Genomic DNA, 57,671 nt, shown 5'->3' with positions numbered 1-57,671 from the left:
TGGTTGTTGGTTGAAGGAGAAACTGAGGTGTGGCTGTTTAGTGAGCTGGCTCGCCAGTGTGGCTATAACCTAGCCGCCGAAGGAGTACAAATTGTCGAATTTGCTCAGTCTGGGCTGAAGTCCTTAATTAAAGTGGCGAAAGCATTTGGCATTGACTGGCATGTCGTGACTGATGGCGATCCCGCAGGCAAAAAATATTCGTCAACAGTACGCGGCATGCTGACAGGTGATCAAGAACGGCATCGCCTGACCGAACTTCCCGATCGAGATATCGAACATTTTCTGTACTCTCATGGCTTTGAACACTTCTTCAAAGATTTGATTAAAATACCTTACGATCATCCAATCCCTGCGAAAAAAGTGGTCACACGTGTGCTGAAAAAACACGCGAAACCTGATTTGGCGCTTGCCATCGTTTCCCATTGTGAACAACAAGGTGTGGACTTTATTCCTGTACTGCTGCGCTGGACACTAAAACGCGTGATTACGATGGCCAATGGCCACACGTAAAAAAAGGCACACATGATTGTGTGCCTCGTATCATTTCCATTTCGCTATATGTGACTAATCTTATATTGAATGGGTATATCAACAATTTTGATGAATCGATACGGATCAATTGGGGGTAACCTTTACCAATGCGGATTTCACCAGCATTAGTCTTAAACACAAATTAACAAGTTGAGGATTTAGAACGCGTTTCAACAGTTGCGCTGTCGCTCAGCGCTGGCTGGTTAGATCGTTGATGCAACCACATACCACTTGTTTTCATCGCAAAGCCAAAAATGCCACCGAATAGAAGTGATGGAATAACCAGTTGCCAATCACCACTAGCAGCAAAAGTGGCACAAGCGCCAATAAAGGTTCCAGGGATATAACCAAGCCACGCTTTCGACGCTTGAATGCACATTAAAAATGCCACTACCGCAGTGACAACGTAACCCAACATATCCAAGCTCACCAAGCTGGATGAATGAATAATGACCATTGCCCAAAAAACGCCACTGATATTAGTTATCAAACTTTCTGCAAGACCTTTAATACCCTCGGTTGGAGAGGCAAAATAACTCGTACATCCTAAAAAGCCAGCCCATGATAGTAAGCCTAACGAAACGGCTATCCAGCCCCAAACACCAGAAAGAATGCCTGTCGTTAGTGAAATTGCAAATAGTGTGCTCATAGCGCCCTCATTTAGCCGCTATCTGCCTGTCATTTAACAAGCCGTTGCTATAGCGACATCAATAAATCAAGTGCCGATATTAAAAGGTTCAACCACAGATAACTAGTGACCTAAGTCATGAAATAAATGCAATGACTGCACTTATTTCATTGAAATGTTGACGCAAACGATAAATCAACATATTTGAAGTGCTTTTTAATCGAGCATGAGCGTTAGATTAGGTGATGAGGGTGTGTGATATGATGCTAAATGCGAACACTCAATAGCTTCACTTATCACACCCCATATTGAGAAGTAACAAAATAAATCATAACCAAGATTAACAAGCTTAAAGTACGCTTGGTCGTCCTTTCATCATGCGCAGTCCTTCACGCTTAATGCACTCAACCAACGGGTTTTCAGCCATATCTGCTCGCCAAATAAACGACAACGTTCTTTCCATATTCAGATCAGGCACATTGAGCGCTACCAGTTGGCCATTCTCAATAAAGCGTTCTACATCGAGGTAAGGTAAACAAGTTAAGTACGGACCATTCGCAACCATACTGCGTAGCACAGGAACATGTTCGTACTCTCGCCACACATCTAAATCGGAAATAAGATGGTGAATCGAGCTATCAAAAATATTGCGAGTGCCAGAACCGTGTTCTCTTAACACCCATTTGGCTTGTTCAAGCTGTGCAAGACTCACCGTTTTACATTTGGCAAAAGGATGATGAGCCGAAGCTATCACTGTTAGGTGATCTCGACACCACACTTCTTGGGAAATACGGTTATCATCGCATCGACCTTCAATGATACCAAGGTCATATTTGTAGTCGAGGATGCCATCGATCACCCCTTTGGTGCTTTTCACACCAAGCTCAATACGCATCTCTGGGAAATCGTTATCAAGAATGCTGATAAGGTCTGGAACGAGGTGCTCGGCAGGGGTCTGGCTGGCCCCCATACTGATTTCACCGCTAAGCAAGTGCTGATCATAAAAGCCCATTTCGATCTGCTGAGCATCTTGTAATAAACGCTTCGCTTTCGGCCTAAGCCACATTCCCCAATGAGTCAATGCCATCTGCTTTCCTTGTCTTTCGAACAAAGGGCGACCTAACATTTTTTCCAATTGTGCTAGCGACATACTGGTCGCGGATTGAGTTAACGCTAATTTATCCGCAGCTTGACTGACGCTGCCACTATCGGCAACAGCATCGAAAACTGCTAATTGTTTGAGTGAATACCGCACTGCTTTTCCTATTTAGCTTTCATCTACTGCGCGCCACACCTTTAATTTCAAGGGAGTTAATATGCGCAAACGGTTTCATTCTACTCTTTCATTTATTCATATCAATTCATTTGATGAGTAATCTAAAAATTATCAATTTTACTACTTCATGACTCGTTCGTTAGTCTGTATGGGAAGCAAGGCATGACGCTTTGTTTGAACTTGGGAGGTAATTATGAAATTGAGCTTTGGGAGCGTGTATGTCAGCAGCCTACTCTGAAAATAAACAGCTGTTCTCACCGATTGAGATGATGGCAGAAGCCGAGAAATTTGCATTAAGCAAAGCCAAGAAAAGTAGCGGTATGACACTGAGCCTTGCCATTATGGCAGGTGCTTTTATCGGCTTAGCATTTTTGTTCTACATCACTGTCACCACAGGCAGTGCTAACGCAGGTTGGGGGCTCAGTCGGTTAGCGGGTGGTTTAGCCTTTAGCATGGGGCTGATTTTAATCGTGATTTGTGGCGGTGAACTGTTTACCAGTTCCGTATTGTCGAGCATTTCTTGGGCCAATAAACAAATCAGCTTTAGCAAAATGTTATCCATTTGGGGCAAGGTTTATATCGGTAACTTCATTGGTGCCATGTTCTTACTGCTTTTGGTTACTGGGGCTGGTCTCTATCAGTTGGATGATGGTCAATGGGGTTTGAATGCGCTGAACATCGCGCAGCACAAACTGCACCATACACCTGTTCAAGCATTTTCTCTTGGGGTGCTATGTAACTTACTAGTTTGTCTTGCTATTTGGTTAACGTTTAGCTCAGCCAATGCAATGACCAAAGCCGCAATGACAATTTTGCCTGTGGCGATGTTCGTCTCTAGCGGCTTCGAGCACTGCGTAGCCAACATGTTTATGGTCCCTTTAGGCATTGTGATTCAAAACTTTGCACCAGAGAGCTTCTGGCAGCAAATCGGTATCAGTGCCACTCATTATGCAGATTTGAACATTCATCAATTTGTGGTGGCAAACCTTATCCCAGTGACTTTGGGCAATATCGTCGGCGGTGCGGTGTTAGTTGGTCTCGCCAACTGGTCTATTTTCCGCCGTCCACAACTTAAAGCCGCAAACATTAGCACTATAACGGAAACAGCAACAATTACGTCAGTGAAGGAAACGAAAATGAATAAAACAATTACAGTTAAAGACATTATGAACACCCAACCTGTAACTCTAGGCGTGGAAATGCCAACCGCAGTTGCCATTGATATGCTGCTGGATAACCAGCTCGATAGTGCTCCTGTGGTTGATGCGGCTGGTCGTTTGGTCGGGTTTTTCTCAGCTCACGATGTCATGGTGGATTTATGGTGCCAAGACTACCTCCCTACCGAAGGGCAAAAAGTGGTGGATCTTATGAGCCGCGATGTTATCGCCATCGATGCATCTGACCGTCTGATTGATATCGCCGAATTTTTATGTATCGATAAAGAACAGTTATACCCTACTACTAGCATGGGTATTGCTACTCGTTTTAGCTCACTCTCTTTAGAAGAACGCGCAAAAAGCATGAAAGTGAACAAACCACAAAATCTCCCTGTCCTTGAAGATGGCAAGTTTGTCGGTATGCTAACTCGTAACCATGTACTGGCAGCACTACGTCCAATTTATGGCGAGCGTCTAAGCGTGGTCAAAGAGCGTACGTTAGAAACGGCTTAACACGTTGTTTTGTTCAAAATGGTTTTTGGTCAGGAAATAAGTCGCTTGACTAAAAAGCAAAGACCCCGCATTGCGGGGTCTCTTTTATTCATCTATTTCGCTTGTTACTATCCCTGACGCCACCAGCGTCCGACGCACGGGTTTTCAGGATCAAGATATCGATTCAATAACGTTAAGTTGCTGTCGAACAAAATGAGATAAGGTTGAATCTCACTGACATTTAACGCCCTCTTTGTGGCATTGATACACTGCATCAATAAATCCGTAAGACAGCGAACAAAAACCCACTTTGGGTTGTCTGCGATTTTATGGTTGATCGCTAAAATAGCCTCATATGCGATTTGGTAGGGAATGGCTCTCACTTGCGTGAGATCGCGCAGAAATGAGCCCGCCACGACACCTTCAAGGTAGACACGGTAAGTCGTTAGTTGATCGACCAATAGAAACAGTTCCGCGGCTAAATGCGTATAAGGGTATTTCACCGCTAGGTGATCGTGCAGATCCGGTGAAATAGCCAGCGTGATCTCCGTCATTTCACAGCGTTGTTTAAGTACTCGCAGTAACCCTTGCTCATCCATTAATTGCTGAATTTCAAAAATACGCTGCAAGTGATAGTCGTTAGAAATGAAAGTAACAGGTAATGTTTTTTGCGTGTCAATACCACCGTTTTTTTGCAGCTCTAACGCGACGTTCTCGATATTTTCCACTGTGCTGGTCGAGTGTTCTTCCAGCAAAATGCGGTTATTCGAAAGTGACACATTGAGCCGAGTAAGCTCCGATTGAAGGTAATGATACATAGCCTTCGCTTCAGAAATCTGTTGCCCTAGCGTGAGCCCACCGCATAAAGCAATGACACTATGATCGATGTCATGACGTTGTAACGCCTTAACGAGGCCATCAACACGGCTACGCCCTTCTAATGTTAATTGCTGATCAACAAGTCGTTTACCCAATACGATATAAAGATGCTCGGCTACCATCGTTATTTTTCTCTCTCCATTCCAGCCACCATAAAACTTGTGTCATAGCAATCGACACCAAGAAAGCAGCAGTATTAAAACGTATGGTTTGGTAACACGTAAATACTCCTACATGTGCATAGTGCTTGAGTCAAAAAATAAAATAAACAATCGCTTTTTAAACATTACTCAAACGATAGCCACGCATTAGAAATGCTCGTGTATAAAGTAAGGTTTCTGCGATAATTGTTACAATTTATTTATAACTACCGATGATAAAATCCACAGGAATAAACTCTAAAAATCCACTACATGGAGAGATTAATATGTGGAATAAACTCAATAAATCAATGATGTTCTGCCAAATGATGTTTGGCTTATCATTTTACGGGGTAATGGTTATCCTAACCCGTTTTTTTCTAGAAGATTTGGATTATAACGAAGCCGATACCATGATGGTGGTAGGAGCATTTTCATCCATTGGCCCCCTTTTTGCGATCGCTGGTGGTTTTATTGCCGATAAGTTCCTTGGCGCTTATCGTTCATTAACCATTGCCTACGGCGCTTTTGCTCTTGGTTACACACTACTGGTGCTGGGTGCCTCAACAACCAACGTCGCGATGGCATTAGCAGGCATCGCTTTAGCGAGCTACGCACGCGGATTAATGTCTCCTTCTTACCCCAGTTTATATAAACGCACTTTTAGCTCCCAAGAACATTTTGAAAACTGTTACCCTGTCAATTATTCGGTAAACAATGTGGGGGCATTACTTGGTCAATATTTATTCCCGATGTTTGTTTTAGTGATCGGTTTTCACGGTAGCTTTATGCTCTCAGCCATTTTGGCAGCGTTCGCCTTTGCCACTTTAATTGTGTTTAACAAATCATTAGTGAATGCTGCAGCTGAGATTGATCAAGCTCCCGTAAGCGTGAAAAACTGGCTCGCCTTTTGTGCAGTATCATGCGCGATGGTTGGGCTAGTTTTCTTCATGTTTTCTAATATGGACATCGGTCAAAACATCGTTTATGCCATTGGTGCGGCTGCCATTTTTTACTTCATCTTTTTGATGTTTAAAGCGAATCGATCCGATACCTTGAAAATGGGCACTATTCTTATCATGACGGTGCTCACCACCTGTTTCTTTGTCTATTACGGGCAAATGATGACCTCCATGACCATGGTAACCATTAATACGATGCGTGGTGACTTATTTGGATTAATCCCAATCGCTCCTGAAGCATCAATGGCGATGAACCCACTGTGGTGCATTGTTGCTGGGCCTGTCATTGCTATGACTTTCTCTTCACTGGAAAAGCGAGGCATTAATTTTTCAACAGCCACTAAAATTGGCTTTGCATTCATCTTTACCGCCATTGCATTTGGCATTTTAACCGTGGCAGTCATGAATATTGGTGCTGATGTTATCATCAGACCAGAAGTCTTTTTGATGATCCACTTCTTCCAAGCTTTTGCGGAAGTCATTGTTGGTAGTTTAGTAGTGGCCTTCATTTTGTCAGTGGCTCCCAAGCACATCGAAAACTTTTCGGTTAGCCTCTTTTCAGTCGCCATCGCCTTAAGCGGCATTGTGGGTGCGGTGTTCTCAACCTCCATCGCATTAGAAAAAGGTCAAGTGATCAGTCAGCATATCGTCCAAAGCGTTTATGGCGACTACTTTAAAATGCTCACGATCTTAGCCGTAGTGATGGTAGCAGTGGCCATCGTCGCTTCATTGGTTGTTCGAAAAATGCTTGAAGCATCAAAAATGAACGAACGGGATGAGCTTGCAGAAGTTGCACCTAACGAAGTTTAAACATCAGCAAAATGTGAACATTATTAATGCCTCATACCATTATGCGTATGGGGCTTTTTATCTGCAAAGTTACATATTCCCATCTCTTCAAAGTAAAATAACGTAAATGATAGTTATTATCATTGAATCAATTGAGCACTCAGTTTAAGGTTATACCTACAAAAGACAAAACGGTAATCTAGAGAATAATGAAAAAAGAAACAGAACCTAAACGCTCTTTCTATCCACTCACGGTTGTGGGGAGTCAGCAGATTTCGCCTTCCCTGCAACGCATTACATTACAGGGTGACTCAATTGAGCATTTTACACTTGAAAACGAAGGCGATTACATCAAGCTGTTGTTTAGTGAAGATGGTAGCACTGATTTGTCACGGTTAACCCCTGATCAACGCCCAATAATGCGCACTTATACCATTCGAAGCTTTGATGCGACCAACAACCGCATTGAAATCGATGTTGTACGGCATGAGGCGGAAGATAAGCAGTGCGGATTTGCAGTCAGATGGGCGATGCATACGGCCATTGGCGATACGATTTCAATTGCCGGCCCCGGTAAAGCGCAGGACTTAAATCTCAGTGGTTCATGGTTTTTCTTAGCGGCAGATATGACGGCACTCCCCGCTCTTGCAGCTCAATTAAAACGTTTACCACGTGATGCAAAAGGTTATGCAGTAATTGAAATTGAGCATGTGGATGATAAGCAGGCGCTACAGGCTCCGGAGAACATAGAGATCTCTTGGGTAGTGAAAGACAGCAGCACCAATTTGGCAACTTCGGTTATCGAGAAAAATTGGCTAGGTGAGAATGGCTCGGTATGGTGTGCGTGTGAATTTGATACCATGCGCGCGCTAAGAGAGTATTTTCGCAATGAAAAAGAGATAGCCAAAGACAATATTTATATCAGCAGCTACTGGAAACGTGGCGTCAGTGAAGATGGGCATAAACAGCTCAAACAGACGGATGCACAAACCCAGTCATAAACAGCAATAACACAGTAAAAAGGTGACTTAATAGAGGTCGCCTTTTCATTCAATACGCTCAATTTTCAACGGTTCTAGCTTTAATGGAGCAAGCCTCAGCGGGCCACGGTTAGCTTGGCTAACGACTCAATACAAATCGCGTCATGTCGCCAGTATTCGATGCCACAATCGATCAGTTCACCCTGTTGATTATAATTAATGCGCTCAACGACCATCGCCGGAGTGCCTGATGTAGCGCGTAGCGCTTGCGCCATATGACCAAGCAAAGAGCTAGTGGTAATTCGATAACGGACTGTTTGATACTCCACGGCAAAATGGTCGCGATAAATATCCGTCAGTGATTGAGACAAATCGAAAGTCAGCAAGTTGGGAAACAATTCAGGGCGCACGTAATTCGTCACATAGACCACGGGGCGATCTTCTAAATAACGCACACGATCAATTTGGTAAACATCCGAAAACGGCTTCAATCCCAATAAGAGCGATGCTTGTTTATTGGCTAATAGCGCTTTTGCCATCATCAGTTCCGTTTTTGGTACTCGGTTTTGTGCTAAAGCCATGTTGGTGAAATTCAGAGTTTGGGTTGGGTCGTAACGTATCGGCTCGGGAGAAATAAACCAACCTCGCCGATCTTCTCGGTAGATCTTGCCATCCGCTTCCAACAGAGACAAAGCCTCACGCAGGGTAACGCGTGTGGTATTAAACGACTCTGCAAGTTTTCGTTCAGAAGGTAATTTTTGACGAGGGGCAAGCATGCCAGCATCGATTTGTTCAACAATCACATCTTTAATTTTTACGTACTGCACAACATCCACTCCCAGCCTAAATACGTGCATGCCAAATTCATAACAAACTGATACCGTATTATTTGCATTCTATGTCGAACAAGATTAATGTCATAGCCTGAATCGCAATAACATTGACGTTAATTTTTATACCGCCTAGCTTTTTGGCGGTATTTCTTTTTGGAGTATTAAAAATGTCAAACTTAGCACCTGTCTTAGTTTCAAGCCTTGATATGGACAGAATATCCGCATTACTGGATGGCATGCCTAAACTAACGCCAGAGTTAGAAAAGCTCGAGGCTGAGTTGGATAGAGCCACCATTGTCGCCCCACAAGAGATGCCAAATAATGTGGTGAGCATGAATTCGACCGTACGCTTCAAGTTTATCGACAGTGATGAAGTGATCGAAAAAAATCTTGTGTATCCGCATGAAGTGAAAAGCAGTCAAGATATCTCTGTTTTTGCCCCAGTAGGCAGTGCATTGTTGGGCCTAGCTGTTGGTCAACAGCTCAGTTGGCTAATGCCAGGTGGTAGAGAAAGAGTGATTGAGATTCTTGATGTAGTTTATCAACCTGAGCGTGACGGTGAATTCAACCGCTAACGAATCTATTTGTTGGTGTGGAGGTCGATATCATCACTCCACACCCCAAGCCACATCATTGTAAATAATTATGCGACCAAAATATCTTTAAGCTCGTGCAATGAACGCACATGGTAGTGTGGCTCAATGCCATCAACAGCACTTGCGCCAGTAGAGTTTAACCAACAGGTTTCAATACCAAAATTCAAGCCACCTAGAATATCGGAATGCGGGTTATCCCCTACCATCAATACACGATTTTTAGCAGGGTTACCCATTTTATCTAGCGCGTAGGCAAAAATCCCGTGATCAGGTTTCGCTACACCAACCTCTTCTGAAATAATCACGTGGTCAAAGTATTCACTCATCCCCGTTCTTTGCAAACGAATCGCTTGAAGTTCGGTAAAACCATTAGTAATGATGCCAAGTTTCGCTCGACCTGTAAGGGCATCCAATAACTCTTTTGCTCCTGGTAGTGGAGTGCAGATATCTGCCATGGCTTCAAGAAATGCGCTGTTTAATTCCGTGGTCGTCGTCGCGAGCTTTTCTGCCCACTCTGCAAAACGAGTATGCTTCAACTGCGCCGCCGTGATATCACCATTTTGGTAATCGACCCACAGTGGTTTGTTAACTTCTTGGTACTGCGCAAAATCTTGCTCAGTAAACAACACTCCTTTGCGCTCAAACATCAGCTGCATACCTTTGAAAGCATCAAAATGAAACAAGGTCTCGTCAGCGTCAAATAAAATCCAGTCGTACTTCATGATCTCTCCTCATAATGTTCGGGCTAGTTTAGATTGTTTTTAGTTAAATGATAATCTCTATCAGCAGAAACTTTTAAAATTCAATGTGATAGCGATTTAATCGTCCCTGTAATAAAAAAGGCTCCAATGAGCCTTTTCTTATGCTTAATATTGCAAATTATGATGCTTTTTCAGCTTCGTTAACCATAGAAAGCGCCAATGCTTCGGCCGCTTTAATACCATCAATGCCTGCTGATAAAATCCCGCCAGCATAACCTGCACCTTCACCTGCCGGATAAAAGCCTTTCAGGTTGATGCTTTGGAAATCTTTACCCCGTTTAATGCAAATAGGTGATGACGTGCGAGTTTCTACTCCAGTTAACAAACCATCATCAGAGGCAAATCCTTTGATCTGCTTATCAAACGCTGGGATCGCTTCACGAATGGCTTCAATGGCAAAATCAGGCAACGCTTTTGAAATATCTGTCAACTTGATGCCGGGTGTAAAAGAGGGTTCGACATCACCTAACGCACTCGGATCACGACCTTGTAAAAAGTCACCAATTTTTTGTGCTGGCGCATCGTAGTTTTCGCCGCCAAGTTGATAAGCTCTTGATTCAAGCTCACGTTGGAAGCGCACGCCCGCCAGCGGATCACCGGGATAATCACGTTCAGGATCAATACCCACCACAATCGCACTGTTAGCATTACGTTCTGCGCGAGAATATTGGCTCATGCCATTGGTCACAACGCGCCCCTCTTCAGAAGTAGCCGCCACTACCGTGCCACCGGGGCACATGCAGAAGCTATAAACAGTGCGGCCATTCTTACAGTGGTGAACCAATTTGTAGTCCGCCGCGCCAAGAATGGGGTTACCCGCATTCGAACCAAAACGCGCTTCATCAATCATTGATTGTTTATGTTCAATACGGAACCCTACTGAAAAGGGTTTGGCTTCCATATAAACGCCACGTTCATGCAACATTTCAAAGGTATCACGTGCGCTATGACCGACCGCAAGGACAACATGACGTGTTTTAATTTCTTCACCATTTGACAGCGTAAGCCCGGTAATTTGCCCTTCTTCGATGTGAATGTCATCAACACGAGTACTAAAACGAATTTCACCGCCTAATTCGATGATTTTGGCACGCATTTTTTCAATCATGGTCACCAATTTGAACGTGCCAATGTGCGGTTTGCTCACGTACATGATTTCAGCAGGTGCGCCCGCAGCGACAAATTCTGTAGTGACCTTACGACCATAGAAGTTAGGATCTTTCACTTGGCTATAGAGTTTTCCATCAGAAAAAGTTCCCGCTCCACCTTCGCCAAACTGCACGTTAGATTCAGTATTCAATGTACGTTTACGCCAAAAACCAAAGGTATCTTTGGTGCGTTCGCGCACTTCTTTACCACGCTCGACAATGATTGGGTTAAACCCCATTTGAGCAAGAATCAGTCCTGCGAATAGACCACAAGGGCCAAAGCCTATCACTACTGGGCGCTCAGTAAGATTCGCTGGCGCTTGAGCAACGAATTTGTACTCCATATCCGGCGTCACTTTCACATGCGGATCATCAGCAAACTGAGCAAGCAACTCTGTTTCATTCTCCACGCTCACATCTAGCGTGTAAATCAGCATGATTTTCGTTTTCTTACGAGCATCGTAGCCACGTTTAAACATATTGAATGAAAGAACTTGTTCATCAGCAATACCAAGTTTTTCAGTAATAGCAGCAAAAATTGCCCCTTCCTCGTGGTCCAAAGGAAGTTTAATTTCGGTTAAACGTATCATGTCGGTGTCTCGTTTTAGTCGGTGTCTTAGCCAAAGCCGCAAGCGGCCCGCTCACAATGGCGCGCATTTTACGGGAAATAGCGTTATCTGTCATACTAAATCCCGAATTCATCACACGTTACGCTAGATATTCATAGCGTTGGATGTTGAAATTTAACTTGGGATGCGTATTATCCCCATTCTTCATTTTTGACTAACTAAGAGCTGATCATCATGGCGTTTGTCGTAACGGATAATTGCATCCAATGTAAATTTACTGACTGTGTCGCGGTATGCCCTGCAGATGCCTTTCACGAAGGCCCCAATTTTATGGTGATCAACCCCATTGAATGCATTGATTGCGGTTTATGTGTTCCTGAATGTGCAGCTCAAGCTATCTTTCAAGAAGATGAACTCCCAGAAGATCAGAAGATTTACATCGAACTCAATGCTGAGCTTGCCGATATATGGCCGGTGCAAACCGAAGTCAAACCAGCCATGGATGATGCTGAAAAATGGAATGGCGTGCCAAACAAACTGGGGATGTTAGAGAAGTAGTCTTTTCTTTTTATAACTAGCGTTATAAAAAAAGCGCAAACACGGCATCCGTTATCACGCTTTTTGACGACAATCCAAAGCAACAACTTTTAAGCTTTACTTATTGACCGAGTGATCTTGGTTTGATCTAGTGATGTTGGCGGCGCAGGTTATCCAAAATAATACCCGTAGCCATTGCTACGTTAAGTGACTCTGCTCCCCCGAAGGCGGGAATGGTGATTTTGTCGGTGACATATTGAGCCACTTCGGCACGAATACCATGCGATTCACTGCCCATCAATAAAATCCCTTCTGCTGCAAATTTCGTATGATGTACGCTCTCACCTTCTAAAAAAGCCCCATAAACAGGTAGATTTGAACTCTGTAAATAAGCACTCAAATCCACTTGGCTCACCGTAACACGCCCAAAGCTACCCATGGTGGCACTGATGGTCTTGGGATTGTATGGATCGGCGCAATCGTGGCTAGCGACAATGTGTTTAATGCCATACCAATCAGCGACACGGATAATCGTCCCTAAATTACCGGGGTCAGAAACACCATCGAGAGCGATCATCAATCCTTTTGCTTCAGGCACCGTCACTTCGGGGATCTCAACGACGGCGATTGCCGCATTATTGCTCACCAAAGTGCTGGCTTTGGTTAAGTCATCTAATGTGGCCTCAATGCATTCAAAAACACTAAGCTCAACGCGGTTTTGTGCGATAAACTCCGCAGTGGCAAAAACCTGCTTTACCGTCAGTTGGCTGTTAATCAATTCCAACACGTTCTTTTCGCCTTGCACTAAAAACAGGCCATGAGCCTTGCGCTGTTTCTTTTGGCCTAAAGCACGAAGTAGTTTCAGTTGGTTTTTTGAAATCATAAAATATCCGCAGTGAGGTAAGGTTGGCCTAGTAAAAACGCCGCATTATAGAGTAAAGGCCGTCAGAGCTAAAGCAGTGTAAGTCGAGTTTCAATACCATATGTTCAGTTACTAACAAACAAGGAAATCCATATGAAACGTTTTCTTCCCTCTTCCGTTATGTTAACCCCCTTTGTCGTCAAGCATTATGATCAACAAGATAGTGATCAACTTGAAGATGATCATCATAAAGAGCCCAACGACAATGACACAAAAGAGAACGAAGAATCGAGCTAAAAGCTCAGACATTAGTTTATAATCCACTCATCAAATAACTTTACAACCCATTTTTTGACGTTATTATCGCGACGCAAACGTTCTCCCAACCCGTACAATACTAAATAATGAGGGTTTTATGCTGCCTGATATTGAAATTTGCCGCGCCACTTCATTAACCTCCATAGAGGCTATCGCTAACAAAGCAGGATTCACCGCCAGCGAATTCCACAGCCAAGGCCGCTTTAAGGCGAAAATTTCATTAAGTTGCCTTGAACGTTTGCAAACACAAACGGTTGGAAAGTTAATCCTTGTGACTGCCATTACCCCAACGCCATTAGGGGAAGGAAAAACCGTCACGACCATCGGCCTATCACAAGGAATGGCAAAATTGGGTCATTCGGTGATGGCATGTATTCGTCAACCCTCAATGGGACCAATCTTTGGTGTTAAGGGCGGAGCCGCTGGCGGCGGTTATTCACAAGTGGCACCAATGGAAGAGCTCAATTTGCATCTCACTGGCGATATCCACGCCGTCACAGCCGCGCATAACCTAGCGGCAGCGGCGATAGATGCCCGGATCTATCACGAACAGCGCCTTGGTTATGACGATTTCGAACAGCGCACCGCAATGAAAGCACTGCGTATCGACCCAAATAATGTGGTTTGGAAGCGAGTGATGGATCACAACGATCGCGCATTGCGCATGGTTACCGTTGGCCGAAATGAAACGGATAAATCAATCAATGGCTTTGAGCGTGAAGATGGTTTTGATATTTCAGCGGCTTCTGAGCTAATGGCGATTCTTGCATTAGCCAAAAACTTAAACGATCTGCGTCAACGGATTGGGCGGATTGTCGTCGCCTATAGTCACCATGGTACACCGATTACCACCGAAGATTTACAAGTCGCTGGGGCGATGGCTGTCAGTATGAAAGAGGCGATTGAACCTACATTAATGCAAACGTTAGAAGGCGTACCGACACTGATTCACGCCGGGCCTTTTGCCAATATCGCGCACGGTAACTCTTCTATTATCGCTGATGACATCGCCACAAGGTTAGCCGAATTTACTGTAACAGAAGGCGGCTTTGGCTCTGATATGGGATTTGAAAAGGCGTGTAATATTAAAGCCGCGACATCTGGGAAAGCGCCAGATTGCGCCGTTATCGTCACCACACTTCGCGGCTTAAAAGCGAACTCTGGTCTGTATGAATTGCGTCCCGGCCAGCCAGTTCCCGACACTCTATTTCAGCCAGACCATGCCGCGTTGGTGTCCGGTTTTGAAAATCTCAAATGGCATATTGAAAATGTGAGTAAGTATGGAATACCCGCCGTGGTTGCCATTAACCGCTTTCCACAAGACAGCCAAGAAGAGCTTGAGCAGCTCGCAATGATGATTCACGCACTACCCTACCAGGTAGAGGTTGCACTGAGTGAAGGTTTTGCTCTTGGAGGCGAAGGGACGACTGAGCTTGCTTCCAAAGTCATTAAGCAGTGTCAAAAAGTGAGTACGTTCACACCGTTATACCAAGCACAGCAGACGATCGAAGATAAGATCAACGCCGTAGCGAAAAAGGGCTATGGCGCGGCAAGCGTCACTTTTAGTGATAAAGCACGACGTCAAATGCACAACATGCAAGAGCAAGGTTACGGTAAACTTGCTGTCTGTTTGGCGAAGACGCCGCTTTCAATTTCAACCAACGCTGCGATTAAAGGCGCACCAAAAGGTTTTGATGTACCGATTCGCGAATTAAAGCTCTGTGCGGGTGCTGGCTTTATCTATGCGCTATGCGGCAACGTGATGACCATGCCGGGCCTTCCTGAAAAACCCGCCTTCATGTATTTAGACATTGATTCTAAAGGAAATATTATCGGCCTAACCTGATATTATTGTTCGAAATTAACCTTTCTGAGCACAAATCTTCGGGCTCAGAAAGGTTTTCTTCACGCTATTTGTTTTCTTTCTCTGTAATTTTTTGCGCTTTTCACCGTTCTTTACCAGTATCAATAAAAAATAAGTAAGGTCGGTTATGAAACGTTTTACTCCCTTTATATTCTCAATAGCACTTATTGTGCCTATTCTGTTTTCGCTATTTAGCCAAGCAGAAACTCAGCCTAAAACCATGCCCAGCATTGGTAATCAGCAAATCGCGACATTAGCTGGGGGCTGTTTTTGGTGTACAGAATCTGATCTTGAAAAACTCAACGGTGTCATTAGCGTTGTCTCTGGTTATGCGGGTGGCAGCCTTGAAAACCCTACCTATAAACAAGTCTCATCAGGAAAATCGGGCCACATTGAAGTGATTCAAGTGACCTTTGATCCGCAAGTCGTCAGCTACGAGAATGTATTGGATCATTTTTTCCGCCACATTGATCCGACGGATGATCAAGGCTCGTTTGTTGATAGAGGCCCACAGTATCGACCTGCCATTTTTTATCACAACAGTGAACAGAAGCAGACCGCGCAGCGTTTTATGCAAGAAATCGATGCGCTAGGGATCTTCAAAAAGCCGCTCAAAACAGAGCTGATTCAATATAGCCAATTTTGGCCTGCTGAAGAGTACCACCAAGACTTTTATAAAAAGAGCAAAGTACGTTACACCTACTACCGTCATGCTTCCGGACGTGACCAATATCTTGATGCCATCTTCGGTAAAGATCGTAATGAGCATCCAAAAACCTTACGTCAATTGATCGAAGCACAAAAAATGCAAAACAACGTTAAGGTATACACCAAACCTTCGAATGAAAAGATACGCGCCAAATTGACTGATTTGCAATATTACGTGACGCAAGAAGAAGGTACTGAACGCGCATTTAACAATGAGTATTGGGATAACAAAGCCGATGGTATTTATGTCGATGTAGTCAGCGGAGAGCCATTATTCTCTTCTACCGACAAATACCGTTCTGGTACGGGCTGGCCCAGTTTTACTCGGCCAATTAATGAAGCGTATATTGCGACCAAAAGCGATTCTCGGCTTTTTTATACCAGAACCGAAGTGCGTAGCCGTTTTGCAGATTCTCACCTAGGTCATGTCTTTGAGGATGGACCAGCACCAACCGGCTTACGCTACTGCATGAACTCTGCCGCGATGCGATTTGTACCAAAAGAGGCGATGCAAGCTGAAGGCTATGGCGAGTACTTGGTTCTGTTTAAATAAAATTTGGCTCTGTTTCAATAAAGCGTGCGTGGTAAAACGAAAAGCCCTCGGCTTCACTTGCGAGGGCTTTTTTAGTTGATCAACGTTAATCGATGGACTCAACTGAGATTCGATTAATGTAAACCATGGAAAAATTCGGCGCGGGTGGCAGGGTTAGATTTAAAAATACCGCCTAATGCTGTGGTGGTCGTTTCACTGGTCGCATCCATAACACCACGTGACTTAACACAGTAATGAGTGGCATCAATGGTGACCGCGACATCGTCTGAACCGAGTAAGGTTTGCAAAGCCACCAGAATCTGCTGTGTCATTCGCTCTTGAACTTGGGGGCGCTGAGCAAAAAAACGTACAATACGGTTAATCTTAGAAAGACCAATTATCTTGCCTCTTGGGATATACGCCACCGCGGCTTTACCATCGATAGTCACTAGGTGATGCTCACAGGTACTGGTCACGGTAATCTCTTTTACGCGCACCATTTCACTGACGTTCATCTTGTTTTCGATCACAGTAATTTTGGGGAAGTTTTGATAATCAAGGCCAGAAAACACTTCATCCACATACATTTTCGCAATTCGATGGGGCGTCTCTTCTAAACTGTCGTCGGTCAGGTCAAGACCGAGTAGTGTGAGGATCTCACGCATATGGTGTTCGATTTTTTCTTTCTTTTCTTCACGAGTAACCTCATTTGGACGCATAGGCGTTTCCAAACCTCGGCTCTCTAGCGCATCTTTGACCAACTTTGCTGATTCGCTAAGACCTAGCATTCCGATTCCTCTTACTTTTTACCCCTTTCGGATGGCAGACAAGGATACTCGGAATTTTGAATAATTACATCCATATTTTAAGGATGGTCATTATTGCCCGTAAGCAATGTATGATAAAGTCCTCGCAAAGAAAAAAGCTATAGGAACCGACCATGGGCTGTTGTGATTCACCGGGCTTAATGCCTATCGAACAAGCGTTAGAGACAATGCTAGCGAATATCAAACCCATCCAAACGACGCTGAAACTACCGCTAGCCGACGCGTTAGGCTATGTGTTGGCCGAAGAGTTACTCTCACCCATTTTTGTGCCGCCTTTCGATAACTCAGCGATGGATGGATACGCTATTCGATTAGCTGACCTGCAACAGTCAACCACCCTGCCGCTGGCTGGCAAATCTTTTGCCGGTCTTCCATTTGAAGGGCCGTGGCCAGCCAACAGTTGCGTGAGAATTATGACTGGCGCGAAAATTCCAGCTGGTTGCGACGCGGTGATCATGCAAGAGCAAACGACCGAAAACGAAAATGGTATCTGCTTTCTACAGCCGAATGCAAAGCCTCAGCAAAATATTCGCCCCACTGGTGATGACATCAAACAAGGCGATGTAGTGCTACATAAAGGGGCTCGCTTGACTTCGCGTGATATCCCAATGATTGCCACACTCGGCATCAGCCATGTGACCGTTTTTCGTAAACCTAAAGTGGCCTTTTTCTCAACTGGAGATGAGCTAAAACCACTCGGTGAACCTCTTGCTGAGGGGCAAATCTATGACAGTAATCGTTATGGCATTAAACCATTAATTGAGAATTTTGGTTGTGAAGCGATTGATCTTGGGATCATTGCTGATTGCCCTGCCACTTTAAAAGCTACCTTCGATAAAGCTCAACATTTGGCCGATGTGGTTATTACTTCTGGCGGCGTAAGTGTAGGCGAAGCTGACTATACCAAAGATATTTTGCAAGAACTCGGAGAAATCGGTTTTTGGAAACTGGCAATAAAACCGGGCAAACCGTTTGCATTTGGAACATTAGATCATGCTTGGTTCTGTGGCTTACCTGGCAACCCCGTCTCAGCCGTATTAACCCTATACGTCTTGGTGCAACCTATGCTGGCTAAATTGGCTGGACACACTCAGTGGAAAGCACCGGAGTCCATTCCAGCCATCACTAAAAATGCCTTTAAAAAATCACCGGGTCGTACTGACTACCAACGCGGTATTTACACAATTGAAAATGGCCAGTTTGTTGTTGAAACTACCGGAAACCAAAGTTCGGGGGCATTTCGTTCGATGAGTCTCGCCAACTGTTTTGTGGTGTTAGAACAAGATCGTGGCCGAGTGGAAGTGGGCGAAACCGTCAATATCCAACTTTTTAATCCCAGCTTGTATTAAGGATCACTATGGAGATCCTATCTGATCAAGAGCTACTGCGTTACAACCGACAAATCATTCTCAAACAGTTTGATTTTGAAGGACAGGAAGCACTTAAACAAAGCTCTATTTTAATTCTTGGCGCAGGAGGATTGGGCTGCGCTGCAAGCCAATACCTTGCCACGGCAGGTGTTGGTTCACTCACGCTCATCGATGATGATGTGGTTGAGCTCTCTAATTTACAGCGCCAAGTGCTGCACAGCGATGCCGATATTGGACGTAAAAAAGTGGACTCAGCGGCAGAGTCACTGCGTATGCTTAACCCGTATTTAACGGTAAATACCGTTGATCAACGCCTTGAAGATGCACAATTGAAAGCATTAATTGAACAGCATTCTTTGGTGCTGGATGCATCAGATAACCTTGATACTCGTAACCAATTGAATAAAATCTGCTTTCAAACTAAAACACCACTGGTATCTGGTGCTGCGATTCGTATGGAAGGGCAAGTCAGCGTGTTTATGTATCAACACCCAGACGAGCCCTGTTACCAATGTTTAAGCGCTCTTTTTGGTAGTAACGTACTCACTTGCGTCGAAGCGGGCGTAATGGCTCCTGTCGTCGGGATTGTTGGCGCGGTACAAGCGATGGAAGCGATCAAAGTGATCGCTCAATATGGGCAGGTAAAACAAGGCAAAATTTTGATGTTGGACGCTCTTACAATGACGTGGAGAGAAATGAACTTGATCAAACTCGCTCACTGCCAGACTTGCCAGTAAATAGTAAATAGTAAATAAAAGACAAAGACTCAATAATGTCTTTCTCGTTCGTCCACCGCATCAGCCCACACAATAGGAGAGTTAAACTCATGTCACCACTCGTCTCCCCCCAATGGCTAGCACAAAAGTTAGGCGACCCGCGCACCGTTGTTCTTGATTGCAGTATTGAATTCCAAATTCCCAGTAAAACTGAGAAAGATACTCTGCATAACATTCCCGGCGCTCGGCGCTTTGATTATGATGGTGAATTCTGTGACCTACAATCGCCACTACCTCATATGATGCCTAGTGAAGATCGCTTTAACCAATTAGCACAATCGATCGGTTTAAACCACGATTCGATCGTCGTTGTCTATGACAATAGCGGGACGTTTGCATCACCGAGGGCATGGTGGATGCTCAAAGCGATGGGACATGCGTCGGTATACGTTCTTGATGGTGGATTAACCGAATGGAAACGCCAAGGTTTACCCGTTGTAAAAGAGTACACACATGCCTTTAAACACGGAAACTTCCATGGCACGCTCGATCCTCGCTATTTTGTGAACGCAGACTATGTGCTTGCACAAATAGAGAACCCAGAGAGCTTAACTGTTGATGCACGTTCACATGCCCGTTTTTTGGGTCAAATGAAAGAACCAAGAGAAGGCGTGCGCAGCGGCCATATTCCTCACTCTATTTGCTTACCTTTTACAGAGTTGATGAATGGGCATAAGCTTAAATCACCGCAAGATCTACAACCTATTATGCAAGCGACGCTGGCTGCTGGAAAAGAGCAATACATTTTCAGTTGTGGCTCAGGCGTAACCGCCTGTATTGTGCTGCTGGCTGCGCAAATTTGCGGCTACGAAAAACTGTGCGTTTACGATGGTTCGTGGACAGAATGGGGGCAACGCACTGAGCTGCCTATTGAGCTTTAGTCTCTGAATCAAATCCCCATCATTGTGGGGATTTGATCATGTTTTACAAAGCGTGCTATTTCAACTCATCAGCCATTGCTTTGATCAATTCATTTGAAGGATCACCTGAAAGTTCCCATGTGAAAATTCCCCCTAGCTTCGCTGATTTTGCCCATTTGGCTTTGGCGCGCACTGAACGTTCATCTTCATACGAGATAAATACTTTCTTTTCTGCATTCCATAAATATGGTGCTTGCGATTCTTGATCGTAACCATATTGATACCCTTGTGCCGCGCGATAATTTTTCATCAAATCCCAGAACATGAAATAGCCATTTTCACCGGTCCCAAACGGCGCTCCCTGCTCAGACACGAGATCAGCCGTAGGCAAACCACCCTCATAATCTTGAGTGCCTTGCCAACCACGTCCATAAAACGCCGCGCCGATAACCAATTTCTCGCTTGGTATACCCAATTCGATCATTTGATTGATAAACACATCGGCTCCCATTCCCCACCAACTGCGATCCGTCGCATGTAAATTGGTTAAATGGCCCGTTTGCGTTCCCCAACCACCCAGAAAATCATAAGTCATCGCAAACATATTGGTTAAATAAGGGGATACGGCGGGCCAATCTATCTGAGCCGCTTTCGCTCCAACACCAACAGCAGTAGAAAGTTCATAGTGGCGAGCCGTCTTTTTACTCAACGTATCCAAATCAGCACGTAATGTTTTCATCAGCTCGGTATAGGCCTGTTTTTCTGCTTCTTTTTGTTCGTCGGTTAATTTCGTATCCGGATTCCAAGGCGAAGTAGTTAAACCGCCACCACCCGGATATTCCCAATCGATATCGATGCCGTCAAAGAAGGCGTACTGCTCTATAAGTTCAACCGCTGTTTTGGAAAAATGCTTGATCGTAGCAGGATCTTTTATCATTGCGTGGAACGGTTCAGACATTGTCCAGCCGCCAAATGAAGGCAGAATCTTAAGCGTCGGATAGTCTTTCTTCATTTGTGCAAGTTGAGCGAAGTGACCTTTGTAAGGAACTGGTACATTGACTGCGCCAAACTCTTTTTCTAGTGCGGATTTAGTATCAACAACAATCGCACTAAATGGTGCTTTTCCTTCACATTGCTTAGCGATTTGCTTTTGTACGGTTTCACTGGCTCCAGAATGGGGGCCACACATACTCAAAAAGGCGTAAATAACATGAGTCAAGTTCTCTGCTGGAATATCTTTAACTGTGTAGGGGTTTTCCTCATTTTCATATTGCCAATCAGCAAAGTAGCCCGCCACGACGGGTTTGGTTGTCTCTGCGGTAGCGTTAAATGACGCAACAACAAGAAGGGCGATCATCAACTTGTTCATAAGTTTCTCCTTGGGTTTGCGTCAATACAGCAGAGAAATATATTTTAAGTTTAAAAATAATCAGCCAATGCGAGCCAAACTCAGATCTTAAAATCACGTTACAGTTATTGCAGATTAATTTATGAGCCTAAATTCACTAACCTGAATCCACTAACCAATGACGGTTTGTATCTGCTCATCTAAATTCAATACCGTTAACGCGTTGCTTACGCTGGTGGCAATCACATCAATTGCACCGGTGCGTAGCGCCCCAAGCAGCGCTAAAGGTTTGCTGTTTTCAGCCGCGATAGCGATCACCTCAGCAATCGGTCGAAATTCGTCAATCCCTAACCCAATAACACGATCGCTCATCACCGTATTGGCAGCTTTACCGTGGATATCAAAAAAATCATAACCAGCGAAATCCCCCACCACACCTTGCTGTAAACGCGACTGCACCACTTCATCGGCGGTAAACCAACCGAGATCGACCATGTAGCTGTTTTCACTCATATCCCCAATACCCACTAACGCAATGTCTGCCTTACGTGCTAAATCTAAGGTTTGTTTGACGGTTGCATTTTGCATAAACGCCAATTTTTGTTCGCGATTTTCAGCATAGGCAGGCGCATAAAGCGTTTCAGAGCTTCCACCGTATTTTTTGGCCAGTTGCCGACAGATATGATCCGCATTAAACATCCCACCTCTTGGGTGAATGCCACCAATACTACAGACAAACTTACACTCTCGCGGTGTGATCACGCCAATATGATGCGCAACGGCCGATACATTTCGGCCTTGACCAACGGTCACAACCATGCCGTTTTTTAGCGTACTGGTCAGGTAATTGGAAACCAACCCCGCCACTTGTTGGCGCTGCAACTCTTCGCTAGGTTGGTCAAGTGCAACCAGCGCACGTTTTACGCCAAAGCGTTCAATCAGTCGCTGCTCAATTTTGGCGCTAAAAACAGGGTGATATTTCACCGTAATTTCGACAATCCCTTCATCGCGTGCCTGTCTAAGCATTCGCCCTACTTTGGCTCGTGAAAGAGAAAACTTTTTCGAGATCTCTTCTTGAGTTGCACCATCTTGGTAATAAGCCACTGAAATTTCAGTTAATAAGTCAGTATTTTCGATAGAAATGTCTTGATTGGGAGTGGTCATACGGGATCTCATGGTCAATATTGTGCGCAGAATAACGACAATTGAGCATTTGCTCATTGACCTAGCATAGGTTAAGCCTCATTTACTTTGCAACATTTGCTCACGGAAATTACATTTTCTCACTCTAATCAATGCACAGTAACGTTCGCTTTCAACCCTTGATAAATCTAAGCAAACGTTTATTTATCAGCACTGAGATTAATTCACAAAAAAATAGTTGATTGATATCACTATAACCTCAGAACAGCGATTGACTTTCCCAGTGGATAAGATAAATATGGCTACATCATTTACTCAACGAACGAGCAAATGTTCAACACAAATGTTCGGTCGCTGGAAATAATTGAGTTAGCTTTTCTGGCATGTGTAAGACATGACTATGTGATTGCTAACCCGCTTGCAAATGCCCAGCAAACTCAAAATCTGGCTTGGCCCAAAGAAATAGGATGATCGATATGAGCAATAAATTAGAGCAACTTCGTAAAATGACGACTGTTGTTGCTGACACTGGTGAAATTGACGCAATCAAAAAATACCAACCAGAAGATGCGACCACTAACCCATCTCTCATTCTTAAAGCGGCTCAAATTGCAGAATACGCGCCACTGATTGATGCTTCTATCGCATACGCAAAAACACAGAGCTCAGACAAGGCTCAACAAGTTCAAGATACTTGTGACATGCTTGCTGTCAATATCGGTAAAGAGATCTTAAAAACGATTCCAGGGCGTATTTCTACCGAGGTCGATGCTCGCCTCTCTTATGATATGGCAGGCAGCGTGGCAAAAGCGCGCCAACTGATCAAAATGTACAACGATGCTGGCATTACTAACGACCGTATTTTGATCAAACTGGCTTCAACCTGGGAAGGTATTCGCGCAGCAGAGATCCTTGAAAAAGAAGGCATCAACTGTAACCTGACTCTATTATTCTCCTTTGCTCAAGCACGCGCGTGTGCAGAAGCAGGCGTATTCCTGATTTCTCCATTCGTCGGCCGCATTATGGATTGGTATAAAGCCAAAGAAGGCCGTGATTTTGCACCGCAAGAAGATCCTGGTGTATTGTCCGTGACTGCTATTTACAATTACTACAAAGAGCATGGCTACAAGACAGTCGTGATGGGCGCAAGCTTCCGTAATATTGGTGAAATTTTAGAGCTAGCAGGCTGTGATCGTTTGACTATTGCCCCTTCTTTACTGGCAGAACTCGAAGCAGCTGAAGGTGAAGTGGTTGAAAAACTGATTGACTCTCAAGGTAACAAAGAACGCCCTTCAGCAATGACCCATGCAGAGTTCCTATGGGAACATAACCAAGACCCAATGGCCGTAGAAAAATTAGCGGAAGGCATCCGTAACTTTGCCATTGACCAAGGCAAACTTGAAGTCATGATTGCAGCCAAGTTGTAATCCACTTACGAATTAAAATTTGGGGAACGATTAACGTTCCCCTTTCCTTTCTAACTCTATTATTTGTCGGTAATTATTATGGAACGTAAACAATTAGCCAATGCCATCCGTGCTCTTAGTATGGACGGTGTTCAACAAGCTAACTCTGGTCACCCTGGTGCACCGATGGGTATGGCGGATATCGCTGAAGTGCTTTGGCGTAGCCACTTAAACCATAACCCACAAAACCCGCAATGGGCTGACCGCGACCGTTTTGTGCTGTCAAACGGCCACGGCTCAATGCTGATTTACTCTTTATTGCACCTGAGCGGTTACGCGCTGTCGATTGATGATTTGAAAAACTTCCGTCAATTGCACTCAAAAACACCGGGTCACCCAGAATACGGTTACGCGCCGGGCATTGAAACCACCACGGGCCCATTGGGTCAAGGTATTACCAATGCGGTCGGCATGGCGATGGCTGAAAAAGCACTGGCGGCGCAGTTCAACAAACCGGGTCACGACATCGTTGACCACTTCACTTATGTGTTCATGGGTGATGGTTGTTTGATGGAAGGCATCTCGCACGAGGCGTGTTCTCTGGCCGGCACACTGGGCCTTGGCAAACTGATTGCGTTTTGGGATGACAACGGCATCTCTATCGATGGTCATGTGGAAGGCTGGTTCTCTGATGACACGCCAAAACGTTTTGAAGCGTACGGCTGGCATGTTATTGCTGCGGTTGATGGCCATAACGCTGAAGCGATTAATGCCGCGATTGAGGCTGCGAAAGCAGACCCTCGTCCAACCTTGATTTGCACCAAAACCATCATCGGTTTTGGCTCGCCAAACAAAGCGGGCTCACACGACTGTCACGGTGCCCCTTTAGGCGCTGAGGAAATCAAAGCGGCGCGTGAATTCCTGGGTTGGCCGCATGCACCTTTCCACATCCCTGCCGACATTTACGCGCAGTGGGATGCCAAAGAAGCTGGCCAAGCGAAAGAAACCGATTGGAACGCCAAGTTTGAAGCCTACGCCGCCGCTTACCCAGCCGAAGCCGCTGAGTTCAAACGTCGCGTAAATGGCGAGTTGCCAGCAGAATGGGAAGCGAAAGCGAGTCAAATTATTGCTGACCTTCAAGCTAACCCAGCCAATATTGCGTCACGCAAAGCGTCACAAAATGCGCTGGAAGCGTTTGGTAAAATGCTGCCAGAATTTATGGGCGGCTCGGCGGACTTGGCACCGTCTAACCTCACCATGTGGTCGGGCTCTCAATCGCTCACGGCGGAAGATTTCTCGGGTAACTACATTCACTATGGTGTGCGTGAATTCGGTATGACTGCCATCATGAATGGTATCGCGCTGCACGGTGGCTTCGTTCCTTACGGCGCAACCTTCCTGATGTTTATGGAATACGCCCGTAATGCAATGCGAATGGCCGCGCTGATGAAGATTCAGAACATCCAAGTCTACACCCATGACTCGATTGGTTTGGGTGAAGATGGCCCAACCCATCAACCGGTTGAGCAAGTGGCTTCACTGCGTTTGACACCGAACATGAGCACATGGCGTCCGTGTGACCAAGTGGAATCAGCCGTCGCATGGAAGTTGGCGATTGAGCGTAAAGATGGCCCATCAGCGCTGATTTTCTCTCGTCAAAACCTAGCGCAGCAACCACGCAATGAAACGCAAGTTGCGGATATCGCGAAAGGTGGTTACATCCTAAAAGAGTGCGCGGGTCAGCCTGAGCTTATCCTGATTGCCACTGGCTCTGAAGTTGAACTGGCGGTAAAAGCCGCAGAGCAACTTACAGCAGAAGGTAAGAAAGTGCGCGTAGTTTCGATGCCATCGACCGATGCGTTTGATAAACAAGACGCAGCCTACCGCGAAGCCGTACTACCAGCAGCCGTGACTAAGCGTATCGCTATTGAAGCAGGTATCGCGGATTTCTGGTACAAGTACGTTGGTTTTGGCGGCAAGATCATCGGTATGACTACCTTTGGTGAGTCAGCACCGGCGGATCAACTGTTTAAAATGTTCGGCTTTACAACTGAAAACGTGGTGAAACAAGCACAAGAGCTGCTTGCTTAAGTCGTTTAGTTTTTAATGCAAAAGCCCAGCGAGTCATTCGCTGGGCTTTTTTGATCTTGTCGCGTGTGAAAAGAGATACATCACTTAAAAGGCACGCCACCAAAAGGCATAACTTAATTATTGGAAACAATAAATAACACTTCCACACGACGGTTACATGCTTTACCTGCATTGGTTTTATTCGTACAAGCCGGAACGTATTCACCATATCCACGGGTAAAAATAGAGTCAATCGCCACATTACTTTTCACTAAAGTGCTTTTTACCGCTTTAGCACGGCGTTCAGACAAACCATCATTAAAGGTTGGCGCTCCAGTACTGTCCGTATGGCCATCAATCACAATATCAATGCCGGGTTCTGAGGCTAAATAACGTCCCATCATAGTAAGCCAATCACCAGAGCCAGAGGAGACGGTGGACGAGCCCGTTTCAAATTTCACCGTATCTTTCAATTTAACCATAATGTGGTTACCCGGGAGAACCTCGTAATCAACGCCATTCTTCAATAAAAAACTTTGCAAAGAATCATAGCTACTCACGCGCTGCTGTCCCATCGGGCCTTGAACACCTGTTGAAGCAATCTTCGGCGCATAGCCCCATTCGGGATAGAGCACGTCAAAATCACCTTTTGGCGCTGCATCCAATAGATTGTCGCTAAACATCCGATCTGCGGTGGCTAATGTTCCACACCCCGTTAACAACATCAATAACGGTAAGGCTAAATACTTCATTCAAGCATCACTCCATTCTCTTACTACCTAAACTGTATCGGCCAAGACTGTAAAACTTTATATATATTTGGTAGCAATTTCGTGGTTGTTTCTGTTTTCCTTGTCACGGTAAGCCGTTAGAATTCAAGTATTCTTTTTTAACTCAATACTCGTTATGAAAAAAAACACACGCTATTGGTTGGCTCTCATCACAACACTACTGATTCTAGCAGGCTGCGGTGACAACACTACGCCACAAAAAGGGAAACAATATGATGAGCTTCCCGTAAGTCTTGCAACATACCGCCTGCCAGCCGTCACGGAAGTGTTTTCGCTGACTTGCGGACACTGTCGTTCAATGGAAAAGGTCATCCCAGAGCTAGAGAAAATAACAGGTGAAACATTTGGTAAACTGCATGTCACCTTTAACGAAGGCGCACAGATTGGAGCCATGATTTACTATTCAGCCGTGATGCAACTAGGAGCAATTCCCGATCATGCCATGATGGAACAGCTATTTTCGGTCGTGCAAATGGATGAAGAAGTAACGTTAAGTGAGCGTAAAGAAGCGATTGATTTGGCCTTCAGCCAACGAGGGCTAATCAGCCCGTATTCGTTAGATGATGAGCAGCAAAAACAGTTATTCCAAGAGATTCAGCTCGCTGATGATATTTCAGTAAAAGGCCAAATCAATGCCGTTCCAACCTTTATTGTGAAAGGCAAATATTTAGTCATCACCTCCGGTCATAAAGATGTAGCAGATATCGCGAATACCATCTCATATTTATTGACTCACCCCTAATCCACAAGGCTTTAAAAATATGTCTAAATTTGTATTTCCAATTATTATTTTTTTACTGGCTGGCTTTTTCATCTATCGTACGTGGAATAACCACAAAATTGCCGATGAAAATTTTGCTAAAGGCCAAGCGTTTTTGGCTGAAAATACTCAGCAAGATGGCGTGATAACAACCGAAAGTGGCCTACAATATCTCGTACTCCAACAAGGTACTGGCACCGTTCATCCGAAAGCCAACAGTCGTGTAAAAGTGCATTATCACGGTACTTTACTTGACGGTTCGGTGTTTGATAGCTCAGTTGAACGTAACGACCCGATTGTGTTTGGTTTGAAGCAGGTGATTCAAGGCTGGCAGGAAGGTCTACAACTGATGGTGGAAGGACAAAAAATGCGCCTGTTTATACCCAGTAATTTAGGTTATGGCAAAAGTGGCAGCGGCCCTATCCCACCTGCATCCGTACTGATTTTTGATGTGGAATTAATTGAAATCCAGTAAAGCGGTGTTGAGCCGCATTACGCGGCTCTATTCTTGAGAAGGGACTGGATAAAACACCAGTTTTCCTTCCTCTACCATCACACAATCCATTCCTCCAGCGTGAGCGGCTTGTTTACCTAAATGAGTATCTTCAAATACCACACAATGCTTAGGTTCGAGATCTAATAAAAAGGCTGCACGCAAAAATGTATCTGGATTCGGCTTATGGTTTTCAACATCAGACGCCGTTACTACAGCATCAAAGCGATTTAATAGCCCAGACTTTTTAAGCAATGCGAGTGTACTTTGCCTTTGGCTTCCAGTCCCAACCGCAAGCTTCTTTTTACCATAAAACTGCTCAACAACTTCATGAGTACAAGAAATTACCTCGCCACTATTTTCGATAGAAGAAAATGCCGCCATTTTAAATTGAGCGACCAGCTCTGGCACCAATTTGAGATCGTGCAGCTTATTGATTTGTGAAACGATTTTAGCGCTAGGCATGCCACCTAAACTGTGCAACCACTGTTCTGAGAATGGGAAACGAAAATGTTGCGCTGTTTTTGACCAAGCCTCTAAATGCGCTGGCATGGTGTCAAGCAACGTACCATCCATATCAAAAATAAGTCCTTGGTAATTTTCTAATTCAATCATGTTTACAGAGCGCCTCTAACAAATTCTATGGGAATCAACAAAATAAAAGTTCCACTATTGTGTCACGATAATGCATGTAATTTATATTTTTGCGTTCATTGATATACGCTTCATTTAATCCTAACATTCTAATTAAACATACTAATAATTACATTTTCATCAATTATTGTCATTTTACTTAGGTGTATAATCTCATGAGTATCAAACAAAAATTATATTCACTGGGTGCTATTGCGGTTATCGGGGTTCTGGTAATGTTAGCCACTACCACACATTTTTCCCAAACCACCGAAACGCTCAATCAAGCCATTAACTTAGTCGATAAACTTGAAATTAGACTGCTCAATTTGCGGCGCAATGAGAAAGATTTTCTTCTGCGAAGCGACGTGAAATACCTTGAAACCTTTAAAAAAAACAGCACTCTTTTTTTAGATCTGGAACAGCAACTTTCCCTCATCCTGTTAGATCGAGATCTCCCCTCTAGTAGCCAACTCCGACAAGATCTTTTGGCTTATAAACAAGGTTTTGAAAAATTGGTGCAGGCTTATAGCCTATACGGATTAAATGAAAAATCCGGCCTTTTAGCCACTTATTTACAAGCATTGGAAACCATAAAACCTAATGCTGATGATGCATTACTTTTAGAGCTAATGGCGTTTGATCAAAGCGTGCAGGTTGGAGAGCTGCAAAACAGCACAGTGACCAACCGTTTTCCGGCATTAGCACAGGCCGCCCAACAGCTTGTCGATCAGAAAAAAGTGATTGGTTTGAAATATAATCAAGGGCTACTTGGTGAAGTACGTAACCTTTCTCATGATGTTGAACAACAGTTTGTCACCTTTTCTGAAGTGTTAAATAAAGAGATTACAAGTATTGAGCAAGAACTTAACTATGTGAAGCAAGGGCTCAGTGCGTTAGTGATCGTGCTAATCCTTGGATTTATTCTCCAAATAGCGCGCTCCATTAACGTGCAAGTGAGTAAGTTGTTGTCAGTAATGCAAATGATTTCAAACAGCAACAACATCAGTTTGCGTGTTGAGCTGACTGGCCGCAACGAGTTGGTATCGATCGCAACTTATTTTAATACCTTACTCGATAAGTTCGAAACTCTTATCGCTGGCTCTCAAACAAAGTCTCACCAGCTATCGAACAGTACATCAAGTATGCATAACGAATTAGAAGATGTGATTGAACAGTTTCACGTTCAGGCTGACCACACCACGACAATGGCAACGGCCGTTCAAGAAATGGTGTCCACCATCAGCGAAATTTCAGAAAGTACTAGTGTAGCAGTAGAAGGTGTACACAAAGCCGCGCACAATGCTCAGCAAGGGCGTTTAGTGGTGGAATCAACGGTAAAAAATGTCGATGAACTCTCACGAACATTGGAAAAAAGTCAAATCTCCATCGCCTCATTGAACAAGCATGTCGAACAAATTGGCGGTGCTGTTAACATCATTCAAGGTATCGCAGAGCAGACCAATTTACTGGCATTAAATGCCGCGATTGAAGCCGCTCGCGCCGGAGAACAAGGAAGAGGCTTTGCTGTGGTCGCCGATGAAGTCCGCGCACTTGCCAGCCGCACGCATCAGTCAACGGAAGAGATCACCAATGTCGTTTCTGCAATTCAAAGCCAAATGAGCACCGTTGTCACTGATATTGCACAATGCAATACTCAAGGCCATGCGACGCTAACGGCTTCAGGAGAACTGGATAATAGTTTACGTCAGATTCTCTCTGACATGGAAATGATACAAAGTAACTCTGAGCGAATCGCCTCTGCAATTGAAGAACAAGGCATTGTGATGAACCAAGTCAGTGAATCGATCACCGAACTTAACTCTATCTCTGATAATAATATGCACTCAGCTAAACAGTGTTTGATTGAAGTCGATATCGTTTCCAAACAAGCAAACGACATGGACAACGCGGTCGCCGAATTCCAGACTCAGAAATCCGTCAGTTAGCCAATGTATAGAGATAAAATATAGCGAGAGTTAGTGAAAAGGGTCTAGAGTTAGACCCTTTTATTCATGTTTGCTTAAAGCATAACAAGATGTGGATTACTTTTGTATTCCTTCAACATAGAGTTCCATATCGACGTAGCTTGAAGCGCCCATTACTGCAATATTGAAATCCGCGAGTTCGATACGTGTTGTCCCCGAAAAACCAGCGCGTTGGCCACCCCATGGGTCTTTACCTGCACCAATAAATTCTGCATCAATAGTAATGGGTTTGGTTTGACCATGCAGGGTAAGATCACCGAGCACTTCTAGTTTACCATTCCCTTTATCAACCACTTGAGTACTGGTAAACGTGGCTTGTGAATATTTTGATGCATCAATGAAATCAGCACTACGAATATGTTTATCACGTTCAGCATGGTTACTGTCCAAGCTGCGAGTATCCACATTAACTTTCACTTTTGAGCTTGCAAGGTCGTTAGGATCGTAGGAAAACTCACCATCAAACTTGTTAAAGCGGCCCTTGGTAAAGCTATAACCAAGATGGCTGACTTTAAAGTTAATTGAAGCATGCGCACCTTTGGTATCTAGAACATAGTCAGCAGCGTTTGCACCTAGCGGCATGAGTGTTGCGAAAGCCAATCCAGTAGCAAGTAACGTTTTCTTCATTTAGAAGCTCCTATCATTTTTCGTAGCGTATCGTCTTTATCAATAAAATGGTGCTTGAGTGCGGCAACAGCGTGCACGCCTGCTAAAATAATCAGCGTCCAAGCTGCGTAAAAGTGAACCGTACCAGAGAGATCGGCTTGTCCTTCAAACAACAAGCCCATACTTGGTACAGTAAACCAATTGAAAACATCAATCCCTCGGCCATCTTCTGTTGAGATCAAATAGCCTGATACAAACAGCGTCATCAATAATAAATACATTAATCCGTGCGCCGCTTTAGCCGCAATGCGCTCATAGTGGCCGCCACCAATGGCAGGAGAGACACTCACCAACTTCCATAGTATGCGGAACAGGGTGACCGCGAGCAGCAACAAACCGACAGATTTATGCCAATGTGGCGCGGTGTTATACCATTGACTGTAATAGGTTAACTCAACCATCCAGATCCCAGCACCAAACATACCGATGATAACGAGTGCGGATAACCAATGGATAAGACGCGTGACTAAGTTGTAATTTTTAACTTCAGTTGTCATAAATTTTCTAAACCAGCAAGTGAAACAGCAACAAAGTGAATTGAATCTATATTCTAGCCTAAATTATTAACACAGTATTTACCATACTTTACATTGTGGACATACTTTAGTATTGATTGAGTTATTCGAAAAAACTGAAGGAACTTATTGTGGATATAGATAACCACGACTTAGGCTCAAACAACTTGAAACAACGGTAGCTTCAAATCATAAGGGTTTAACACCTGTAGAATGCTCGTATTAGAAGAATAGTGTGAAAGATCAAGAACTCGCCATTTGCTGCTCGTGCTTGTTGATAACTGTGGTAATCTTGCTTGGCTTTATTAAAGGAGAACAACGAGTTGCTACTGGACATACTCACGCAAAGCGTCAACGAATTTCAAGCTGACTGTCTAAAACTTTGTGAAAAGCACTACCCCACCATACACAACCAAGGAATGAGTGAACATCACTTAGGGCTGGCTTTTGCTCGCAGGTTGGCTCGTACACTCAGTGAATTTGGGCACCCATGCCACTATTCTGTTATTGAATCAATCCCTCAGCGAGACATGCCACACCATTACCGAGTGAGCAGTGATGCCGGAACGGTATGGATCCTGACTCACCATATGGTCAGTGCAGGTAAAACCTGTCGAGAAAAGTTGATGCAAGACATTGCGCAGTGGAAATATGAGTACGCTTACGCGATTCAACCGAATGATTTACTGTTATTACTGACCGATCACTGGATCAGTCGTAGCCAAAAAAGTCGCGAGTTACTTCATTGGTGGACAGGGCAATTACCCGATGAAATAGATCAATACCTCGCACAAGGTATCACGCTGTATGAAAGTGACTCATTGCTAACTCAATCTTTAGAGAACCGTTTTCAAATTAGCCCTTGTTATATTAAATTTAGCCATCCTTTAAAACGCTCTAAAAACCAGCAACTAGTCCGAAAGTACATTCAATTATATGCCGTATTACAATGGGCGTAACGTAAACAAACCGCCCTCATTTTCTTCCAAGTTCTAGATTTTATATTACCCTCTTCATTGGGCTGTCTTCTGATTTAGCACACACTCAATCAATTGAACCTGCCACATCACATTCACTAAATAATTCAATATTTGTGACGCTGTTTTGACAACCCACAAATTTTCATCTTAGCCAAAGGTACAATTGACAAAGGTCAAGGTGAGTCAATAATATGGCATGGCATATTGGCGCTCGGATGCTTCAAGCAAAAATTAATGATTAGGATATCGAAAATTGTATGCTTTTAACTAACAAAACTCAGTTTTCAAAATGCATGTCTCTGGATTCCGATGGCCAGTTTATTGCTCATTACCAGCATCTTGTGCTGCGAAGCGTTTTCCAGCCGATATTCTCGCGGGATAACCGTATTGTGGGCGTTGAAGCCCTAGTGAGAATAACCGCCAATGGCAGCACGACCATTCGCCCCGATTGTTTTTTCCATTCCGACACTATTAATCCTATCGACAAACTTAACGTAGAAAGACTCAGCCGAGTTATCCACATCCGAAACTATGCCCTTTCCGAATATCGTCAATGCCAATTATTTCTAAATTTACTGCCTGTCGCGGGTGAATTGTTTGCCATCAGCGACATCAACAAAGCATTGCTATGCGATCGCCTCAAAGAACTGCATATAGAACATAATCAACTAGTCATGGAATTGATTGAAATCGATTCAGAAAATGAAAGCAAGCTGCAATGCGCAACGCAAAGTCTGGCTGCAAATGGTTTTAAAATTGCCATTGATGATTTTGGTACTCAAGCCTCAACACCACAACGGGTTAATTTGGTGACGCCTGATATCATCAAATTTGATCGAAGCTTATTACTCAAATATATGCAAGGTGATTGTGACCCACTTATGGATGGCATTACCCTTGCGAAACAGAATGGTTCCAATACCGTTGTAGAAGGCATCGAAACCCAAGCGCAACTCGAAGCAATGCAAAAACTCGATATTGATATGTTTCAAGGCTATTTTTTAGCCATGCCGGGAGCGATAGTACCAGCCATTAAGATGGCCATTTAATAACGATATTCTTTACATGCGCGTAGCGCCCCAACTTTACCGCTACTTTCAATATTCACTCACTGTTTTCCTAGCGACAACATCACGTTATTTAACTGTATGACATAGCGTGATGTTTAATAAGAAAAGGAAATAAGCTCTTGGGTATAAGGGTGCTGAGGATTGAGAAACAGCTGTTGCGTTTCCCCTTGCTCAACGACTTCACCCTGTTTCATCACCATAGTGTAGTGGCATAATGATTTCACCACATGTAAATCATGGCTAATGAACAAGTACGTTAATCCATATTTTTGTTGCAGCGATTTAAGCAAATCCAACACTTGGGCTTGAATCGTACGATCTAAAGAAGAAGTTGGTTCATCAAGTAAAATGAACTCAGGTTTAAGCACCAATGCCCGAGCAATCGCGATACGTTGTCGTTGCCCACCTGAAAACTCATTGGGATAACGGTAGCGAGTGGCTGGGTCGAGTTCAACTTCTCGCATCACATCACAAATCATTCGTTCAACAGTTTGTCTATCATAACGGCTATGAACCTCTAACCCTTCACCAATAATCTGCGCCACCGACATTCTCGGATTCAGTGCTGAAAATGGATCTTGAAAAACGACTTGCATCTTGCTGCGATAAGGTAACATAGCTTTCCTATCTAACCCTTGCAGCTCATTATTGTCGTAACAAATCGAGCCTTCCGAATGGACTAATTTTAGTATCGCCATGCCAGTGGTCGATTTACCCGAACCGCTCTCGCCAACAATTCCTAATGAATGTCCTCTTTTAAGCTTAAACTGCATGTCAGTGACAGCTTTAATATGCGAGACCGTGCGCTTGAATAAGCCGCCAGTGATGGGAAACCATACTTTGAGATGCTGAAGCTGCACTAGAATTGAGTTGTCAGGGTTTACGTCAACGGGCAAACCTCGAGGATCGGATTCAATCAATTTTTTGGTATAAGAGTGAGAGGGTGATGAGAACAGCGTTTTGGCATCATTCACCTCGATCACTTGCCCATTTTGCATCACTGCAACGCGATCAGCGATACGCTTAACAATACTGAGATCATGAGTAATGAACAACATGGCCATACCCAGTTCTTGTTGCAGGTTTTTAAGTAGATCTAATATTTGCGCCTGAACAGAAACATCAAGCGCAGTGGTCGGCTCATCAGCAATCAGTAATTCAGGCTCATTGATCAAAGCCATCGCAATCATGACTCGCTGGCGTTCTCCCCCAGAAAGTTCATGTGGATAAGCATTGATCTTAATTTCTGGCGATCGAATACCCACTTTTTCTAACCATGCAATGGCCAACTGACGTGCTTTGCTGCCTCTTAGTCCTCGATGAATCTCAACAACTTCGATCAACTGTTTACCAACTTTGTGCAGAGGATTGAGTGAGACCATTGGCTCTTGGAAAATCATACCAATCCGCCCGCCTCGTATACCTCTTAATTGCCTCTCGCTACAGTTCAACGTGTTGATACCATCAAAAAAGATCTCCCCTTGCAAATAGTGGGCAGCACTTTTCGGTAACAACTTCAAAATGGCATTCGCCGTCACTGATTTACCAGAACCACTTTCCCCCACCAGCGCTAAAGTTTCCCCTGCGGAGAGAGAAAGTGACACCACTTTAATCACAGGTTCAATATTGTCTTTTTGACCAAACCCGACCGAAAGATTTTGGATAGAGAGTACGGTTTTACTCATCATCTTCTCCCTGTCGAATGCGGGTCAAAAGCATCGCGTACAGCTTCGCCGATAAAGACCAATAATGTCAGCATTAACGAGAGCACCACAAATGCTGAAATACCTAACCATGGAGCTTGTAAATTGGCTTTCCCTTGCGCCAATAATTCGCCCAAAGAGGGCGAGCCGACTGGCAAGCCAAAACCGAGAAAATCTAAGGATGTTAAAGTCGTAACTGAGCCTGAAAGAATAAAGGGCATCATGGTTAAAGAAGCCACCATCGCGTTAGGTAGCATGTGGCGAAGCATAATGCGGCGATCACTCACCCCCATCGCTTGCGCAGCCCGCACATAATCAAAATTACGACAGCGTAAAAACTCCGCTCTCACCACGCCCACTAAACTCATCCAACTAAAAAGCACCATAATACCAAGCAACCACCAAAAATTCGGTTCGACGAAACTCGATAAAATGATCAGCAGAAAAAGCGTTGGCATCCCTGACCAAACTTCAATAAAACGTTGCCCAAGTAAATCAAGCCAACCGCCATAATAACCTTGAGTGGCACCAACGATAACGCCTATCACTGACGAGACGAGTGTTAATACAAAGCCAAACAAAACCGAAATACGAAACCCGTAAATAATACGAGCCAGCACATCGCGCCCTTTATCATCAGTACCAAGCCAGTTCACTGAATCTGGCGCTGACGGCACTGCATTATTGATATTAAAGTTGATGGTGTCGTAACTAAATGGGATCAATGGCCAAACAATAAAACCTTTTTGTTCAATCAGATCGATGACGTAAGGATCGGTATAATCCGCTTCGGTTTCAAACTCACCACCAAAACGAGTTTCTGCATATTGTTGAAAGGTCGGGAAAAACCACTGCTGATCGTACTCAACCAAAAGGGGTTTATCATTTGCAATCAGCTCAGCAAATAGGCTCACCACAAATAAAAACGTAAACAACCATAGTGAATAAAAACCGCGCCGATTGGACTTAAAACCGTGCCAGCGCAATACGTTTAATGGGTTGGACAGCCTTTTTTTTACCATCATGAACGAGCCTCAAAGTCGATTCGAGGATCAACCCAAATATAGGTCAAATCGGAAATGATGCTGAGGACTAATCCAAGTAACGTCATGATGTATAAAGAACTAAACACTACAGGATAATCCCGTTGAATGGTCGATTCAAAACCAAGTAGCCCTATACCTTCCAGTGAAAACATCACTTCAATCAGCATCGAACCGGTGAAAAATATGCTGATAAAAGCACTTGGAAAACCGGCAATAATAATCAGCATCGCATTACGAAAAACGTGCTGATAAAGAATACGTCCTTCATCCAGTCCTTTTGCTCGAGCCGTCACCACATACTGTTTGTTGATCTCATCAAGAAATGAGTTTTTCGTTAGCATACTCAAAGTGGCAAACCCGCCGATCACCATTGCAAAGATGGGCAAAGCCAAATGCCAAAAATAGTCGCCAATTTGTTGATACCAAGTCAGATCAGCAAAATTATTTGATACTAAACCACGCAGTGGGAACCAACTGAAATAATTTCCGCTGGCAAAAATAATGATCAAAATGATCGCAAATAAGAAGCCAGGAATGGCGTAACCTATAATGACCACCGCGCTTGACCATACATCAAACCTTGAACCGTGGTGAATGGCTTTTAAAATACCGAGAGGAATGGAGATAAGGTAGATGATCAGCGTACTCCACAGCCCTAAAGAGATCGAAACGGGTAAACGCTCAGTGATCAAATCAATAACATTGCCCCCTTTGAATAAGCTGTCACCAAAATTAAAGGTTGCGTAATTTTTTAGCATTTCAAAATAACGGACATGAAGTGGCTTATCGAAACCAAACTGTTTTTTTATCGCTTCGACTACCTCGGGGTCTAAACCTCGAGAACCTTTATATCCTCCAGTGTTAGCCGACAGCGACATATCCACTTCTTGGCCGCCTCCAGTAAATCGCTCCATAATTCCGTCACCATGCCCTTCCATTTGTGCAATCGCTTGCTCAACTGGGCCTCCGGGGGCAATTTGGATGATAAAAAAATTAATGGTAATAATCGCCCACAGCGTGGGCACAACGAGCAGCAATCGGCGGAAAATATAAGCAGTCATTGCATACTCTTAACGGCGTTTTTCTGGTAGCAATTGCGCTTTCTGCTCCGAAACCCACCAAGTATCAAGACCAATATCATATTTTGGCATCACGCTAGGACGCTCGAATTTGTCCCAAGTTGCGATACGATATTGGCTCAGATACCATTGTGGGATCAGATAAAAATTCCATTGTAGAACGCGATCTAATGCTCGGCCTAAAGGCAATAATTTTTCTGGATGCTCTTGATTGGCGGCAATTTGTTCAGTGAGGAAGTCGACAACTGGGTCTGCCACTCCAGCACGATTGTACGTGGAATCGATGTAGTTTGAATTCCAGATAATCAACAAGTTAGGACTTGGGTAAGGATTCGCCGCATAGGCCGACGAAAGCATGTCAAAATCTCTATCGCGCAAACGCTTAAGATATTGTGTGGTATCCACTGAGCGAATCTTCATCTCGATACCAAGCTGTTTTAGATTTTTTTGCAAAGGAATAGCAATGCGTTCCGTGGTCGGACTGTAGATCAATAACTCAAACTCAAACGCTTTACCCGTTTCTTTATGGGTCATCACTTTATCTTTCAGCTCCCACCCCGCCTCTTTGAGCAATTGAAAAGCGACTCGTAGTTGTTGACGAATACGACCAGACCCATCCGTCACTGGTGGTTGGTATTCTTGGGTAAAAACACGTTCTGGGATCTTATCTTTTAGTGGTGTAAGAATAGTGAGTTCATCAGTAGAGGGAAGACCTTTCGCTTCATACTCTGTGTTTTGAAAATAGCTACGCGTTCGTGAATATTGATCGTAGAACATATTTTTGTTCATCCATTCAAAATCCATCGCATAGGTCAAAGCCTCGCGCACTTTCGGATCACTAAACACTTCTCGTTGAATATTAAATACAAAACCTTGGGTTGACGCTGGGCTATTATGCGCGATCGCTTCTTTCTTGATGAATCCTTTATCAAAGTTCAATCCAGTGTATGAGCTGGCCCAAAACTTCGCCGAACTCTCTTGGCGAATATCAAATTCCCCAGCTTTAAATGCCTCAAGCATTACGGTATCGTCGCGGTAATAGTCGTATTGGATCTGCTTGAAATTATGTCGCCCAATGCTGACTGGTAAGTTGGCAGCCCAATAATCTTCCTGCAACTCATAAGTAACACTCTGCCCAGTTTGATAACGTACGACTTTATAAGGACCGCTGCCGACTGGCGGTTCATTTAATGGTTCTGCTAAGTTTTTATCCTGCCAATAGTGCTTAGGCAACACTTGAGTTGATTGAGCCAAACTAAAAAACTTTTCTCTATTAGGTTCTGACATCTCAATACGAACCGTTAAAGGATGGATCGCCGTTACCGATTTAACCGCTTTGTAAAACAGTCGATATTGAGGCACCCCTTCTGTCATGAACTTGTTGAACGTAAACTCAACATCTTGCGCGGTGATCGGTTTACCGTCTTGAAAACGTGCGTTCGGGTTGATATCTAGTTCTAGCCACGAATAGTCATCAGAATAACGAACTTTAGAAGCAATCAATGGATAATAGGTATCAATTTCGTCGCTGGGCGCAAACATCAGTGAATCATAAAGCTCACCACTGCCTGCCGCCGGAGCGCCTCGGGAAGCAAAGCGGTTAAAATTGTCGTAAGTACCCACCTCGCCATAAGTTACTTTTCCGTACTTAGGCGCGCTTGGATTAACATAATCGAAATGAGAAAAATTGGCGGGATATTTGGCTTGCCCAACGCCGGATAATGTTGTGGTTTCTACAACATCCGCAGTCGCCAAAGCACTCATCAGCAGCACAGTCACACCTAACAGCGTAGGCTTAATTTTTCTCATACTAGAATCCTTCCATTGATAACTTCGCGACATTCCATCGGTGTAAACTATTAATAATTCAGTCACTTGGGTAAGTATAGAGAAAAATAAGATTTACGAAACCCCAAGCTGCAATTATAACGAAACAACTTGGCATTGCTGGTAAGTGGTGCGTCGCAATAAGAATTGGTAACTTTGTGGTTTTAGGAACGAAACGTATAGAAAACGCCGCGATGAGATAAAAAGCCCTGCCATGCAGGGCTTCATCGACTTTAACCATCTATGGTAATTTGGCTGATCAGCTCTTTTTCTACCTGCTCGGCCATTTCAAGAGCAATTTGGCACGTTCCAGCCGCTTGATGGCCCCCACCACCATATTTGAGCATTAATCCGCCTACATTGGTTTTCGAGCCACGATCAAAAATAGATTTCCCCGTAGCAAACACGATATTTTGCTTCTGAAAGCCCCACATTTTGTGAATCGAGATATTACACTGGGGAAATAAGGCATAAATGATAAACCGATTCCCCGCGTAAATAATTTCTTCACCCGTCAAATCAAGAATGACAAGGTTTTTATAGACTTTGGCACAACGTTGAATCTGCTGTTTAGATAGAATTTCATGCTCACGGTACAAAGTAACGCGCTCTTGAACGTCCGGCAGAGCAAGAATCTCAGCAATGGAGTGGTTCGCACAGTAGTCGATGAGATCCATCATTAACTGATAATTGGAGATACGAAATTCATGGAAGCGCCCTAAACCTGTTCTTGCATCCATCAGGAAATTCAGTAAATTCCATCCTGCAGAATCAAGCACTTCATCCCGAGTAAACTGCGCGGAGTCACCTTTGTCGACAGCAATCAGCATCTCTTGCCACTGAGAGGGAAACGTATCCAGTCCGCCATAATATTGCCATACTACATGCGCGGCAGACGGCGCGTTTGGATCAATAATATGATTCGGCCTTTCACCTTGATTGCGAATAGTTTCCGATAGGTGATGATCAAAAATTAAGTGAGCATTAGCGACGTAAGGCAGGTTGGTGACAATGTCACGCTCAGTTGTCGTCACCTTCCCATCTTGCATATCCTTTGGGTGAACAAATACGATCTCGTCAATTAGGTTGAGTTTTTTGAGCAACACGGCACAAACCAGCCCATCAAAATCGCTGCGTGTCACTAATCTAAATTTACTTTCAGCTTGTTGATGCTCAGACATAGACAATTTCCTTATTAGCAGTCATATCACTGCTCGGCGTGGGTTTAAGCAGTGTTTTGTATATCAGATCCTGAGTTAACACCTTTTAGGTTTACCAATGCAGGTGGTATGTTTTCATTTTAGACGCCATCGTCTTTTTAACAAACTTAACACAATGGTTTTCAAACATTATTCAACACAGCGCATCATTTTATTGAGCAAATATCGAATAAAGTAATGAGGAATGAAGACTGCTGTTACAACTAGGGAATTGGAGGTAAGAAAAAGCCAGCAACAAGTGCCGGCTGTTAGGTTGAGCTAAGAAGTAAGGTATCTCTATTTACGTTTATCCTGCACGTACTTTCGGCTCACATCAACAAGCGCTACATCTTTAAAGAAACTACGACCAAGTAACAGTGGGTAAGTCAGATGTGTACGATCGGCAAGCGTAAATTCGGTTCTTTCTTTGAGATCACCAATTTCAATCCAAGCAACAACGACCGCACGTCTTTGTGTACCCTCTGCACTGGATTGCCGAATTCTGACCCAGCGTTCAACAGGTAAACTTATCTCATCACTTTTGATGTCATCGTGTTCAATCCTGAACTTGACCCAATCATTTCCATCGCGTTCAAAAGCAACAACATCCACGGCACTAATTGAAGAGGTGGTGGCTCCGGTATCGATACGCGCTTTGAAGCTTTCGTTCAAGCCCGGCACATAGACCCACTCTTTTTCACCTAAAATAAGCTTACCGTCTGAGGTTTTCCTTGCCTCGACCACAACTACTGGCTCTTTCGAGGGCTTTTTAACCGGTTTTTGTGCCTCAGTATTGTGTTGTTTTGGCTCTTCAACTTTTGGCTTTTGCTCTGGTTGTGTTGAGGTTTGGTTTAGCGTGCTGCATGCCATCAAACCAGTACTCAACATTAAAAGAGCAATAAGTTTCAAGTGTTGTTTCATTGACCCACCTAATCAAACTGATAAATATTTAAGAGACATTCACTATGGCTTGAGCAACATAAGGAATATGTTGTTCTGATAAGCCTGCAATGTTAATTCGGCCATCACCTACCCCATAGATTCCGTATTGATCTCGTAGCTGAGCCATCTGTTCTGGAGTAAAGACTAGCACAGTAAACATCCCTTTGTGACTTTCGATAAAGTCGAATTGTGAAGTATTGTGCTGATTTCTCAAATGATTACACAAGGTTTGACGCAGGTTTAACAAACGCTGTTGCATTTCACTTAACTCTTGCTTCCAAATCGCGGTTAATGCTTGATTTTGTAAAATAGTTTTCACCAATGCCGCACCATGATCGGGCGGCATAGTGTAGGTCGAACGGGCTAACGTTAGTAATTTACCTTTCGCATTCGCCACATCTTGTGCGTTTTTACCGACCACAATCGCGGCACCTGTTCGTTCTCGGTAGAGACCAAAGTTCTTTGAACAAGAGGTGGTGATCAACATCTCTTCGACGTTGTTTGCCATAAAACGCAGCCCTTTCACATCCTCTTCAAGACCTTCACCAAACCCTTGGTAGGCCACATCAACAAAAGGGATGAAGCCATTTTTCTGCGCAAGACTGGTGATCGCTTGCCATGCGGCGAAATCAATATCCGCGCCCGTTGGGTTATGGCAACAACCATGGATAAGCACCACATCTTTTGGCCCTGCTTGCGATAAATCATCAAGCATCCGCGCAGTATCGACTTGCTTAGTCTCGCGACAGAAGTAAGAATAATATTTCACTTTTAAACCCGCCGCTTCCATCACAGGTTTATGATTGACGTAACTTGGGTCAGTAATCCATACCGTCGTTTCGGGTTGTGCTACGTGCATTAAGTCACCGAGCATACGCAGCGCACCGCTTGCTCCGGGCGTTTGAATCGCAGCCACACGATCAAGCACTGAAGTGCCAGACAATAATAAGTTCACCATGCTTTGGTTAAACTCTTCACACCCAGCAAGTCCAACATACGATTTAGTGGTTTGTGTGGCAATCACGTGCTCTTGCGCTTTGGCAATGGCGCGCATAATCGGCGTCTCTCCTTGGCTATTACGATAAACGCCAATGCCTAGGTCAACTTTTTCGCTGCGAGGATCGTTGCGGTATGCAACCGATAATGAAAGTATTGGATCGAGTGTTGGTGTTGGTAAATGTGAAAACATGAAGGTCACAACCCTTTGAAATTCAAGTAATGACCTTCAAGTTAGCACTAGATACATAATTTTTACAGTTTAAATTGATGGATTATTTGATTGGCACTGCCTCGCCATTCTAAGCTTGGATCGGCTTTATCCTGTTCAAATTTTCCATCAATCAAGACATCAACATATTCAATGACTTGTCTTTGAGCATCACTGAGTTCGTTTAGGGTATATCCCGTCCATAACCAGATATCTTTCCCCACACATTCAGTCTTTACTCGTTTAACCAACTGCAAAATAGAAGCAAGGTTTTGCGGGTGTAAAGGATCGCCACCCGACAAGGATAAGCCTCGGCGCTTGATGCGCATGTCGTTCAAGTCGGTGATGATCTGCTGCTCTAGTTGCTCATTGTAAGTGTGGCCAGAATGCAGCGACCAAGTCCCTTTGTTGTAACATCCTTTGCACTGATGTTCACAGCCGGAGACGAACAGCGTACAACGCGTCCCCGGGCCATTCACAACATCAATCGGATGATATTGGTGATAATTCATGCCAACAGGTTACTCACTATCACTTACAAGTGTTTAACGCGACGTTTAACTTCTTCTTGTTTACCGAAGTTAAACGGACGAGCATCTGGGCTACCAAGGTAGCCACACACGCGGCGGGTTACGGAGACTTTGGATGAGTCGTGATTACCACATTTAGGACAGGTAAACCCTTTACTCGTACACTCAAATTCGCCAGTAAAACCGCATTCATAGCACTCATCAATTGGCGTATTGGTCCCATAATAAGGAACACGGCTGTAACTGTAATCCCAAACGTTTTCAAGCGCTTCTACGTTTTTCTGCATATTCGGAAACTCTCCATAACAGATAAATCCACCACTTGAAACCTCTGGATATGGCATCTCAAAATCAATCTTATCGTATGGATTAACTTTCTTTTGCACATCCAAATGGAAGCTATTGGTGTAATAACCTTTATCCGTTACACCTTCAATCACACCAAATTCTTTGGTGTCAATACGGCAGAAACGGCTGCAGAGGTTCTCACTTGGCGTACCGTACAAACTGAACGCGTAACCGGTTTCTTCCGTCCATTGGTTAACGGCCCCTTTCAGGTATTTAATGATATCTAACGCGCGATCTCGCAGCTCGCTATCATCATAAACATGTGTATCACTGCCATAGAGCGCGGTAATGGTTTCATGCACACCGATGTAGCCCAAAGAGATAGATGCTCGGCCATTTTTGAATATATCGGCAATAGAATCATCGGCTTTTAATCGAACACCACATGCCCCTTCCATATACAAAATAGGTGCGACGCGTGCTTTGACTTTTTCAAGGCGGCTGATGCGAGTTTCTAAAGCACGGCGAGCCAGTTTTAATTTTTTATCGAGTAATGTGTAGAACTGTTCAATATTTCGGCCCGCTTTCAGCGCGATACGAGGCAAATTGAGACTGACTACCCCCAAATTATTGCGCCCTTCGTGAATCAGCTCACCACCTTCTTCATAGGTATTTAAGAAGCTGCGGCAACCCATTGGGGTTTTGAATGAACCCGTCACTTCAACTACTTTGTCGTAGTTGAGAATGTCCGGGTACATGCGTTTGGTTGCGCACTCTAATGCGAGTTGTTTGATGTCATAATTTGGATCTTCCGCTTTATGATTTAAGCCATCTTTGATGGCAAATACCAATTTAGGGAATACAGCCGTTTTACGATTTTTGCCTAAGCCAGCAATGCGATTTTTCAAAATCGACTGTTGAATCAATTTAGAGGCCCAACTGGTCCCTAGACCAAAGCCGAAAGTGACAAACGGAGTTTGCCCATTAGCGGTATGCAAAGTGTTGACTTCATATTCAAGTGACTGGAATGCGTCGTAGCACTCTTTTTCTGTACGGGACATAGCAAAGGCTTCGGGATGATGAATATCCCACTCTTTTGCTATTTCTAAATGTTTGTCGTAACTGGCTGTCACATAAGGTTCAAGCACTTCATCGATACGGTTGATGGTGGTGCCGCCGTAAATATGGCTCGCAACCTGAGCGATAATTTGCGCGGTCACTGCGGTGGCGGTTGAAATTGATTTTGGCGTATCAATTTCCGCATTACCCATCTTAAAGCCATGAGTGAGCATGCCTTTTAAATCAATCAGCATGCAGTTAAACATTGGGAAAAAGGGAGCGTAATCCAAGTCATGATAGTGGATATCACCCTCTTCATGCGCTTGCACAATATCACGTGGTAAAATGCGGGTTTTAGCGTAGTGTTTCGCCACAATACCAGCCAGTAAGTCACGCTGCGTTGGGATCACTTTGCCGTCTTTATTCGCATTTTCATTGAGCAGATCGGCATTACTTTCTTCGATAAGGCCTTCAATCTCTTGCGTCAAGGCACTTTGCTTTTCACGCGCGATATCACGATCGTGTCGGTACTCGATGTATGAACGAGCTAATGCTTTATAGGGCCCTTGCATTAGCTCGTTCTCTACTAAGGTTTGAATCTCGGCGATATGGACTTCATCGTAATCTTTGAGCTTCAGCTCTACCGCCAACGCCACATTGAGTGCGTAAATAGCGATCTCTTTATCAATATGTTCAGCTGCACTTTCGACGGCAGATTGAATGCGATCACGGTTGAACGGGGCTCTCGATCCGTCACGTTTGATTACGATAGGTTTCACCATTTCTCCTTACCCCTAGCATACTCACAGAGTTATCCACAAACACACTATATAGAGCAGTTTATTATCCGACTGACACAATATATTGTGGTGCATTTAACGAAAACTCCCAACTCAGGGTATTGATTTGGATCAAAAAAAACCGAGCATTGAACAAGATCAATGCGATCTTGGAGTAGTAGATCTCACTTAGAAAAGAAACGATGAAAATTGCAAATTTTTGATTTTCCCTCTTGAAATTTCACCAAACCTGATGGGCTAAGCCTTCACATTCGATCAGTGAGGGATTGCGATGTTAAAATCAAAATGTGTATGTCAATTAGCGGCAGCAATACTCTTTATTCCCTCTTTCGCGACTTGGGCACAAAGTCTCACATTAGCGACATGGAATGTCGAATTCCAGCACACTATTTCATGATTAATCGAGGTCATTTCGTTGCCAAAAAACATCATCCATACTTTTCTTGGAATGGCTTTTCTTGAAACACTGTCCTCGGGCGAGCCAAGTGATAATAGATGGCCGAAATGAAGTTAATTGGAATGATCAATCCGCACATTGATCAACTTTAACCACTACAGCACGATTTTTACCCGCCGACTTGGCTTGGTACATTAAACTGTCCGCAACAGTAAGTAAGACTTTATCAGGAACAAGATCGTAATAGGCGCCACCCAAACTGATACTGAGCGTGATGGTATCATTGACTACTCGCATTGGATTTTCATAGACAGATTGACAGATATATTGAGCTTTCAATTTGACCTCTTCAAAGGTATAGAGAGTAAGAATAATGGCGAACTCTTCTCCACCTAAACGAGCAATAAAGTCATTATTGGATAACTTTCTCTGTACATGTCTAACCACATGAATAATGGCTTGATCACCCACTTCATGACCAAACTGATCATTGATTAGCTTAAAGTTATCAATGTCAAACACCAATAAGGTGAAGGGGACGGGAGTTCCTTGCAATTCTGCTATCTTTGATTGGAAGTGTCGGCGATTACTGATTTTTGTTAGCTCATCAGTTTGCGCCAATTTCTCTAGCAAGTGATTTGCTCTCTCTAAATCGATGGTTTTATGTATGACTGCGCGTCTTAACATCAAGATGTAAATACAGAGAACCATCAGAGCTACGCTAATGATGATCGGGATAAAATATTTTGGGTAAACCGTTTCCATGTAGATCCAGCGACTAAATAACTGCATTTTAGAGGCATCAGATACCTTATCTGTCGCATTTGCGAGCTTCTGCCAAAGAACGTCATTGCCCTCTTTCACCCCAAAGCGCAACGGCTCAGAATAGAGAAACTTAACTGGCACATATTTTTTCGGGCTATTTTCTGTAAACATAAAGAGATTAGCGACTTGATAATCGCTAATAAACCCTTCTAATTTTGCACTGGAAGCGGCATACAACATATCTTCATTCGTGGCAAAGTAGACCAAGTTTAATTTAGGTAAATATTGAGCTGCGTAATACGCCTCATAGCCACCCAATACAATGCCAACCTTAATATCGGTTTCACCTGAAAATATTTTGTCAAAATCCGTACCGAGTAAGTGTTGATCTAAGAATACGTGCGTCTCGATCGCCATAATTTCAGGTCCAAAATCGAGGAACAGATCTCGCTCAGGTGATTGAATTAGACCCGCATGAACGTCGGCTTGCCCATGTTTAACCAGCTCTAGTGATTCGTTCCAGCTTACTAGTTTAAATTCAACATCGAACCCGCTTTGCTCAGCAACGACTTTCCAATAATCGACTAAGATTCCGGCAGGCTCTCCTTGCTTATTAATATACGAATACGGTTTCCACTTGGCTGAGCTTGTAATAAGCAGAGGTTGAGAAAAATCATGCTCGCTGGAGAGCGGTTCACCGACTTCTGCCGTAGAAGCGATAACTGGAAGCTGCAGCGCCAATACAGCCATCACTCGAGAAAATATCATCAATAACGCAGATTTCAGTTTCATGTTTTCCTAACTGGGGAGTTTAGTTGACTCAAACACGATTAAGCTTGCACCGCTTTTCTTGTTATGAAACACCTTTAGTTATAATCATAGCGAATTTATCCGTAATCTACCTATTTAAAACTGCATTTTTAATATCCATTGCCTGCTGACATTTTAAAGCTGATAAAAAGGGCGCTGACTACTCAGCGCCCTTTTTATAGTTAGAGCAAGGGAATTGTTAGAACAGAAAGATCAATGACGCATCACCGTATAATACAAAACAGGAATAACCAATAAAGTTAAGACGGTAGAAACAAAGATGCCGAAAATCAGGCTAATAGCTAAGCCATTAAAAATGGGATCATCTAAAATAAATACCGCCCCGATCATGGCCGCTAAAGCGGTAAGCATGATGGGCTTAGCACGAACAGCCGCAGACTGAATAACCGCTTCGGAAAATGCCACGCCTTCTTCAACCTGCTGATTAATGAAATCAACCAGCAAGATAGAGTTACGCACAATAATCCCTGCTAACGCAATCATACCAATCATCGACGTGGCGGTGAACTGAGCACCAAGTAACGCATGGCCGGGCATGACGCCGATAATCGTCAGCGGGATTGGAGCCATAATGATCAACGGAACAAGGTAGGACCTAAACTGCGCGACAACCAGTAAGTAAATAAGGATCATCCCAACCGCGTAGGCAATGCCCATGTCGCGGAATGTTTCATAAGTGATCGTCCATTCACCATCCCAGAATATTTCGACACCATTTAACCCTGTAGGTTGGTGGATATAATACTGTTCCACAGATAGACCAAGTGCATTAATGTTGAACGCCATATCAAACATACCGTATAAGGGGCTGTCTGTTTCACCCGTCATATCCGCCACCACCATCACCATTGGTAACAGGTTTTTATGCACAATGTAGTCATCCATTTGAGTTTGGCGAATAGTGACTAAATCAGACAGTGGATATGCACTGCCCGCAGTGCTCCCTACTTTCATGTTCAACACTTGATCTAATCGGACTTTGACGTTTTCACTAGCTTGCACTTGAATGGGGATTGGGTACTTGCTGTGCTCACTGTGCAAATAGGTGATCGGCTTTCCACCGACGGCCGTCGCCAAAGCATCGACTATCGAAGCATAAGGTACTTGATAGTGTGACGCTTTGCTGCGATCAATCACTACTTGCCATTTTTGATGCACTTCCGGTAGATACATATCGATATCGACAATATCCGCTGTTTCGCGGAAGATCCCGCGTAGCATCCTTGCCACTTGTGCCCGAATCTCATGTGTCGGACCATAAACTTCCGCTAAAATAGGTGACCAAACGGGTGGCCCCGGTGGAACTTCAACGACTTTGACTTTACCGCCAAATCGGCTGGCAACCTCATTAAGCTTGAGGCGTACTTCACTTGCAATCGTATGACTATCTTTATCGCGCTCTTTTCGCCCTAACAGGTTCACCTGAATATCACCTTGGTTGGCTTGATTGCGCATAAAATAATGACGAACAAGGCCATTGAAGTTGATCGGTGCGGCTGTACCTGCGTAAATCTGATACCCACTGACTTCAGGCACGCTATTTAACACCGTGCCAAGTTCAAATAAAACGCGTTGCGTTTTCTCAAGCGACGCCCCCTCAGGCATATCCAATACCACTTGAAACTCTGATTTATTATCGAAAGGCAGCATTTTTAAAACCACGGCCTTTGTGATTGGCAGTAATAGGGAGCCAGCAATAAGCGCAAATACCGCAAGCATCAAGAAAAGCCGGTTACGTCTTTGTGCAGCCGAGACCACGAAAGGATTCATGATTCGGTGAAAGATGCCTTGAGTTGATTGAGATTGTGCTTGATGCGATGAAGGCTTAAGAAACTTGGCCGCTAACCAAGGTGAAAAGACAAATGCAACCGCCAATGAAATCAGCATTCCCATCGAAGCATTGATGGGAATTGGGCTCATATACGGGCCCATAAGCCCAGAGACAAAGGCCATTGGCAATAGTGCGGCAATCACGGTTAAGGTGGCAAGGATTGTGGGTCCACCCACTTCATCAACCGCCGTAGGAATGAGATCCACCAGCTTGCGCTTACCTAACGCCATATGACGGTGGATATTTTCCACAACAACAATGGCATCGTCCACTAAAATGCCAATAGAGAAAATTAACGCAAAAAGCGAGACCCGGTTGAGTGTAAAACCCCATGCCCATGATGCAAACAGTGTCATCATCAAGGTGACAACAATAGCCATACCGACCACGATAGCCTCGCGCCATCCCATCGCAATAACCACCAAAATAACGACTGCAGTGGTTGCAAAAATCAATTTACCGATCAATGTATTGCTTTTATCGGCGGCGGTTTTCCCGTAGTCACGCGTGATTTCAACACTGATTCCGTGTGGAATTAACTGATTTTCAAGTTCTGCAACTCGAGCTTCAACCATCTCAGCCACACGAACGGCGTTTTCACCTCCTTTTTTAGCGATGGCTAAGGTAACTGCTGGATAAATACCTTGCTTATCACTGGTCCAAACTTGTTGGGTTGATGTATCAACACCCAATTGAACCGTAGCGACATCCGCTAAATATACCGGTGTCTGGTTATGCAGCCCAATCACCAATTGCTTTACTTCTTCAACTTTTGTTAAAAACTGACCAATTTGGATGGGAAACTGCTGATTTTCATGCGTCAGTTTCAACATTGGAGAGCTGTGGTTCGCCGCAGGAAGATGCTGATTCAGTTGATCTAACGTGATGCCAAAGCTGTTCATTTTAACGGGGTCTAAACGTACATCAACAATAGTAGGGTGGCGACCTATCGTATAAATATCTCGTGTACCATCAATGCGTTTGAGCTCTGTTTCTAAACCATGGGCCACTTGCGTTAACTGCTGGTTGTCCAAAGTACCCGTTTTATCGGATAACGTAATGCTGACGATAGGCACATCTTCAATGCCTTTAGGTTTAATGATCGGCTCGCCCACCCCAACGCCTTTTGGCATCCAATCTTTATTGGAATAGAGTTTATTATAAATACGAACCACGGCGTCGTTTCTAGGAACGCCGACATCAAAGATAGCCACAATCATCGCACCATCGGGTTGTGAAAAAGAGTAAATTTTATCAATTCCCTCAATTTCAGAGATGATCTGCTCTGCTGGGTTCGTCACTAAACTTTCCACTTCCGCCGGAGAAGCTCCGGGAAAAGGAATATACACATCGGCAAAGGTCACATCGATTTGCGGCTCTTCTTCTTTAGGAGTAACCATTACCGCAAAAACGCCCATCAGTAACCCAACAATCGCGAGCAACGGCGTCATCGCTGAAGTCTGAAAAGCTTTGGCAATACGTCCTGAGACGCCTAAACGATTATCCATATCACTCACCTACTTGTGTAAATACACGGCTTGCAACCGTATCGCCTTGTTCCAAGCCAGATAATACTTCCACATATTCACCATAGGTTTGCCCTAATCGCACTGGATTTAGCAGTCGTTTATCATCAACGATGCGATATACGGCACTCAGTTCTGCTCGGCGAATCACAGCGGCAACAGGAATGAGCATCACCTCACGTTGACCATAATTAAACTCTGTCTTGACCCACATTCCTGGCATCACTTGCCCGGACTTGTTAGTTTGATCTGCACGAGGCAGCTCAAGACGGATTTTGAATGTATGTGATTGAGGGTCTGCATAACTGAATAAGCTGTAATCGATTGGGGTTATTTTATCGCCCGTAGGCATAATGACTTGGAATTGAGCAACATTGGTGACTGCAGGCTGATAGCGCTGCGGAATGGCCGTTTCAACACGCAACTCATTGAATGAGAAACCACTGAGCAGCGCAGTACCCGGAGCCACCGTTTCACCCAGCTCTACATGTCGCTCCGTCACGACACCATCATAAGGGGCGGTAATATTGGTGTATCCAAGTGACTCCTTCGCCTGCACGACTGCGGCTTTTGCCGCCTTGACGGCCGCAGCAGCACTTCGAGCTTGAGCTTCAGCGCCATCCATTTGGTCTTGTGAAATCGCACCTTTAGGAAACAGCAGTCGATAACGCTTTAGTTGAGCTTGAGCTTCACGATTTCGAGCCTCTGCACTGGTTAACTGAGCTTGAAATGCGTCTAAAGAAGCCGATTGCTGAATAGCGCTGATTTCTAATAGCACGTCGCCCTTTTTAACAAAATCGTTAACGTCGACATACACACCAACGACTCGACCAGAGGTTTGAGCCGCAACTGTCCCTTTGTTAACTGGCTGGACAACACCTTCAAATGCAATCTGCTGTGGTATCTGCTCATAGGTCACGATATAACGATCATCAGCATAGCCAACGGCCCAATAACCGCTCGTGATTAAGGCAATACACGCAATCCAAATTCGCCTTTTCATACCCATCCCTCATGTTAATCGTTACGATTCCACTTGCTTATTGAATTCTAGTTAGATTAAACCGTTTGCGTTTGCTGTTGTTTATTATTCTTAATGCAGATCAACAAATTAGTTGCACCAAGCCCAACCATCATTGAGACAAAGAATAGCCATACCTCAATATTACCCAGTGCAAGGCTTGATAGTGCTGGCCCTGGACAGATGCCCACTAATCCCCAACCTAACCCAAAAATCGCAGCACCAGAGATAAGCCGGGTATCAACACTGCGAGTCGTCGCTAAACAGAATTTTTCTGCGTTTATAGGCTGCTGTCTTGCTTTAATAACGATGAAATAGGTCGGCATAAAAACGGCCAATGCGCCTCCCATCACAAACATTAAGCTTGGATCCCAAGCACCAGCCACATCCAAAAAACCTACGACTTTGGCTGGATTGGCCATTCCTGAGATAACCATACCCGCACCAAACAAAATACCTGCCACTAACGAGGTTAATCTAAACAACATCTGATTCATTTTGACTCACTTATAGAAGATGAAGGCGTACAAACACAGTAATGGCAGCAACGCCCATGAAGGTACCTGTCGCCGCAATAGAGCGAGTGGATAGTCGACCAACACCACAGATACCATGGCCACTGGTGCAACCATTTCCTAATCGAGTGCCTACCCCAACTAATAGGCCAGCAAGCGCCAAAACACCGTTATTAAAGTTAAAAGTTTGCGGCACTTGTGCATTTAAAAACCAAACGGCAATAGCACCACCAGTTACCATGCCAAGTGCAAATAACAAACGCCATGCAAAATCACGCGTTTTAGGCGTCATCAATCCCGTTAATACCCCACTTATCCCAGCAATTTTGCCGTTAAACAGCAACATGAGTGAAGTTGATATCCCTAGTAAAACACCACCTAACAACGATTCCCAAGGAATAGAAAACAACATTATTTATCCTTTTAACCTATGACAAATGAACTAATTACAAAAAACGGTCTGCAAACTTTGAATAAGCTGTACAACCCGCGGATCTGATAGCGAATAGAAGACTTGCTGCGACTCCTTTCTTGCTTTGATCATATTTTGCTTACGAAGCACGGTTAAATGTTGCGAAAAGGCTGATTGACTTAACATCGAGCTTTGCTGCAATTCTCCAACGCCCACCTCACCATTAATTAACTGGCAAAGCACCATCAAACGCTCAGGATGGGCCATCGTTTTAAGCAACTCTGAAACCTCTATCGCATTTGTTTTCATTTGCTCCACATTGACTGATGTGATCTCCATCATTCCCCCTTCGCATTGCATTTAATTAGATAATACTAATGAATGAGCTTTAGTCAACGCTTATTTAGCTTATCCAAAATTAGATAAATTAACATTAGACATTGCTAATCAATAAATTTATAGTGACTTTAATTTACAACGGAGGGTAACAACATGACGATTGAAAATGGGGTAAGAATATTGGCGGGCAGCATGGTACTGCTGTCGATCGTTTTAACTGTGTTTGTCCATTCAAACTTTATTTGGCTAACGGTATTTGTTGGAGTGAACTTAATTCAAAGCGCTTTCACAGGGATTTGTCCAGCGGCCTTTTTCTTGAAAAAGCTTGGCCTGCACTGAGGATTTACTTACCTTACCATGCCGCTTTTGTTTAATTTTACTGGAGTAATTTATGACTAAGATTGTGATTATTGGTGGTGTCGCGGGTGGTGCATCCGCAGCGGCTCGTGCTCGTCGACTCAGCGAAGAAGCTGAAATCATTATGTTTGAGCGGGGCCCCTTCGTTTCATTTGCTAACTGTGGCTTGCCATATCACATCGGCGGTGACATCAAAGAGCGCAGCAATTTGCTGCTACAAACACCGGAAAGCTTTTTAGCGCGTTTTAATGTAGATGTGCGCACTATGAATGAAGTGCTGCGCATTAATCGTGCAGCGAAAACCATCACTGTACGCAATCTGCTGGATCAGTCAGAGTACCAAGAAAGTTATGATTTTTTGCTGCTTTCCCCTGGAGCGGGTCCTATTGTCCCGTCGATTCCTGGGATTCAAAACCCACTGACCCATTCGCTGCGCAACATTCCAGATATGGATAAAATCATCCAGACGCTGCAAATGAATAAACCTGAGCATGCAACTGTCGTCGGCGGTGGTTTTATCGGTTTGGAAATGATGGAAGCGTTCCATCACCTCGGTATCAAAACCACGCTGATCGAAATGGCTGATCAGGTAATGACACCTGTCGATAGTGAAATGGCGGGCTTTGCTCATGCGGAGATTCGCGCTAAAGGCATCGATTTACGTTTAGGTGTTGCCTTAAAATCGGTCGAATATAAACCAGCGGCGACGTTACCTAGCACAGAATCGGGTGAAACTCTGGAGCACAAACACATCGAAGGTGAACTGGATCTTGTGCTCAGCAATGGTGAAATACTCACCACTGACATCCTGATTATGGCGATTGGTGTGCGTCCAGAAACCAAACTGGCTGCTGAAGCGGGCTTACAACTCGGTGAACTTGGTGGCATTTGGGTGAACGAACAGATGCAGACCAGCGATCCAGCGATTTACGCCGTCGGCGATGCGATCGAAGAAAAGGATTTTGTTACAGGCAAACAAACACTGGTTCCACTCGCAGGTCCTGCCAACCGCCAAGGTCGCATGGCAGCTGATAACATGCTTGGTCGTAACGAAAGCTATCAAGGGACACAAGGAACTGCCATCTGTAAAATATTCGACTTAGCTGTAGCATCGACAGGTAAAAACGAGAAGCAACTAAAACGTGACGGTGTTGAATACGAAAAAGTATATGTACACACCGCAAGCCATGCTAGCTATTATCCCGGTGCCGAAATTGTCTCTTTTAAAATGCTCTTTGATCCACAAAATGGAAAAATATTTGGTGCGCAAGCGGTTGGTAAAGATGGCATCGACAAGCGTATCGACGTGATGGCTGTCGCTCAACGTGCAGGTATGACAGTAGAACAACTACAACACTTAGAGCTGACTTACGCGCCACCATACGGCAGCGCGAAAGATGTGATTAACCAAGCAGCTTTTGTCGCGACAAATATAATGAAAGGCGATGCAAAAGCCATCCATTTTGATCAAATCGATTCGCTAAGTGACACGCATATTCTTTTGGATGTACGTAATCCAAGTGAACGTGAAAATGGTAATCATCTCAAAGGCGACATCAATATTCCGGTTGACCAACTTCGTCAACGTATGGATGAACTGCCCAAAGACAAAGAGATCATCATTTATTGCCAAGTCGGGTTGCGCGGTAATGTAGCCTACCGCCAACTGGCCAATAATGGCTTTAAAGCACGTAACTTGATTGGTGGGTTCCGTACTTATCTGTTTGCAAAACAATAAAAAATTCAATTGAGTGCTGCTGATGCGGCACTCTTTTTAAATTAACCGATGTAAACCGCGATTGGCATATTAGTCTGTTCTTCAAGCTCTTTTAATTTCGCCAACAAAGCTGAGTTAATTTGATTGCCAGCGGTCAACATTAAGTTTCCATTGGGTAAGTACAAATCACGCTTAATTTTCATACCCGGTTTCACTTCACTCAAACCAATGCACAATTCTAGGCCATCCTCCAAGTGTTTTAACGAAGTTACTACCATTAAAAAAGCATCCACGACTGTGGGGTCATATAAGGTTCCAGCCTGCTCTTTTATATAACTCTGCGCACTTTTGGTATGCATACGACGTGGATTATTTGGTGATGCAATATAGTAGTCATAATCTTTAACCACTTTAATAATACGTGAACACAAAGGTATTTCTTCACCATGTAAATGGCCTGGCTTACCAGTACCGTCATACAACTCATCTTGGTGGCGAATGATCTCAACTAGTGGTTCAAAGCGCTTAATTCGGCCTAAAATCTCGGCACCTAATACAGAATTGGCATTAGGACTCTGAGGAATGGAGGTTTCTGGATCAACAATCAACTTTTCAAGTTCTTTATCTTTCGCACCGATTAATCCTATTTGGTGCATCAAACCACACAAATAGACATGACTCACTTGGCTTTCAGGTAGTTTTAACCGCTGCGCTACTACCTTCGCTTGGTTAGCAATACGCTCTGCGTGATCGGCTGGGTGTCCCGTTCGATATTGAATGATCGCAGTAACCATACCCAATATGTCTTTAAACGTCTTGTTACGACTTATCAATAAATGTTCTAACTTTTTATTAGATGATTGCAGCTCTAACGTTCTCTCTTTTACCTTCTGCTCTAAATCTTGATTAAATTCAGCCAGCTTACGATTATTGTCTTCCAAGGCTAGATTCACCACTTCGAGCTCGCTATTGCGTTTTTCTAACTCGATAGCCAAATGTTCTCGCTCTTTTGTCAGACGATAAAACTCCGCTGCTTTTGAAACGATCAATTTTAGGTTTTCGTTATCCCATGGTTTGCCAATATAGGTATGAATTCCGCCGGAATTTACTGCCCTGACGGTTGACTGAATATCACTATATCCAGTAAGCAGGATACGAATCGTCTCAGGATATAATTCTTTTGATTTTGCGAGAAAATCGGCACCATCCATCTCTGGCATCCGCATATCAGAGATAATAATAGAGACCTCATGTTGCTCTAAATATTCCAAGGCTTCCTTTCCGCTATTAAAAGAAACTATGTCATAATCTGTACGCAAAACCCTCGTTAGTGATTTTAGAATTTCGCTCTCATCATCTAGCAGCAGAAGGCTAAGTCTATCACCACCAATCGCTATTTTTTGTGCGACATTTTCCATCGTTCCTCCTCCATTCTAGACAAATAACTGACCACGTCGTCTGATGATAATGCCTGACTCACCAAATGCCCCTGGATAATGGAACAGCCCAAGGTTTTCAATTTATCCGCTTGCTCCTGAGTATCAACCCATTCGGCGATCACTCCCATTTCAAGTGATTCAGCACTGTCTATCATTGCCCTCAGAATAACTTCATTGGACGCTGATTTACCAATTGCTTGAACAAATCGTCCATCAATTTTAAGTACATCGAAAGGCATTTCGCACAGATATTCATAGCCCGCATATCCAGTTCCAAAATCATCCAGTGCACAGCTCAATCCTAACCCTTTCAGTTTACTGAGTTCTTGTTTCGCCTGAATAAAATCCTCAATAAAGTCATGCTCCGTTATCTCTATTGACAAGTTATTCAAACCGCAACTGAGCTTTGTAGTTAGCTTAGTCAATAATTCGTAAAATTGCCCATTTATCAACATGTGATCCGCACCACCAGTTTTGGACACCTAATTAAGTGAGTACAATCACTAATGAGGTGAACCATGACAAACAAGAAAAAACGTATTCTCCATTCTGCTGAATTTAAAGCAGAAGCACTGAAGCTAGC

The 57,671-nt window shown here is 44.0% G+C and carries 51 protein-coding genes and 1 pseudogene (1 of these 52 running past the window's edge); 21 read left to right on the top strand and 31 right to left on the bottom strand.

Features of this window, described 5'->3' with window-relative positions; genetic code table 11:
• On the top strand, window positions 1-510 hold the 3' end of the coding sequence (locus EXZ60_RS12535) for an ATP-dependent endonuclease (protein ID WP_094127244.1). It extends 1,122 nt beyond the left edge of the window; 510 of the gene's 1,632 nt are visible here — the last part of the coding sequence; its start codon lies off the left edge, out of view; its stop codon occupies window positions 508-510.
• A gap of 163 nt (window positions 511-673) precedes the next feature.
• Here EXZ60_RS12535 and EXZ60_RS12530 read toward each other — a convergent pair whose 3' ends face one another.
• Together EXZ60_RS12530 and EXZ60_RS12525 are read right to left on the bottom strand one after the other, a co-directional pair.
• A complete protein-coding gene (locus tag EXZ60_RS12530; RefSeq protein WP_277435787.1) occupies window positions 674-1,180 on the bottom strand; it encodes a DUF1097 domain-containing protein in 507 nt (168 codons plus the stop codon).
• A 328-nt stretch (window positions 1,181-1,508) separates the two neighbouring features.
• A complete protein-coding gene (locus tag EXZ60_RS12525; RefSeq protein ID WP_013867825.1) occupies window positions 1,509-2,414 on the bottom strand; it encodes a LysR substrate-binding domain-containing protein in 906 nt (301 codons plus the stop codon).
• Between the two features lie 239 nt (window positions 2,415-2,653).
• On the opposite strand from EXZ60_RS12525, the gene focA reads away from it, so the two are divergent.
• Complete coding sequence (gene focA, locus EXZ60_RS12520; protein WP_277435786.1) at window positions 2,654-4,105, top strand: formate transporter FocA; 1,452 nt, start codon at window positions 2,654-2,656, stop codon at window positions 4,103-4,105.
• A gap of 107 nt (window positions 4,106-4,212) precedes the next feature.
• On the opposite strand, the gene EXZ60_RS12515 is transcribed toward focA, so the two are convergent.
• Window positions 4,213-5,085 (bottom strand): YdcF family protein, encoded by an 873-nt coding sequence (locus EXZ60_RS12515; RefSeq protein ID WP_277435785.1) that lies wholly within the window; start codon window positions 5,083-5,085, stop codon window positions 4,213-4,215.
• A gap of 305 nt (window positions 5,086-5,390) precedes the next feature.
• Between EXZ60_RS12515 and EXZ60_RS12510 the strand changes: the two genes are divergently transcribed.
• Together EXZ60_RS12510 and EXZ60_RS12505 are read left to right on the top strand one after the other, a co-directional pair.
• Window positions 5,391-6,875, top strand: a complete 1,485-nt coding sequence (locus EXZ60_RS12510; RefSeq protein ID WP_208892852.1) for an MFS transporter — start codon at window positions 5,391-5,393, stop codon at window positions 6,873-6,875.
• A gap of 188 nt (window positions 6,876-7,063) precedes the next feature.
• Window positions 7,064-7,855, top strand: a complete 792-nt coding sequence (locus EXZ60_RS12505; RefSeq protein WP_277435784.1) for a siderophore-interacting protein — start codon at window positions 7,064-7,066, stop codon at window positions 7,853-7,855.
• 95 nt (window positions 7,856-7,950) lie between these two features.
• Here the strand turns inward: EXZ60_RS12505 and phnR are convergent, their stop codons facing one another.
• Window positions 7,951-8,661 (bottom strand): phosphonate utilization transcriptional regulator PhnR, encoded by a 711-nt coding sequence (gene phnR / locus EXZ60_RS12500; protein ID WP_026027711.1) that lies wholly within the window; start codon window positions 8,659-8,661, stop codon window positions 7,951-7,953.
• A gap of 173 nt (window positions 8,662-8,834) precedes the next feature.
• Between phnR and rnk the strand changes: the two genes are divergently transcribed.
• Window positions 8,835-9,242 (top strand): nucleoside diphosphate kinase regulator, encoded by a 408-nt coding sequence (gene rnk, locus EXZ60_RS12495; RefSeq protein ID WP_277435783.1) that lies wholly within the window; start codon window positions 8,835-8,837, stop codon window positions 9,240-9,242.
• Between the two features lie 68 nt (window positions 9,243-9,310).
• Here rnk and yjjG read toward each other — a convergent pair whose 3' ends face one another.
• Window positions 9,311-9,985 (bottom strand): pyrimidine 5'-nucleotidase, encoded by a 675-nt coding sequence (yjjG, locus tag EXZ60_RS12490; protein ID WP_013867832.1) that lies wholly within the window; start codon window positions 9,983-9,985, stop codon window positions 9,311-9,313.
• Window positions 9,986-10,142: 157 nt separating this feature from the next.
• Entirely contained in the window at window positions 10,143-11,762 is a 1,620-nt protein-coding gene (locus EXZ60_RS12485; protein ID WP_010318512.1) for an NAD(P)/FAD-dependent oxidoreductase, read from the bottom strand.
• A 213-nt stretch (window positions 11,763-11,975) separates the two neighbouring features.
• Between EXZ60_RS12485 and fdxA the strand changes: the two genes are divergently transcribed.
• Entirely contained in the window at window positions 11,976-12,299 is a 324-nt protein-coding gene (fdxA, locus tag EXZ60_RS12480) for a ferredoxin FdxA (protein ID WP_010318513.1), read from the top strand.
• 127 nt (window positions 12,300-12,426) lie between these two features.
• Here fdxA and EXZ60_RS12475 read toward each other — a convergent pair whose 3' ends face one another.
• Window positions 12,427-13,161: an RNA methyltransferase gene (locus tag EXZ60_RS12475; protein ID WP_088729640.1), complete on the bottom strand. Its 735-nt coding sequence runs from the start codon at window positions 13,159-13,161 to the stop codon at window positions 12,427-12,429.
• Window positions 13,162-13,293: 132 nt separating this feature from the next.
• Here EXZ60_RS12475 and EXZ60_RS12470 point away from each other — a divergent pair, with 132 nt between their 5' ends.
• The 3 genes from EXZ60_RS12470 to msrB all read left to right on the top strand — a co-directional run bounded on the left by EXZ60_RS12470 (window position 13,294) and on the right by msrB (window position 16,583).
• On the top strand, window positions 13,294-13,437 hold the full coding sequence (locus EXZ60_RS12470; RefSeq protein ID WP_013867835.1) for a hypothetical protein: 144 nt from the start codon (window positions 13,294-13,296) through the stop codon (window positions 13,435-13,437).
• A gap of 118 nt (window positions 13,438-13,555) precedes the next feature.
• Window positions 13,556-15,304 carry a formate--tetrahydrofolate ligase gene (locus tag EXZ60_RS12465; protein WP_064626178.1) on the top strand — a complete coding sequence of 583 codons (1,749 nt, stop codon included), beginning with the start codon at window positions 13,556-13,558 and terminating at the stop codon, window positions 15,302-15,304.
• Between the two features lie 145 nt (window positions 15,305-15,449).
• On the top strand, window positions 15,450-16,583 hold the full coding sequence (gene msrB, locus EXZ60_RS12460) for a peptide-methionine (R)-S-oxide reductase MsrB (protein WP_064626179.1): 1,134 nt from the start codon (window positions 15,450-15,452) through the stop codon (window positions 16,581-16,583).
• Between the two features lie 113 nt (window positions 16,584-16,696).
• On the opposite strand, the gene folE is transcribed toward msrB, so the two are convergent.
• Window positions 16,697-17,350 carry a GTP cyclohydrolase I FolE gene (folE, locus tag EXZ60_RS12455; RefSeq protein ID WP_013867838.1) on the bottom strand — a complete coding sequence of 218 codons (654 nt, stop codon included), beginning with the start codon at window positions 17,348-17,350 and terminating at the stop codon, window positions 16,697-16,699.
• Window positions 17,351-17,502: 152 nt separating this feature from the next.
• On the opposite strand from folE, the gene moeA reads away from it, so the two are divergent.
• The 3 genes from moeA to EXZ60_RS12440 are packed head-to-tail and all read left to right on the top strand — an operon-like array spanning window position 17,503 to window position 20,416.
• Window positions 17,503-18,738, top strand: a complete 1,236-nt coding sequence (gene moeA / locus EXZ60_RS12450) for a molybdopterin molybdotransferase MoeA (protein WP_017046934.1) — start codon at window positions 17,503-17,505, stop codon at window positions 18,736-18,738.
• 8 nt (window positions 18,739-18,746) lie between these two features.
• On the top strand, window positions 18,747-19,496 hold the full coding sequence (moeB, locus tag EXZ60_RS12445) for a molybdopterin-synthase adenylyltransferase MoeB (protein WP_277435782.1): 750 nt from the start codon (window positions 18,747-18,749) through the stop codon (window positions 19,494-19,496).
• Between the two features lie 35 nt (window positions 19,497-19,531).
• Window positions 19,532-20,416: a sulfurtransferase gene (locus EXZ60_RS12440; protein WP_185762054.1), complete on the top strand. Its 885-nt coding sequence runs from the start codon at window positions 19,532-19,534 to the stop codon at window positions 20,414-20,416.
• Between the two features lie 55 nt (window positions 20,417-20,471).
• Here the strand turns inward: EXZ60_RS12440 and EXZ60_RS12435 are convergent, their stop codons facing one another.
• Together EXZ60_RS12435 and EXZ60_RS12430 are read right to left on the bottom strand one after the other, a co-directional pair.
• A complete protein-coding gene (locus EXZ60_RS12435; protein WP_199868100.1) occupies window positions 20,472-21,764 on the bottom strand; it encodes a glycoside hydrolase family 18 protein in 1,293 nt (430 codons plus the stop codon).
• 150 nt (window positions 21,765-21,914) lie between these two features.
• Window positions 21,915-22,907 (bottom strand): sugar-binding transcriptional regulator, encoded by a 993-nt coding sequence (locus tag EXZ60_RS12430; protein WP_019283151.1) that lies wholly within the window; start codon window positions 22,905-22,907, stop codon window positions 21,915-21,917.
• A gap of 455 nt (window positions 22,908-23,362) precedes the next feature.
• Here EXZ60_RS12430 and tal point away from each other — a divergent pair, with 455 nt between their 5' ends.
• Both tal and tkt read left to right on the top strand, forming a co-directional pair.
• The gene (gene tal / locus EXZ60_RS12425; protein WP_277435781.1) at window positions 23,363-24,313 is read left to right on the top strand and encodes a transaldolase; all 951 of its coding nucleotides are present in this window, start codon (window positions 23,363-23,365) and stop codon (window positions 24,311-24,313) included.
• A 75-nt stretch (window positions 24,314-24,388) separates the two neighbouring features.
• Window positions 24,389-26,383 carry a transketolase gene (tkt, locus tag EXZ60_RS12420; RefSeq protein WP_277435797.1) on the top strand — a complete coding sequence of 665 codons (1,995 nt, stop codon included), beginning with the start codon at window positions 24,389-24,391 and terminating at the stop codon, window positions 26,381-26,383.
• 113 nt (window positions 26,384-26,496) lie between these two features.
• Here tkt and EXZ60_RS12415 read toward each other — a convergent pair whose 3' ends face one another.
• Window positions 26,497-27,114 (bottom strand): OmpA family protein, encoded by a 618-nt coding sequence (locus tag EXZ60_RS12415; RefSeq protein WP_277435780.1) that lies wholly within the window; start codon window positions 27,112-27,114, stop codon window positions 26,497-26,499.
• Window positions 27,115-27,268: 154 nt separating this feature from the next.
• Between EXZ60_RS12415 and EXZ60_RS12410 the strand changes: the two genes are divergently transcribed.
• Both EXZ60_RS12410 and EXZ60_RS12405 read left to right on the top strand, forming a co-directional pair.
• Window positions 27,269-27,895: a thiol:disulfide interchange protein DsbA/DsbL gene (locus EXZ60_RS12410; RefSeq protein WP_105976952.1), complete on the top strand. Its 627-nt coding sequence runs from the start codon at window positions 27,269-27,271 to the stop codon at window positions 27,893-27,895.
• A gap of 19 nt (window positions 27,896-27,914) precedes the next feature.
• Entirely contained in the window at window positions 27,915-28,388 is a 474-nt protein-coding gene (locus tag EXZ60_RS12405; protein ID WP_017046439.1) for an FKBP-type peptidyl-prolyl cis-trans isomerase, read from the top strand.
• Window positions 28,389-28,415: 27 nt separating this feature from the next.
• Here EXZ60_RS12405 and EXZ60_RS12400 read toward each other — a convergent pair whose 3' ends face one another.
• Entirely contained in the window at window positions 28,416-29,021 is a 606-nt protein-coding gene (locus EXZ60_RS12400; protein ID WP_096037098.1) for a beta-phosphoglucomutase family hydrolase, read from the bottom strand.
• Between the two features lie 194 nt (window positions 29,022-29,215).
• On the opposite strand from EXZ60_RS12400, the gene EXZ60_RS12395 reads away from it, so the two are divergent.
• Window positions 29,216-30,988 carry a methyl-accepting chemotaxis protein gene (locus EXZ60_RS12395; RefSeq protein WP_277435779.1) on the top strand — a complete coding sequence of 591 codons (1,773 nt, stop codon included), beginning with the start codon at window positions 29,216-29,218 and terminating at the stop codon, window positions 30,986-30,988.
• 96 nt (window positions 30,989-31,084) lie between these two features.
• On the opposite strand, the gene EXZ60_RS12390 is transcribed toward EXZ60_RS12395, so the two are convergent.
• Complete coding sequence (locus tag EXZ60_RS12390; RefSeq protein WP_277435778.1) at window positions 31,085-31,654, bottom strand: YceI family protein; 570 nt, start codon at window positions 31,652-31,654, stop codon at window positions 31,085-31,087.
• Window positions 31,651-32,190, bottom strand: a complete 540-nt coding sequence (locus EXZ60_RS12385; protein WP_017047204.1) for a cytochrome b — start codon at window positions 32,188-32,190, stop codon at window positions 31,651-31,653. The genes EXZ60_RS12390 and EXZ60_RS12385 overlap by 4 nt, the downstream gene beginning before the upstream one ends.
• Before the next feature lie 341 nt (window positions 32,191-32,531).
• On the opposite strand from EXZ60_RS12385, the gene EXZ60_RS12380 reads away from it, so the two are divergent.
• A complete protein-coding gene (locus tag EXZ60_RS12380) occupies window positions 32,532-33,167 on the top strand; it encodes a hypothetical protein (RefSeq protein ID WP_026029124.1) in 636 nt (211 codons plus the stop codon).
• Between the two features lie 278 nt (window positions 33,168-33,445).
• Window positions 33,446-34,237, top strand: coding sequence for an EAL domain-containing protein (locus tag EXZ60_RS12375; RefSeq protein WP_277435777.1), 792 nt, complete (start codon window positions 33,446-33,448; stop codon window positions 34,235-34,237).
• 116 nt (window positions 34,238-34,353) lie between these two features.
• Here the strand turns inward: EXZ60_RS12375 and EXZ60_RS12370 are convergent, their stop codons facing one another.
• From EXZ60_RS12370 to EXZ60_RS12300, 15 genes are all read right to left on the bottom strand, one after another.
• The gene (locus tag EXZ60_RS12370) at window positions 34,354-35,946 is read right to left on the bottom strand and encodes an ABC transporter ATP-binding protein (protein ID WP_277435776.1); all 1,593 of its coding nucleotides are present in this window, start codon (window positions 35,944-35,946) and stop codon (window positions 34,354-34,356) included.
• A complete protein-coding gene (locus tag EXZ60_RS12365) occupies window positions 35,943-36,986 on the bottom strand; it encodes an ABC transporter permease (RefSeq protein ID WP_064626188.1) in 1,044 nt (347 codons plus the stop codon). The genes EXZ60_RS12370 and EXZ60_RS12365 overlap by 4 nt, the downstream gene beginning before the upstream one ends.
• Window positions 36,983-38,068 carry a microcin C ABC transporter permease YejB gene (locus EXZ60_RS12360; RefSeq protein ID WP_013867858.1) on the bottom strand — a complete coding sequence of 362 codons (1,086 nt, stop codon included), beginning with the start codon at window positions 38,066-38,068 and terminating at the stop codon, window positions 36,983-36,985. Before EXZ60_RS12360 ends, EXZ60_RS12365 begins: the two co-directional genes overlap by 4 nt.
• A gap of 9 nt (window positions 38,069-38,077) precedes the next feature.
• The gene (locus EXZ60_RS12355) at window positions 38,078-39,895 is read right to left on the bottom strand and encodes an extracellular solute-binding protein (protein WP_277435775.1); all 1,818 of its coding nucleotides are present in this window, start codon (window positions 39,893-39,895) and stop codon (window positions 38,078-38,080) included.
• Window positions 39,896-40,146: 251 nt separating this feature from the next.
• Window positions 40,147-41,094 carry an exopolyphosphatase gene (locus tag EXZ60_RS12350; RefSeq protein ID WP_170888490.1) on the bottom strand — a complete coding sequence of 316 codons (948 nt, stop codon included), beginning with the start codon at window positions 41,092-41,094 and terminating at the stop codon, window positions 40,147-40,149.
• Between the two features lie 315 nt (window positions 41,095-41,409).
• On the bottom strand, window positions 41,410-42,033 hold the full coding sequence (locus tag EXZ60_RS12345) for an ATP-dependent zinc protease (RefSeq protein WP_277435774.1): 624 nt from the start codon (window positions 42,031-42,033) through the stop codon (window positions 41,410-41,412).
• Between the two features lie 28 nt (window positions 42,034-42,061).
• Window positions 42,062-43,243, bottom strand: a complete 1,182-nt coding sequence (locus EXZ60_RS12340; protein ID WP_277435773.1) for an amino acid aminotransferase — start codon at window positions 43,241-43,243, stop codon at window positions 42,062-42,064.
• Window positions 43,244-43,305: 62 nt separating this feature from the next.
• The gene (gene nrdG, locus EXZ60_RS12335) at window positions 43,306-43,773 is read right to left on the bottom strand and encodes an anaerobic ribonucleoside-triphosphate reductase-activating protein (RefSeq protein WP_277435772.1); all 468 of its coding nucleotides are present in this window, start codon (window positions 43,771-43,773) and stop codon (window positions 43,306-43,308) included.
• 23 nt (window positions 43,774-43,796) lie between these two features.
• Window positions 43,797-45,917: an anaerobic ribonucleoside-triphosphate reductase gene (gene nrdD, locus EXZ60_RS12330; RefSeq protein ID WP_010320472.1), complete on the bottom strand. Its 2,121-nt coding sequence runs from the start codon at window positions 45,915-45,917 to the stop codon at window positions 43,797-43,799.
• A gap of 544 nt (window positions 45,918-46,461) precedes the next feature.
• Window positions 46,462-47,892 carry a sensor domain-containing diguanylate cyclase gene (locus EXZ60_RS12325; protein ID WP_277435771.1) on the bottom strand — a complete coding sequence of 477 codons (1,431 nt, stop codon included), beginning with the start codon at window positions 47,890-47,892 and terminating at the stop codon, window positions 46,462-46,464.
• 231 nt (window positions 47,893-48,123) lie between these two features.
• Window positions 48,124-51,270 (bottom strand): efflux RND transporter permease subunit, encoded by a 3,147-nt coding sequence (locus EXZ60_RS12320; RefSeq protein WP_277435770.1) that lies wholly within the window; start codon window positions 51,268-51,270, stop codon window positions 48,124-48,126.
• Window position 51,271: 1 nt separating this feature from the next.
• Window positions 51,272-52,297: an efflux RND transporter periplasmic adaptor subunit gene (locus EXZ60_RS12315; RefSeq protein WP_277435769.1), complete on the bottom strand. Its 1,026-nt coding sequence runs from the start codon at window positions 52,295-52,297 to the stop codon at window positions 51,272-51,274.
• 50 nt (window positions 52,298-52,347) lie between these two features.
• Window positions 52,348-52,806 (bottom strand): YeeE/YedE family protein, encoded by a 459-nt coding sequence (locus EXZ60_RS12310; RefSeq protein ID WP_013867868.1) that lies wholly within the window; start codon window positions 52,804-52,806, stop codon window positions 52,348-52,350.
• A gap of 10 nt (window positions 52,807-52,816) precedes the next feature.
• The gene (locus tag EXZ60_RS12305; RefSeq protein WP_013867869.1) at window positions 52,817-53,236 is read right to left on the bottom strand and encodes a YeeE/YedE family protein; all 420 of its coding nucleotides are present in this window, start codon (window positions 53,234-53,236) and stop codon (window positions 52,817-52,819) included.
• Window positions 53,237-53,266: 30 nt separating this feature from the next.
• Window positions 53,267-53,596 (bottom strand): metalloregulator ArsR/SmtB family transcription factor, encoded by a 330-nt coding sequence (locus tag EXZ60_RS12300; protein WP_013867870.1) that lies wholly within the window; start codon window positions 53,594-53,596, stop codon window positions 53,267-53,269.
• A gap of 132 nt (window positions 53,597-53,728) precedes the next feature.
• Here EXZ60_RS12300 and EXZ60_RS12295 point away from each other — a divergent pair, with 132 nt between their 5' ends.
• Window positions 53,729-53,914, top strand: coding sequence for a DUF2892 domain-containing protein (locus tag EXZ60_RS12295; RefSeq protein ID WP_017042380.1), 186 nt, complete (start codon window positions 53,729-53,731; stop codon window positions 53,912-53,914).
• A 52-nt stretch (window positions 53,915-53,966) separates the two neighbouring features.
• Window positions 53,967-55,670: an FAD-dependent oxidoreductase gene (locus EXZ60_RS12290; RefSeq protein WP_277435768.1), complete on the top strand. Its 1,704-nt coding sequence runs from the start codon at window positions 53,967-53,969 to the stop codon at window positions 55,668-55,670.
• 41 nt (window positions 55,671-55,711) lie between these two features.
• Here EXZ60_RS12290 and EXZ60_RS12285 read toward each other — a convergent pair whose 3' ends face one another.
• A complete protein-coding gene (locus tag EXZ60_RS12285) occupies window positions 55,712-57,067 on the bottom strand; it encodes an HD domain-containing phosphohydrolase (protein ID WP_013867873.1) in 1,356 nt (451 codons plus the stop codon).
• A pseudogene (locus EXZ60_RS12280) lies at window positions 57,043-57,546 on the bottom strand (EAL domain-containing protein); the annotation flags it as partial. The pseudogene EXZ60_RS12280 and the gene EXZ60_RS12285, both read right to left, overlap by 25 nt.
• Between the last annotated feature and the right edge of the window lie 125 nt (window positions 57,547-57,671).

Origin of the sequence: Vibrio sp. 1151_11 (genome assembly GCF_029478525.1) — a bacterium.
In the GTDB taxonomy this organism is placed as follows: domain Bacteria; phylum Pseudomonadota; class Gammaproteobacteria; order Enterobacterales; family Vibrionaceae; genus Vibrio; species Vibrio anguillarum.
This window is presented reverse-complemented; position numbering and strand designations above follow the sequence as displayed.

Coding starts and splice junctions, on each gene's coding strand:
- folE (WP_013867838.1), bottom strand. CDS start 17,350: ATGCTAGGTCTTAGCGAATCAGCAAAGTTGGTCAAAGATGCGCTAGAG.
- EXZ60_RS12370 (WP_277435776.1), bottom strand. CDS start 35,946: ATGATGAGTAAAACCGTACTCTCTATCCAAAATCTTTCGGTCGGGTTT.
- EXZ60_RS12435 (WP_199868100.1), bottom strand. CDS start 21,764: ATGAACAAGTTGATGATCGCCCTTCTTGTTGTTGCGTCATTTAACGCT.
- msrB (WP_064626179.1), top strand. CDS start 15,450: ATGAAACGTTTTACTCCCTTTATATTCTCAATAGCACTTATTGTGCCT.
- tal (WP_277435781.1), top strand. CDS start 23,363: ATGAGCAATAAATTAGAGCAACTTCGTAAAATGACGACTGTTGTTGCT.
- EXZ60_RS12375 (WP_277435777.1), top strand. CDS start 33,446: ATGCTTTTAACTAACAAAACTCAGTTTTCAAAATGCATGTCTCTGGAT.
- EXZ60_RS12340 (WP_277435773.1), bottom strand. CDS start 43,243: ATGTTTTCACATTTACCAACACCAACACTCGATCCAATACTTTCATTA.
- EXZ60_RS12515 (WP_277435785.1), bottom strand. CDS start 5,085: ATGGTAGCCGAGCATCTTTATATCGTATTGGGTAAACGACTTGTTGAT.
- EXZ60_RS12285 (WP_013867873.1), bottom strand. CDS start 57,067: ATGGAAAATGTCGCACAAAAAATAGCGATTGGTGGTGATAGACTTAGC.
- yjjG (WP_013867832.1), bottom strand. CDS start 9,985: ATGAAGTACGACTGGATTTTATTTGACGCTGACGAGACCTTGTTTCAT.
- EXZ60_RS12530 (WP_277435787.1), bottom strand. CDS start 1,180: ATGAGCACACTATTTGCAATTTCACTAACGACAGGCATTCTTTCTGGT.
- nrdG (WP_277435772.1), bottom strand. CDS start 43,773: ATGAATTATCACCAATATCATCCGATTGATGTTGTGAATGGCCCGGGG.
- EXZ60_RS12390 (WP_277435778.1), bottom strand. CDS start 31,654: ATGAAGAAAACGTTACTTGCTACTGGATTGGCTTTCGCAACACTCATG.
- EXZ60_RS12400 (WP_096037098.1), bottom strand. CDS start 29,021: ATGATTGAATTAGAAAATTACCAAGGACTTATTTTTGATATGGATGGT.
- EXZ60_RS12485 (WP_010318512.1), bottom strand. CDS start 11,762: ATGATACGTTTAACCGAAATTAAACTTCCTTTGGACCACGAGGAAGGG.
- EXZ60_RS12365 (WP_064626188.1), bottom strand. CDS start 36,986: ATGATGGTAAAAAAAAGGCTGTCCAACCCATTAAACGTATTGCGCTGG.
- rnk (WP_277435783.1), top strand. CDS start 8,835: ATGTCAAACTTAGCACCTGTCTTAGTTTCAAGCCTTGATATGGACAGA.
- EXZ60_RS12430 (WP_019283151.1), bottom strand. CDS start 22,907: ATGACCACTCCCAATCAAGACATTTCTATCGAAAATACTGACTTATTA.
- EXZ60_RS12355 (WP_277435775.1), bottom strand. CDS start 39,895: ATGAGAAAAATTAAGCCTACGCTGTTAGGTGTGACTGTGCTGCTGATG.
- moeA (WP_017046934.1), top strand. CDS start 17,503: ATGGGCTGTTGTGATTCACCGGGCTTAATGCCTATCGAACAAGCGTTA.
- EXZ60_RS12290 (WP_277435768.1), top strand. CDS start 53,967: ATGACTAAGATTGTGATTATTGGTGGTGTCGCGGGTGGTGCATCCGCA.
- moeB (WP_277435782.1), top strand. CDS start 18,747: ATGGAGATCCTATCTGATCAAGAGCTACTGCGTTACAACCGACAAATC.
- EXZ60_RS12440 (WP_185762054.1), top strand. CDS start 19,532: ATGTCTTTCTCGTTCGTCCACCGCATCAGCCCACACAATAGGAGAGTT.
- EXZ60_RS12305 (WP_013867869.1), bottom strand. CDS start 53,236: ATGTTGTTTTCTATTCCTTGGGAATCGTTGTTAGGTGGTGTTTTACTA.
- EXZ60_RS12315 (WP_277435769.1), bottom strand. CDS start 52,297: ATGGGTATGAAAAGGCGAATTTGGATTGCGTGTATTGCCTTAATCACG.
- EXZ60_RS12505 (WP_277435784.1), top strand. CDS start 7,064: ATGAAAAAAGAAACAGAACCTAAACGCTCTTTCTATCCACTCACGGTT.
- EXZ60_RS12325 (WP_277435771.1), bottom strand. CDS start 47,892: ATGAAACTGAAATCTGCGTTATTGATGATATTTTCTCGAGTGATGGCT.
- EXZ60_RS12415 (WP_277435780.1), bottom strand. CDS start 27,114: ATGAAGTATTTAGCCTTACCGTTATTGATGTTGTTAACGGGGTGTGGA.
- EXZ60_RS12345 (WP_277435774.1), bottom strand. CDS start 42,033: ATGAAACAACACTTGAAACTTATTGCTCTTTTAATGTTGAGTACTGGT.
- EXZ60_RS12350 (WP_170888490.1), bottom strand. CDS start 41,094: ATGTCTGAGCATCAACAAGCTGAAAGTAAATTTAGATTAGTGACACGC.
- EXZ60_RS12360 (WP_013867858.1), bottom strand. CDS start 38,068: ATGACTGCTTATATTTTCCGCCGATTGCTGCTCGTTGTGCCCACGCTG.
- EXZ60_RS12465 (WP_064626178.1), top strand. CDS start 13,556: ATGCTGCCTGATATTGAAATTTGCCGCGCCACTTCATTAACCTCCATA.
- focA (WP_277435786.1), top strand. CDS start 2,654: ATGTCAGCAGCCTACTCTGAAAATAAACAGCTGTTCTCACCGATTGAG.
- EXZ60_RS12395 (WP_277435779.1), top strand. CDS start 29,216: ATGAGTATCAAACAAAAATTATATTCACTGGGTGCTATTGCGGTTATC.
- EXZ60_RS12385 (WP_017047204.1), bottom strand. CDS start 32,190: ATGACAACTGAAGTTAAAAATTACAACTTAGTCACGCGTCTTATCCAT.
- EXZ60_RS12295 (WP_017042380.1), top strand. CDS start 53,729: ATGACGATTGAAAATGGGGTAAGAATATTGGCGGGCAGCATGGTACTG.
- EXZ60_RS12410 (WP_105976952.1), top strand. CDS start 27,269: ATGAAAAAAAACACACGCTATTGGTTGGCTCTCATCACAACACTACTG.
- EXZ60_RS12470 (WP_013867835.1), top strand. CDS start 13,294: ATGAAACGTTTTCTTCCCTCTTCCGTTATGTTAACCCCCTTTGTCGTC.
- EXZ60_RS12510 (WP_208892852.1), top strand. CDS start 5,391: ATGTGGAATAAACTCAATAAATCAATGATGTTCTGCCAAATGATGTTT.
- EXZ60_RS12310 (WP_013867868.1), bottom strand. CDS start 52,806: ATGAATCAGATGTTGTTTAGATTAACCTCGTTAGTGGCAGGTATTTTG.
- EXZ60_RS12475 (WP_088729640.1), bottom strand. CDS start 13,161: ATGATTTCAAAAAACCAACTGAAACTACTTCGTGCTTTAGGCCAAAAG.
- fdxA (WP_010318513.1), top strand. CDS start 11,976: ATGGCGTTTGTCGTAACGGATAATTGCATCCAATGTAAATTTACTGAC.
- EXZ60_RS12405 (WP_017046439.1), top strand. CDS start 27,915: ATGTCTAAATTTGTATTTCCAATTATTATTTTTTTACTGGCTGGCTTT.
- EXZ60_RS12300 (WP_013867870.1), bottom strand. CDS start 53,596: ATGCAATGCGAAGGGGGAATGATGGAGATCACATCAGTCAATGTGGAG.
- EXZ60_RS12320 (WP_277435770.1), bottom strand. CDS start 51,270: ATGGATAATCGTTTAGGCGTCTCAGGACGTATTGCCAAAGCTTTTCAG.